A 57,671-nucleotide genomic window follows, 5' to 3' on the forward strand; every position below is an offset into this window, starting at 1 on the left:
AAAACCTTAATGTTAATGATATGGATTTGTTTATAAAGCATATAATAAACAATTTAAATTTTGAATTAACTGCATATAAGTTAGATAAACTTCAGTTAGAACTTATAAAAAAACAGTTTAGCCATTTAGCTTTTGATTATTTAAACAATAAAGGGGGTAATGAAAATCCCATTAACTTAGTAAAAAGCGACAATATTAATGAAATTAACTCTCTCATTGAATCAATTATAATATACAGTAAAACAAAATTTAATGGAATTAATTCTTCTATAAATATAATTTGCCATGATATAAGCAAACTAATTGGGTTTTATCATAAATTAGGCTTTTCAAAAAATAATTATTGGACAAATTTGTTGTACAACAATCTAGAGGGCATCAATTCTTCTCCAATAAATAGAGTAAAAGTAAGGACAGCTGATTCCTCCACCGCACTTATTCACTATATACTTAAATTTTAGCTTGATTAAATAATAGAAAATCATATATTAATTTGGAGGTTTTAAAATGAGTATTGAAGTTATTTATCCTAGTCAAAACTGCGCAATTGTAACCTTTGAAGGAGGTGGCTCCTTAACTCCTATTCCTGATGTAAATGCTAATTTTACCGTTGTACAATTTCCTGGATGGATTACCACTATTGATTCAGACGCTGGTGGTGCCTCTGGAACTGCTAACGAGCCTTCTCCTGATACTACAGCAGCTTGGCTTCCACTAGCTGGCTTTGACGATTTCTTTCGTGAAATAATTTTTACTAACCCTGTTTCAAGTGTAAAGCTATTTTATGCATCAATTCCATCTGTAACATTAGAAGCCTATGATGGAAACAATACTTTAATTGGATCAGTTAGTGGCAATGGAAACTTTAACACCGGCCCTGGTGGAGATCCTACTGGGGACTTTGATAAATTCGATGAGCTAAGCATTGATGTAGGAATGAATAGGATTAAAAAGGTTAAGGTAATAGGACAAGAAAACGTTACTGTCATAGATAATCTAACACTATGTACTGTAGCAAGAGGATTATTCGTGGAGTCTTAATCTATTTAGTTTAGTTGGTTTCTAATTTTCTAGCTTTTTAGTTAATAAAGAACTTCCTCCAGAATTTTGATATGAAAATTCCGGAGGAAGTTTATCCATAATTAAAACACTAAAATACTAGAAAACTAAAAAACTCACAAAAGCATTGCCTTCTTTCTTAATTCTACATAAGTTGTGTAGTTATCCTCCCAGGTTCTTAAAAATTCTTTAGCACACTCTTCCCCTGAACAATATAACTCTTGTATTTTTTCCTCTGATATTTTAAAGTCTGTGGTTTTTATTCCTAGGTAATCTATATCTATAGTTCTTAAATTATCCATTTTCACTATCTCTTGATTTATATCGTTTTTCAATAAAGTTTCTACCACAGCGGTTAAGTAGTTAAAAGTATTTGTTATTTTATTATTTTTGTCCTTCTTTTTAAAATCTAGTAATCTAAATCCTATGGTAGGCCATTCTGGTTCGCCCTGTGTATCAAATAGCCACACTGGGAAATTACTCATCACACCGCCATCTACTATATAAAACTTTTCTCCACCATTTTTAATCACTACTGGCTCAAAATACATAGGTATAGACATGCTCATTCTTACAGCTAGGCTTACATCAAATTCATCAGGGTCTATTCCATAATAGGCAATATCCTCTGGTAGAATTAACATTTTACCTCTAGTTACATCCACTGCTATAATATGAAGTTTATATTTTCTTTTATATTTTCGATTGTTTAATAGATTTTCCTTTTCACCTTTTATTACTAAATCTTTAAATTTTATAGCTCTTTTTTCACCTATTTTGTTTTTCATTTTTTCATAAAGCTTTTCATCTAACCATTCTCTTATGTAGTCTCCCTTATATAATCCTTTATTTATCCCTAAATTCAATAAGGGTATTAATCTTTTATCTGTTATTTTTTTATAATCTAATTCTTCCATTAAATTTTTAATTTCATTAGCCTTGTAACCAACCGCAAGCAGTGAACTTACTATTGCTCCTGCTGATGTTCCTGCAAGATTTCTCCAAGTATAACCGTAATCTTCCATTACCTTAATTGCCCCAGTAAAAGCAATTCCCTTAACTCCTCCCCCTTCAAAAACTGCATCAGCTAACAAATTTAAAACCCCCAATTATCACATATTAATATAATATATGGTAAATGGGGGTTTTAAGTTAATTAGATTTTTAGTTTTCTAATGTACACAAGTTCATTCTAAACATAATAACATATCCTTGAATAATTGCAGTTATAAAAGACACTATTAACAATCCTGGCATATTTAAAAAGAAACTACTTTTAAATACTAGGCTTATTAGTGTAGTTATTATATTTAATCCCACTATCTCCCAAAAATATTTCTTTCCTATTTTTCTTCCTCCACTGAAAGCTTCTTCCACTGAGCTATCACTATAAACCAAATATTCCGTACAAGGTTCCACAGTGATTGCAAAGTACAATAAAAACAGCACTATAGGTATAATTAAAAGGAACATTCCTCCTGTTAATATCATAAAAAGTGAAATTCCAATCATTATAACAATGATAATTATACTTAATCCTATATACCTAAAATAATAATGTGTGCTTTCCCTTAAAGTTTCTCCTAGATTTATGTCTTCCTCATCCTTTAATATTTTCTTACAAAGGAGAGCCATAAAGGCATATATTATAGGACTTGAGATAAATAAAAATAGACCTAGTACTATTAATTGAATTTCCATATTCCTAATTATTTCACCGATACCAAAAACCATATCGTATTTTTCCACCCTTTTAACACTGCTACCACTAAAATAATTAAGTAAATCAATACCTACTTTCACTAAAATAAAAGGTAAAATAGTTTTGAAGTTATTTACATACTTCTTATAAACATCAGTATACATAATTGCCTCCTAAAAATACTTCTAATACCATTTTACCATAGATTTCATATTTTGTTACCAAATTGACAACTTTGTTAATTATCAAGTTTGTAATTAATAAAAAGAAATAACATTCTATGTTGACTTTGACAATGAATATTGTATAATTAAATTAAGAATTAGATATAATAAAAACAGGGTGTTGTAGCACCCTGTAGTATACAATTCCAGTTGTTATAGACAACTGGCAAAGCTAAATATGTTTTAAAAAGTAGCCATTACCAATTGCAGCGGTGGGCTACTTTTTTATTTTCTCTATAAGTACGATAATTAGATTTATCAAAGCAATCAAAAATGATAGAGCAGCAAAAACTACTATAAACATCTCGTACATATATATCACCTCCCTTCTAAAAAGGGATAGCGATACCAGTTGCCCACGCACAACTATATTGAATTGTATGAAGATAGTTTATCATAACATGGTATTTGAATCAATAATTCTAATGAAAAGATATTGCTTTTGCTGGACACTTTTCCATAATTCCTTCTATATTTTCTATCTTCTTTAAAGATGCCTCTTCTTTTAATTTAGCCTTTTTCTGAATGATTTCAAAATTATTTGGGGATAGCCTTATACATATTCCACAACCCATACAGTATTCTTCTTTAATTCTTACTATTTGCTTTTCCCCTAATGAGTTCTCTTCTTGAGGCATATCTTCTTCTCTTATTATAAAATTCATAAAGTATGCCATTATAAAAATAGACATTGTGGTTAGTATCCACCTTATCATCATAAATTTAGGTCCTAAAAACTTAGCCTCATTTGCCAACATTGGAATCTTTACCACAGCCCAGCTGCTAAGAATAATTACAACATTCCCTATGCTAGCCCCCTTATTTATTAAGGTTTTGCATACAGGAAAAGCTGCGTAAATGGGACCAGCTGAAAAACTTCCAAATATAAAAGACAGTACTGCACCCTTTATTCCTGAATCTTTTCCAAAACTATTTATTATAACTTGTCTTGGAACCCAAGCTTCAATTAAAGCTGTAAGTATAAATATTACAGGCATTATTGTAAGCATTTCTTTAAAATAGTATAAGCTGCTTTTAAATCCACCCAGGGCTTTTGTTGGAGAAAATATTAAAAGCAATATATAAACTACAGCTACAAATACTAAAAGCTTATTTTTATGGATGAATTCTTTTATCTTCATAAAATCACCCCTATAACCATAGCAATGATTATTGCAAATAAGAAGCTAAATAAATTTCTATATAAAGTAAATTTAACACCAAATTCTCTTTTTTCTAAGGGGAAGGTAACTATTCCTACCATGGTTAAAGTAGTTAAAAAGGCTACTATTGGAATAATGTTTACCCCCATATTCACCAATGATCCCACTAAGGGAAAAGCTACAAAGGCAGGTATCAAAGTTATACTTCCTACTAAAGCTGATACCACCGTTGAAATTAAAGTATTAGAACCATTAACAAAACTTCTTATGGTGTTTGGAGGTATTAAAGTGGTTATAAGACCTATCAAAAACAGCACTCCTATTATTTCCCCCACCATATTTTTCATCATACTCCTTGCCATATACACAGAATTCAGCGTTTTCTTTTTATCTTTTCTTATGGATATGAAAAATCCAATTCCCGTTAAAATCCATAACACTAAGGTGAAGATATCCATATTATTTCTCCTTTCAAAAACTATTTACTTATATTATAATTAGATAAAATTTATAACACAGTAACTATGGTTACTAATTTATGGTGGTGAAAATTTTTGCATATAGAAAAATATTTTAAGATAATTAATGCTGTTCCATTATTCAAAGGCTTAACAGAAGAGGATATACTAAAAACTTTTAAAAGAGAGCATTATGATATAAAAGAATATGGAAAAAATAATATTGTATACCTACAAAATCAGGAGTGTAAAACTGTTGATATAATATTAAGAGGAGAAGTTCTTGTACAAAAAATCGAGGCAAATGGTAATATATTAACTATAAACACCTTTGAAGTTGGGGATACCCTTGGAAGTAATTTAATTTTTGCATCAAAAAAAGCTTATCCAATGACAGTTATAACCAAGTCTAACTGTACATTGCTACACATAGACTCAAAATTAGTTTTAAAGCTTTGTCAAAGGGATGAGATTTTTCTTATTAAATTTTTGCAAAATATATCTGATAGAACGGTTTTTTTAACAGATAAAATTAAATCCATAGCATTAAAAACAATTAGACAATGTATTATAGATTATTTAATATATCAATATTATCAACAAAAGAGTTTAAAAGTGAAATTAGATATGTCTAAAAAAGATTTGGCAGAAAAGCTAGGAGTTCAACGTCCCTCTCTTTCAAGAGAACTTAGAAAAATGAGAGATGAGGGTTTAATAGACTTTGATGCCTATTCCATAACCATAAAAGATGCTAACATATTAAAATAGTTTTTTAATTAAATAGTTTTCTAGTTAACGAAAAAGAAATCCCCGTAGGGATTTCCTCTAAAAGTAAATATCTGAAAACTCCATATCTACTTTTGTAGAAATATTTTCATATTTACTTTCCATGTCTAAAGTAGCACAGACCTCGTCCATGCCAACTATTGCTGGGAAGGTTGCAATAACTTCTGTGCCTTCTCCTTCATTGGTGATCATGGATATTTTACCATTTTGAAGTTCAACAAAGGATTTAACTAAATATAGTCCTATCCCCGTGCCCTCACATTTTCTTGTTAGAGACTTGTCCAACTTACTAAAGCTTTGAAATACTTCCTCTTCCTTTCCCTTTAGTATACCTAAGCCATCGTCTTTTACACTTATATTTACAAAATTCTCTCCGTCACAATATACATTTACAAGTATATTGCCATCTTTTTTGCTATATTTAATGGAGTTTGATAGTAAATTTAATATTATTCTCTCCATCATGTCCTTATCGCAGTTCACATATACTTCTTCAACTTCTGTATCAAAGGTTAAGCTTATGTTTTTGTTTTGTGCATAGGGATTTGCGCTTTCCGTAACCTTTTCTACAATTTCTACTATATTATAGCATGCAAAGGTAGGCTTGAAGTCTCCAGCATCCACCTTTGTTATGTCGATTATATTATTAGTTAATCGCATAAGTCTCATACAATTTTGTTTTATATGCTTATTATATTTTTTTATGCTTTCTATATCCCCCTTTTCTATGTATATATCCTCTAATTGAACGGCACTATATATTACATTTATAGGGGTTTTTATTTCATGAGATATGTTTGATAAAAATTCTGTTTTAATTCTATCCTCTTCTATTTTTTTCTTAAGATTTAATCTTAGTTCCTCTAACCTTTTTCTTTGAGAAATATCTCTAAATATTATTATATAAAACTCTTCTTCGTCTATATTAATACAAAAGGAGCTTGACTCTACCAGTAAAACTTCCCCATCCTTTCTAACAGCCTTTATTTCCATAGGCGGTACATATTCTAAATTTGAACTCATTCTATTTTGAATAATATATTTATAGTCTTCATGAATAAAATCCAAAGGATTTCTCCCAATAATTTCAAATTTATCCGTTATATTAAACATTTTTAATATAACATTATTGGCATAAACTATCTTATTACCCTTTCTAAGAAAAGCTCCCTCTGGCAAAAATTCAAACATTTTTTCATATCTTTCCTTAGAGCTTTTTAATTCTTTATTTTTCATACTTAATTGATAATTTAACGCCTCTAGTTTTTCTGCTTTATTTTTTACATCATAAAAAAGTGTTTTAAAAGGTTCCTTTAAGGAACTTTTTAAAATGGCATAATACAACAAAATAATATATAATAATTTTAACATATGTCGCAGTATTTCTATGGATATGTATCCTTGGTTTAAGATACCTAACCCTTCAGTTATCATTCTAATAAAAATTGCAGCAAAAATTATATTTTTATTAAATTTAATATTTTCTTCATGTTTTTTAAAATTTACTAGAGAGTAGCAAAATGATAGGAAAATAATATACTCATTTACTTTTAAAAAAATATTAAATTCATGCTCTGTAATAACTAATAATTCTAGTAAATTTATTTTAAATACAAATATCATGATTATTGAAAACGCAATTAAATATCTAAAATATATTTTTTTTAAATCTATTTTTTTATATAAATATTTTGTGGACATAATTAACGAAACTATTTCTAAGTACCCGGAAAACAGATCCAATTTACTAGTTATATTAGGTATAGTAGAATTTACAAAAACCATGTTTCCCATAGTCATGGCATGTAGGATATTTATACTTCCAACGAAAGCATAGGATATCCCTAAGTATAATAAAAAACTATTTCTACTAATATAATCTGTGTTAAAAGCAATGATTATTACTGCATATCCTAAAATAGCAGTGGAGGATTCTACTATAAAATGAAATAGTATATAATTTGAAAAGCTCAACCATATAAATAAGAACAGTAATGTGACCATTGAGCATAAAAGAACTTCAGATAAAATAAAGTCTTCTAACTTATTAATGTGATTTCTAAGTTTTTCATAAAAGCTCATAATACATCACCTCTATTTCTTTTATATATAATATCACATTTTCACCATTATTTTCTATAATATCCTTATTACTAATATTCATCACTTTATTTTATAAATTTACTTTATATTACATAATTCAACAATATTTTTTACTTACTTCCTTATATAAAACAATTTTTAGTTTATTAATTTAATTGTTTTATAGTTAATAAGAAAAAATCCCCGCAGGGATTTCAAAAATATATATCAGAAAACTCTGTATTAACTTTTGTTATTATATTGCCATTGCTATACTTATTATCCATTGTAACAGCAACTTCTTTTATTACATTACATATAGGAAACTTTATAATCACTTCTGTACCTTTGCCATCTTCACTAAATAAATTGATTTTACCATTTTGAATTTCTACAAAGGATTTAACAAGAGATAAACCTATACCACTGCCCTCACATTTTCTTGAAAAGGATTTGTCTACTAGGGTAAATCTTTCAAATACATCATTTTGATTTTCCTTAGGTATACCTATTCCATTATCCCTTACGCTTATAGCAATAAACTCCTTTTCTACGCAATACATATTCACGTAAATCATGCCATTGTCATCGGTATATTTTATTGAATTTGATAATAGATTAAGAATTATCCTTTCAATAAGGGTAGGATCACAACATATAATCTGTTCTTCTATCTCTGTGTCAAAAATTATGCTGATATTTTTATTTTCAGAATATGGTACAACAGATTGAACTACACTTTCTACTACTTGTACTATATTGTAATAACCTAAGTAAGGTTTAAAATATCCAGAATCTATTTTTGTAATATCTATCAAATTATTTGTTAATTTTAATAATCTTAAACAATTTTGCCTAATGCTTTTATTATATTTTTTTACGCTATCTAAGTCATTATTATTTAAATATATATCCTCTAATTGCAGTGCACTATAAATTACATTAATAGGAGTTCTTAGTTCATGGGAAATATTCGAAAAAAATTCTGTTTTAATTTTATCTTGTTCTTCTCTATACTTTAACTTTAGCTTAATTTCTTCTATTTTTTTTCTTTCCGTTATGTCTCTTGCTATTGATATTGTATACCTTTCATCATTTGAATTAATAGAAATTGTTGATACCTCTACATCTACTATTTCACCATATTTTTTCACAAACTTTTGTTCAATTACTGGTAACTTTACTCCTTCACTTAATAATCTATCTTCTGCAATTTTTTTGTAATCATCATGAATAAACTTCATAGAATCATTACTAATCAGTTCTTCTTCACTATCATATTCAAGTAATTTAATTATAGCTTGATTAGCATATTCTATTTTTCCATCTTTTCTTATTACAGTGGGATCTGGTAAAAAATCTACAAGCATCTTGTATTTATTTAAATTACCTTGAAGTTCTTTTTTTGCAATTTCTAATTCATTGTTTATTTCTTCTAATTTTTCTGCTTTATATTTCAATTCATAGAAAAGTGCATTAAAAGGCTCCCTTAATGACGATTTTATAACTGCGCAATACAAACAGTAAAAAGATACTATCCTCAATATATGAGCAATGGTATCATAAAATCCCTTGGTTGATATAAATGCAAAAATCAATTGAGATACTATCTTGCTAGTTATTGCTAACATAATTAAGCTCATATTATATTTGTTCTCTCTATCCTTTTTTCTATGCCTATAGGCTATTCCCATAGAGATAATAAAGAAAATAACAGGAATAAGCTCACTTATTTTTTTAAGTAAACTTAATGTATCTTTATCAGTAGTAAATTTTGATATAATGTCTATTTTAAAAATCAATAAAAGAATTATGGAAGTAATAAACATGTAAATATGAAATACTTTATAATAATTTATCTTTTTGTGGAAATATCTATTAGAAATTAACAGAGAAATTGATTCCATATATCTAGCAGCGATGCATAACTGCAATGATGTATATTTTAAATGAAATGGAAATAAATTAATACCTTCATATATAAGAGCATGAGCAAAATCTAATGTTCCTACAAAGGCATAGGCTACCCCTAAGTAAATAAAATAATTATTATTAGATATCTGTAACGTATTTTTCACTGTAATCAATATTGCATATCCAGTTATAATGGTAATTGTTTCTGTAAGAAAATGAAATAATGGTTGATTTTTAGAACTTAGATATAAAATAGATAAAAAAATAAACATCAAAACAATTTTTTTAGCTTGAACTAAAAATTTTAAATTTTTAAAAGAGCTTAAGTTATGCTTAGCTACTTCCATTATAATCCCCCTTGTATAATACTTTATAAAAAAATTCTCCCTAATATAATTTACCATAATACAAATTGCATTGTAATTAGGTTTTATTATCATTTTTATTCATTTTTCTTACAATTCAACTACAAATCTTCTTAGAAAAACAAAAATTACCCAATTATTGGGTAATTTTTAGTAAAATTTTATTTCTATTTAAATAAAAGGATACTATCCTCTAAAAAATCTGTGTAATATAGAGTTATTCCTTCCTTGAGCAAAAACATCAATTCTCTCTGGTCCCCAAGAGGCAGAAGATGGAGCTGAAGTTAAATTTCCACCAAGATTCATCCAATTGGTCCAATTACGTCCATTCCACTGTCTATGCATTAAATTATTGAAAGTTCCTCTAGCAAAAACATCAATTTGATTTGCTCTTCTTGATGAAGCTCCTGGTGCTGAAGTTAAACTTCCACCAAGGTTTTCCCAGTTGCTCCATCTACGTCCATCCCACCATATGTGGAATAAATTATTATTTCTTCCTCTTGAAAAAACATCAATTCTATTTGGTCCCCAGGATACTGCTGCTGGTGCTGAAGTTAAATTTCCACCAAGACTTTCCCAGTCGCTCCAACGGGATCCATCCCACCATTTGTGCCATAAAGCATTATCCGTTCCTCTTACAAAGCAATCTAATCTATTGCTTGCCCAAGAGCAAATAGTTGGCGAGGAAGTAAGAACTCCACCAAGACTTTCCCACTCACTCCACCTACGTCCATCCCACCATTTATGCCACATAGCATTATCTGTGCCCCTTCCTACTACGTCAATTCTATTTGGCCCCCAGGATACTGCCGCTGGTGCTGAGGTTAAGGTTCCACCAAGGTCCTCCCAATTATTCCATCTGCGACCATCCCACCAATTGTGTATCAGTTCATTTCTGCTTCCTCTTCCAAATATGTCTAATCTATTAGGTCCCCAGGAAGATACTCCTATAGCTGAGGTGCTTCTTCCCGGGATGGTTTGCCAAGGTGACCATCTTCTAAGTTGTTGTGGGTCAAAAAAATATTCCATATTTATCCTCCTACTCTTACTAATTCCATAATATTCATAAAAAGAAAATATGTTACGTCTCCTATTTATGTTTATGGTATTTTTTTTAACAAAATACTAATAATAAGGTCTGAAAGCAATTTTTATGGAAAGGGTGAAGTTTATGAGTAAAGAATTAGATTTTATAAATAGTTTCTCAAAGAAGTTTCCTCCTCAGCATCAAACAAAACACCCAGGGATGGAGTACCAAATGAATCCAAAACCCATATTCCAAAACCCTAATTATAAACCTTCTGAAAAATTAAAGAATAAAGTAGCTTTAATTACAGGGGGTGATAGTGGAATCGGAAGAGCTGTGGCACTAGCTTATGCCTTGGAAGGAGCAAAAATTTCAATTGTATATTACGACGAGCATGAAGACGCTAAAGAAATTCAGAAGGCTATTGAAACTGCTGGAGGAGAGTGCTTGTTAATACCAGGTGATATAACAAATTCTAGTTTCTGTACTGATGCCATAAATAATACAGTAAACAAGTTTGGTGGTTTAGATATATTAGTTAACAATGCTGCCGTTCAATATGTTCAAACAGATATATCAAATATAACTGATGAACAATTAGAAAAAACCTTTAAAACCAATATATTTAGCATGTTTTACTTAGTAAGAGCAGCTTTACCTCACTTAAAGCAGGGCAGTTCTGTAATCAACACTGCATCTATCACCGCTTACAGAGGACATGAACAGCTATTAGATTATTCTTCCACAAAGGGAGCTGTGGTAACTTTCACTAGATCCATGGCTATTTCATTAGCTCCAAAAGGCATCAGAGTGAACGCTGTTGCTCCAGGACCTATTTGGACACCACTGATTCCTTCTTCTTTCAATGAAACTGATGTGGCTTCCTTTGGTAGCAACACAAAGCTAGGAAGAGCAGGGCAACCTGTAGAACTTGCAGGCTCCTATGTCTTCCTAGCCTCAGAAGATGCTTCCTTTATAACAGGAGAAATAATTCATGTTAATGGTGGAGAAATAGTTAATGCGTAATGCAGATGCATTACGCATTAACTATTTTAGATTTTTAGTTATGGTGGAGATTCCCATTAGGGAATTTCTCCATTACAAACTCTTCTTCATCATATTTTATTTCATCTTCTAATAAGGGTATATCTACAGTGATTTTCTGAATAATGCCAGTTAAAATAATTATAATAGCTGGAATTATAAGTACCAGTAATCTATCTACATGATGGTGTGTTGTGGATTTTCCTATGAACTTAAATCCGATAAACGCACCCATCGGAAATGCTATCCACCTAAGTAACCAAAATATAATGCCATTCCAGTCGCCGGAAGATAAATATACTCCAATATCAGTAGCTGGACCAGTTAAGTGAGTAGTACGATTAATTGGTGTCAAGCTTGTGGCTGCATTTTGTCCTCCCATTGCCATAGGTATTGCTATCTCTACAAAGTACATATCACCTTCATATATACAAAGGGCTGCAATTATTAAAAGCATTCCTGAAAAAGTCAGCCCACCTATGAGTCCCCATTTTCTAGTAATCTTAGCTGATATAGTTGCACCAATAATAAATATTACTACTATAATTATTACAAATGAGAATTCTCTTATATCTCCTCTGGCTATACTCTCACCAAGTTCAGCAGCACGACCCGTCATAAATGAAACTCTTTCATTCAGAAAAAGTTCTAAGCCCGCTGTATCAATCCATCCTGCCATCATAACTAGTATGAATCCTACTATATTAACTGGAGTCAATATCTTAATCGTCGAGTTATCCTTCACTACTACTTCCCCTTTCAAATTTAGGAAATATTTTACCACTTCTAATTTCTGATTCCTCTCCAATAAATTTCCCAAATACCTTTATAATTTGATAGCAAGTCTTCTTCATTATATATAGCTACACTAGATAGCATTCCGTGTATCGCTGAGAAAAAAGCTAGTACTACAGAATCTACAGGAGCGCTTTTTATTATGCCATCTTTCATACCCTTTAAAATAATATTTTTTATTATATAAAATCTTTGATTAGTAAGGTAATTAATTTTATCCATAAGCTCTACTTCAAAGCCTTCTGGCGGAAGTAAAAATACTCTTTTCCAAAAATAAATCTTATCTGAGGAGTCATAATAATCTAAAATAATAGAAAAACTTTTTTCTAAAGCCTTTTCTACTATCTCTTCATTATCAGATAACTTTTGTATTTCTCCGTTCATCTTAAAAAAATACTCCTCTATTTCCCTTTCTATCACACTATGTAATAGGTCGTCTTTGCTTTTAAAATGAGCGTATATAGAAGCCTTTTTGATACCAACTTCCTTTGCTACCTCACTTAAAGAGAATTCTGGGCCCTTTTTAGCAAAAATCTGAAATGCCGATTTCATTAATTTTTCCTTAGTATGCATAATAATCCTCCTTTAACTACCTAACGTTAGTAAGTTTATATTTTTAGAGTAATACTTTTTGTACTTTCTTGTCAAGAAAAAATTGCGTCGCAATTTTTCATAAATTTTGGTAATATAGTAGTGATTATTACTTATCATGGAGGATTCTTATGAATAATATTAAAGCTTGCATATTTGACTTAGATGGAGTTGTGGTTGATACGGCAAAGTATCATTATTTAGCTTGGAGAAGATTATCAGAAGAATTGGGTTTTGTCTTTACAGAAGAACATAACGAAAGACTTAAAGGAATTAGCCGAATGGATTCTTTAAACATACTCTTGGAGGTAGGAGGAAAATCCTTTGATGAAGAAACTAAATTAGCTCTGGCTCAAAGGAAAAACAATTGGTATATAGAATACATAACCAAAATGAGGGAGGATGAAACTTTACCTGGAGTAAGAGAGTTTTTAAAGTATCTAAGAGAAAATAACATTAAAATTTCTCTAGGTTCCGTTAGTAAAAATTCCATGATTATTTTAAATTCAATAAAATTAATAGATTGTTTTGATGCCATAATAGATGGCAATAAAATAACAAATGCAAAGCCTGACCCTGAAGTGTTTTTAAAGGCAGCTGAAGCATTGAGTGTAAAGCCTCATGAATGCGTAGTTTTTGAAGATGCCATAGCTGGTTTGAAAGCTGCAAAAATAGCAGGAATGAAATGCATAGGAGTAGGCTCTTCAGAAATACTACATGAAGCAGATAAGGTAATTCAAAATTTTGAGAATCTCGACATGTCAATATTAGATTTTTAGTTTTCTAGTTTTTTAGTGTCTTAGTTGTGGTGGAAATCCCTTTTCAGGGATTTCCTTTTTTACAAAATTCCATAAGGAATTTTTATATTAACTAAAATACTAAAAAACTATTTAACTAAGGAAATAAAATAATCCTCTAGCTTCCTCTTAACCTCATCATTCTCCTTTAGAAAATCATTAAGCACCTTTATTCTTAGAAGAGCATCTCTAGTTAAATTATGTTCCATCAATTCTATATTTATTAATAGTTCTTTTTCAACTCCAATATTTTTTAAAAACTCTTCTATTATTTCATGTCTTTCTAGTAAAAACTTTCCTACCTCTTCCCCCTTTTCTGTCAAACAAATGCTTCCATACCTTACATAGTCTATATACCCTAGTTTGGTCAACTTTTGCACCATTTTTGTTGCTGAGGGAGGTTGAACGTTTAAAGCTTCAGATATGGAGCTTATACTAATAACTCCTTCTTGAGAATAAATTCTATATATCATTTCTAAATAATCTTCCATGCTATGAGTTAAATTTTTCTTTTCTTTTTCAATTATTTCATATCCTCTTACAGTGTGAAAATTTTTATTATCCCCCACTATATCACCCCTTTTATTAAACAATTTTTATAAATTATATGTGTAACAAAAGTGATTAATTAATAATATATTATGAATATGAAATAAAATCTTTCACGCAACTAACTTTGGTGGTCTGGTACCACCCGAAATATGTATTTTTATGGAGGAAAAAATATGGAACAAAATATAATTCCACTTAATCATGTTCCTATAGGAAGTTTTGCTAGAGTTACAAACTTAACTTCTGATGGAAATATAAAAAGACGAATGCTTGATTTAGGATTAATAATTGGAACTAAAATAGAGTCCTTAAGACAAAGTCCTTCTGGTGACCCTATAGCCTATGAAATTAGAGGGACTGTTATTGCACTTCGTTCAGAGGATGCATCAAAAATATTAGTTGAAGTCGTAAAGTAATCTCAGGAGGTTTAGAATGGGACTTACAAGCCAATCAACAGGTATATTTTTAATTAAAGAAATGCTAGATATTAAGATTAACCCAGAAAAGGATATAGTAATAGCACTTGCCGGTAATCCAAATACCGGCAAAAGTACGCTATTCAATAGTCTAACTGGTATGAGACAACATACTGGAAACTGGACAGGAAAAACTGTAACCACAGCACATGGTAACTATGAGTACAAGGATAAAAACTTTATTTTAGTAGACTTACCTGGAACTTATTCACTCTTGTCTAGTTCAGTAGAGGAGGAAGTTGCCAGAGATTTTATTTGCTTTGGTAATCCTCACGCTACAATAGTCATAACTGATGCAACTTCCCTTGAGAGAAATTTAAATCTAGTATTACAAATACTAGAAATGACAGACAACGTAGTAGTTTGCGTTAATTTACTTGATGAAGCAGAAAGAAAAAAAATAAAAATAAACTTAGATGAATTATCTAAAATTCTCGGGGTGCCTGTTATAGGAACTAGTGCCCGTAGTGGTGAGGGATTAGATGATTTAATGGAGGCTGTATATAATGTAGCCACAAATATGACATGTACTAATCCTCTAAAGATAAGATATAATTCAGCTATTGAAGATATGATTGAAGATATTGAGCCCTCATTAAACAATATATGTGAAGGTAAACTAGATAGTAGGTGGCTTGGAGTAAAATTAATAGATGGTGAAGATTCAATTTTAAAATCTATAGATACCTATTTAAACTATAGTATATCTGAAGACAAAAATTTGATAGATATAATAAACAGAAGTGAAAATTTAAGATATGAAATAGCCTCTAGCATAGTAAAACAAAGCGAGGAAATTGCAAAACAAGTTGTAACCTTTGAAAAGACTGATTATAATCATATAGATAGAAAAATAGATAGTGTATTAACCTCTAAACTCTTTGGAATACCTTTAATGATTTTGATGTTAGGTATAATTTTCTGGATTACCATAGAGGGTGCTAATTATCCTTCTCAAATGCTTTCTAATATGTTTTTTGCTATTGAAAATAAATTAACTGAATTATTTATTTCTAATGGTTGGCCTCAAGGACTACACGATGTTCTTATTCTTGGAGTATATAGAACTTTAGGCTGGGTGATATCGGTGATGCTTCCCCCCATGGCTATATTTTTTCCACTGTTTACTCTTCTTGAAGATTTAGGATATTTGCCTAGGGTAGCTTTTAACTTAGATAACTTCTTTAAAAAAGCTTGTGCCCATGGTAAGCAAGCCCTAACCATGTGTATGGGATTCGGGTGCAATGCTGCTGGTGTAATTGGATGTAGAATTATAGATTCACCTAGAGAGAGATTAATAGCTATTATCACCAACTTTTTTGTACCTTGTAATGGACGTTTTCCTACTCTCATTGCAATAACTACAATTTTTATTGCTGGAGCTTCTAATAGTCCATATCAATCTTTAATTGGGACTTTAACTATAACAGGAGTAATAGTGCTTGGAGTTATGGTTACACTTTTAATGTCTAAGTTTTTGTCAAAAACCATTCTTAAGGGTGTACCTTCTTCCTTTGCTTTAGAACTTCCCCCATATAGAAAACCACAAGTTGGAAAAATATTAGTTAGATCCATTTTCGACAGAACTATATTTGTTCTTGGTAGAGCTGTAGCTATAGCTGCCCCTGCTGGCCTGGTAATATGGATTATGGCTAATATTACCGTTGGTAACTTAACATTACTAGACCATGGAGCTAATTTTCTTGAGCCTCTGGCTTATGCTATAGGCATGGATGGTTATATTCTTATGGCATTTATTTTAGGGTTTCCAGCCAATGAAATAGTTATGCCTATTATTATAATGAGTTATATGTCAACTGGGGCAATGATTGAACTGGATAATCTTAATGCTTTAAGAGATCTATTAATAGCTAACGGTTGGACATGGCTTACTGCTATAAATGTAATGCTCTTTTGTTTGATGCATTTCCCTTGCGGCACTACTCTTTTAACTATAAAAAAGGAAACCAAAAGCTGGAAGTGGACATCAGTAGCTTTTCTACTGCCCACCATCTTAGGACTTTTAGTTTGCTTTACTGTGACAAGTGTTGTTAGATTAGTTCTTTAGTTAATAGTTTTTTACTTCTTTAGTTAACGAAGAAATTCCTGCGGAATTTCTATAATAAAAATTCCGCAGGAATTTTCTCTGCAACTAAACAACTAAAAATTTAACAATCTAACAACTAGTTTAAGGCTTTCTTCGCTCTATACCATTGTACCCTCAAAATAATTATACCTATAATGCCTATTATTATTTCTGCTAAAAATATTGAAGCACCTAATGGGAAAAATACCGACATTAATGAAGGTACTGAATTCCATAAGCTATGCAAAATTACTACTACAATGTAGGCATTTACGATTTTTCTATTTATTCTTAAGCCTGGATTTGTATTTTCTCTAGCAAATACTCCTCCTAAAATAGCCGTCCATGTTCCATGACCCAGTGGCGATAGTATTCCTCTTAGTAAAGTTATATAAACAGTAAGAGACAAATTTCCCTGGCTTCTTAAAAAATAACTAAAGGCATATCCTGTACTCTCTAAGGCAGCAAATCCCATACCTGCGGAAGCTCCTAAAATAATGCCGTCTATATGAAATCTACATTTTTTACGTTTATATATTAAAAGCACCCCTAGAATTTTAGTAAATTCCTCTACCAATCCTACAATTAAAGCATTTCCCATACTCATTTGGGTCATAAAAATTGGCTCCAGCACTGCCGCTGCAAAGGTTCCTAAAAATCCTCCGTAAAAAAAGCTTGCTACTGTATCAGTCATAGTCACATGGCTTATACGTCTTTTTTCATAGAAAAAAGCTACATATATTACAGGTATAAGAAAGTTTCCAAGCATAACCACTGCAGGGAATAACACTATATTTCCCGTACCGATTAGCACTATCAATCCTAAGACATAAGTTACAATTCCAACTATAAGTAATTTATGCCATTTATATCTTCTAACCTTAGGTTCCACACAATTTTCCATAGTCAATCTCCATTTTGAATAATATTTTCTTCAATTCTTATTATTCATATTTTGAGATTAATTATTCTCTATTATCTATTATCTAACTTACCCCATATCACTAACTACATTATTTACCCATTTCTTAGATAAAAGTCTCATTAGTCCTAATGCAAACTTTGCAAGTTCTTCTGCTGTAAGTAGAGCAACCACTAAATAAACTGGAAGATGAAGAACAAAAGCTCCTATAAAGGACAGTGGAACTCCTATAAACCACATGGTGCCGCCTTCTGCTAAAAGGGAGAATTTTGTATCTCCTCCGCCTCTAAGTATGCCAACAATCATTATTATATTAAATACCCTTATAGACATAACTATGGAGCTTATATAAAGAATTCTTCTTGCATCTGCTGCAACTTCTGAAGAAATTTTAAAGAAATTTAAAACAAATGGTGCGGATAGAGCTAAAAGTCCTCCTAAAACCAATCCAGAAATTACTCCTAGTATTGAAAATCTGTTAGCATATTCCCTTCCCTTTTCTTCATCTCCTGCACCTATTTTATTTCCTATCATAACTGTAGATGCATTTGCCATTCCAAAGGTTATAACCATAAATAAGTTTTGAACTGTACCACATATTTGTACAGCAGCCACCGCTCCCGTTCCTATTCTTCCATAAACTGCTGTGTAAACTACTGTTGCAAGACCCCAACAAGCTTCATTTAAAACCACAGGGATTACAGTAACAAAGGTTCTCCATACAAAATCTCTAGTTAAATCTACCATTTCACTAAATTTTGCTGCCATAACATTTTTAGTTTTATAAACATAAGAAACTATTAATATCATCTCAACTAATCTTGCTATAGCTGTAGCAAGTGCTGCTCCACCAACTCCCATAACCGGTGCTCCTAGCTTACCAAATATGAAAACCCAGTTTAAAAAGGCATTGCATACTAATGCTATTGCACTTACTATCATTGAAATTCTTGCCTCTCCTATACAACGAAGGCCAAAGGAATAAGCAAAAGTAATAGCCGTAAATATATAGCTTATACATATTATTCTTAGATATTCTGTTCCACTTTTTATTACTTCTGGTTCTTTATTAAATATAGCAATTATTTCTCTTGGAAATATAAATGCAATTATAGATAATATTATAGAAATTATCACTCCAGAAATTAAAGAAATCCCTAGTATTCTCCTTATATTCTTAACGTCTTCCTTACCCCAAAACTGAGATATAAAAACCCCTGTACCGCTACAAATTCCAAAGATTAACATACTGAATATTAAAAAGTATTGATTTGCTATTCCAACGGAAGCAATAGCTGTTTCCCCAAGCTCCCCAACCATTACCGTGTCTATCATATTTACAAACGAATTTATAAAACTCTGTATTACAATAGGCAGGGCTAATTTAATTAGTGTACTATAAAATTCCTTATCGTTAAATAAAGATTTAAATCTATTTTTCACTATCTTTCCCCCCAAATAAAAACTTCTTAAAGTATATTATAAAAGAGGTTTCATTTCAACTCTTTAATTTGCTATAATTATGCTTGAATATTATTAAATTATAAAGGTTGGTATGATATGGATAATCATAAAGCAAAAATACATTATTTATTCCATGATGGATTTGCTGTGGAAACAGAAAACCATCTTTTGATATTTGATTACTATAAAGATTCTCCTGTAGGAGAAGATAGAAATTTAATTAATGGAGTTTTAGGAGAAGAAGATTTAAATTGCGGAAAAAAAGTAGTGGTGTTTTCTTCCCACGGACACAAAGATCACTTTAATCCCGTGATTTTAGATTGGGTAAATCATAACGAAAACATACAATATGTACTAAGTAGCGATATAACCCTTCCTGACTATAAAAAGAATTATAATATTTTATGGGCAAACAAAGAATTAGATTTAGAAGATATTCATATAAAAACCTATACCTCTACAGACATAGGTGTATGTTATTTCGTTAAAGTTGATGGAATTACTCTATTTCATGCTGGAGATTTAAATTGGTGGCATTGGAAAGGTGACACTATGGAAAATAACTTGGAAATGGAACTTGCCTTTAAAAAGGAAGTTTCAAAAATTGCTGAAGAAGACATAGACATTGCCTTTTTTCCTACGGATCCAAGACTTGAGGAGTTTTTCCACATAGGGGGAGAATACTTTATTGATAAGGTAAAGCCAAAAGTTTTTATACCAATGCATTATTGGGCTAAAGCTTCTATTACTAAAAAATTTAAGGAAGCGATACAAAGGGACTTTTGCGAAATAATTGAAATTCAAAATAGAGGTCAGGTTATATATTACAAATAACAGAGAAGAAAGAATAACTAAGGATAAAAATCCTCCGAAATTTCTATAATAATAAAAATTCTGGAGGATTTTTCTCAACATCTGTTCTCTGTTAGACTTGTTTCATATTATATAACCTTGCTAACTTTTCAAATGCTTTAAAAGAATTTTGTATTGAATCATAAGATATGCAATAAGCTAATCTTACATGTCCTGGACAACCAAAAGCAGACCCTGGTACTAGTAGTAAATTAAATTGCTTTGCATCTTCACAAAACTTTTTGTCATCTTCTATTGGCGTTCTAGGGAACAGATAAAAGGCACCTTGTGGTTTTACACAAGAAAAACCTAAATTTATTAAGTGATTATATAAAGCATCCCTATTTCTTTGGTATACACTAATATCAACTTCATCTTCTAGGCAGTTTGCAATAACTCTTTGAAATAATGAGGGTGCATTTACGAAGCCTAAAATTCTGTTAGCTACATTTAAAGAAGCCATTACCTCTTCAAAACAATCCATATCTGTATTTGCAACTATATATCCTATTCTTTCTCCCGGTAATGATAATGATTTACTATATGAATATCCTATAAAGGAATTTTTATAGTATTTTAAAATATAAGGAATTTTAACCTTATCATAAACTATTTCTCTATATGGCTCATCAGATATTAGATATATGCTTATACCTAATTCCTTTTCTTTATCTGAAAGTACCTTTGATAAATCTTTTATAACTTTTTCTGAATACACAACACCCGTTGGGTTATTAGGGGAGTTTATAATAACAGCTTTCGTTTTACTACTTATTTTATTTTTTAATGCTTCCATATTAGGCTCAAAAGTGTTTATATCAGCAGGAATTACTACAATCTTCCCATCAAAATTATTTACATAATTTCTATATTCACCAAAAAACGGCGCAAAAACAATAACCTCATCCTCTGGATTAATCAATGTTTTCAATAAAATATTTAATCCTCCCGCTGCTCCACAGGTCATAACTATATTATTATAAGATATATTTACATTATGTTTTTTATTTATAAACTGAGCTATTTTATCTCTAACATCCTCATAACCTGAATTACTCATATAACCATGTATAAGGCTTGCAGATTCTTCATTTAATATTTCACTAATTGTATTTTTGATATTTTCAGGAGGCTCAATACTTGAATTTCCCAAACTATAATCAAAAACATTTTCTTTTCCATAAATATCAGATAATCTTTTTCCTTCTTCAAACATAACTCTTATAATAGAATTATTAGCTACTAAATCTTTCATTTTATTAGATATCATTTCAAATGTTCCTCCTTCGACTTTTTTCGCTAATATACTACATTAATTAACTCACTAAGTATATTACAATTAAAAAAGGAAGGCAACTTTTTATTTCGCAGTATATTAAGGAAATATTAATATTATCTTCTATTTTATATTAAGATATGTACTCTACAATAGTATATATATTAAGTATTTAAGGAGATGTTAATTTTGGAAAACAGAAAATTTACGGCTTTATTTTTTTCATTAATACCTGGTGCGGGGCATTTATATCTGGGACTTCAAAAGAAAGGTTTGCAAATTATGATTGCATTCTTCGGCTTGATTGCTTTAGTTGATTGGATTCATCTGCCTATTGCAGGAATGTTCATTCCAATTATTTGGTTTTATAGTATTTTCGATGTAAGGAAAGCACTTTACAATCCTCAAAATTATGATGACAGCTTAAATTTAAACTTATCTTTTGATTTTATGAACGTTAAATATTTAGGATGGTTTTTTATAATTTTAGGAGTAGCTGCTATATTTGACAATGTAGTTTTCCCACTAGCTAATATTTATATAGATTGGCAAACCATGAGATATGTAAAAAGTACAATAGTTTCTTTTATATTCATTGCACTTGGAATTAAGATGCTTATACCACGTAGATAATAGTTATATAGATATAATTAATAGATAGAGACAAAATTCCTGGGGAATTTTGTCTCTATCTGTACTCTACACCATATTCTCTATACTCTATTCTACAATTCTAGAAACTAGATATCTGAAAAACTACTATTGCAGCTTTTCAATGTTATTAATTTTCCCTAATTTATAACTTAGTGTGTAATGTGGCTTTCCATTAATATATATAAACATTATTATATTTTCATCATCACTAGTTAACCTATTAATTTCTATCTTATCTTCCTTTTTAGCAATTCCATTTTCTATTAAATATTTTTTCCCTACTACTTCTGGTTTTCCAAAGCCTCCGTAGGGTTCAGAAAAATATTTAAACATAAATAATAATATTATTAGTCCTACTATATTTGCTAAAAAAAATTTCTCAAAGGTTTTCCCATCATTTTCTGTAAATATAATACGTATGGTGGATATTCCCGTAGCCCATATCCAGTGATGACCAATTGGAATAATTAAGTTTTTATTTAAAAATCTAAAAAAAGCGAAGGATATACTCCAAACTAAAATCCCCTCTATTATTCTTTTATATTTATAGTTCTTTGAGCACCGTTCCCATAAAGTTAATGTTCCAATGAATGCCATAGAACTTAACAATACATATATAAAATCGCTTATAAATTCTGTACTATAATACAAAAAACAAGCAAAAAATAATGTTAAGGGCGTATATACTAAAACGTTTTTTAATTTCTTATTTCCACCTACCTTTTTACCTTTAGCATTACGTTCTAAAAATATAGCAATTATTACACCTAATATTAAAAACACTGAACTAGCAATTAAATAAACTCTATTTCTCAATTTAGTTTCCTCCTAAAAAACTGTGGAAGCTCAATTGTTCTACCTTGTTTTCAGTAAGAGTAGATATGGTCAACCCTATAAGCCTTACACTATCCTCTAATTCCATTTCTTCTAATATTTCACAAGATACTTTATATATTTCCCTATGGTCATTAGTATAAAAGTTTATGGTTTTACTTTTAGTGTGGTTTACAAACTTAGAAGTTTTTACTTTTACTGTTATGGTTTTTCCCCACATATTTTTACTATTTAAAGTTTCTGATACTTCTTCTGAAAAATATTTTATATATTTTTTCATTTCTTCTTTATCAGTTAAATCTTTTCTTAAAGTTGTTTCTCTTCCTATAGACTTTCTTTCCCTTATAACTTCTACTTCTCTATAATCTATTCCTCTTATTCTGTCATATATCTCTAATCCAAATTTACCAAAGTACTCTACACAAAATTCTTTTGATAATTTATACATGTCTTCTATAGTGAAGATGCCTATATTATTCATTTTTTCCACAGACTTTTTACCCATACCATGAACTTTACTTAGTGGTAAGGGTTTTAGTATTTCTGGAATCATATTTTCTGTTATTACTTTAATCCCATTTGGTTTATTCCAGTCAGAAGCTAGCTTTGCTAAAAATTTATTATAGGACACACCAACAGATACAGTAAGCCCAATCTGTTTCTTTACTTCTCTTTTTAAAAACTCTGCACATTCTATGGGTTTCATTTTAACTTCAGTTATATCTAAATAAGCTTCATCAATAGATACAGGCTCTACCATAGGAGTTAAGGAGTATAATATTTTAAATATTTCTTTAGATATTTGACTATATCTTTCATGCCTAGTAGGCAAATATATTCCTAGGGGACATCTTTGCTTTGCCTTAAAAGTAGGCATGGCTGAATGAACCCCATATTTTCTTGCTTCATAAGAACAGGTTGCCACTACTCCTCTTTCTCCTACTCCTCCTACAATAACTGGTTTTCCTTTAAGTTCTGGATTGTCCATTTGCTCCACAGAAGCGAAAAAAGCATCCACATCCATGTGCATAATTATCTTATTCATATGTGCATATCATCCTTTAAGATTATTTTCTGTTTATATTATAACATATTGTCCCTTGTACTCATCTTCACAAATAATATTTAACTTCCACTTCCCTTTATCTCTATTTTCTTCATTACTAGATACCACATTTATTACTATTTCACCGTCTATATTGTAAGCTTTAGGTCCTGTGTTATAAATATGATATATATTTTCACCAATGGTTCCACTCTTATACCCCTTAGTTAGTTTTATTAAACCACTACTTTCTCTAAAGGTATTTGTTATTTCTATGGTATAGTTATTTAAAAACTCTTTATAAAGCTGCAAGGTAGTACCGTTTTCTTTTATATCAAAATCTATACTCTGGTATTTATTTATTTTTCCCTTTTTTAAATAAGTTTTATCTATACTAGGATTCTTTTCAAATATAAATTCTACCCTTTCTTTTTCCCTTATAGAGTTAATGTATTTGTAAAATAAATTATTTTCTTCTTTAAAGTCATATTTAGGATGAAAACTTGAATAAATAATAAGTTGCTTTTCTAGCTCTCTTTTTCTGTCTACTAAATATTTTATCCATTTCATTATTATAGTGCTTTTAGTATGATTTATATTTTTCCCAGCTGTAGCTTTAATCATTATAATGTTGTTTTCCTCTGGTAGGTTATGGTCTATGTTAGAAGATATAAAGCCTACAATAGAATCCTTTTTCTGTTCATAATTATAATTTATTGAACTACAATAAAGAGTTTTTGGCAGCTCAATTTCTTCAATAGCTTTTATGCTAGATATTTTACTTATATCTTGAATATTCATTGTTATTATTCCAAAGTTATACCCTAAATCCTCAAACTCTCCTCCTACAAGGCTTGTCATTCTAGCAACTTTATAAGAATCTAAGCTGTATTTTACTATTAAATCTATCTTTCCCCTCATTATCTTTCCATTTCTTGAAACCACAGCTAATTCACTTAAAATTTCTTTTGGAAGACTTTTTAGTGTTTTTAACAAAAAATCAACTTTAATATTAATTCACTCCTTTTAATATCCTCTATAAAATATATGATTGGAGTAATTAATTTAGTTATTTACTTAAATAAGTTTCCATCATAGTCTTATTAATTCCAATTCCAAAGTAGGCCATTATAATAGTATCTATTAAAACCCCAATATTCCCTAATCTCGCCATGGGATATATTACTATGCTTAATAGAGAATATATAATGCCAGAGAAAAATGCTATTTTAATAGTTAACCCTAAATTATCAAACAAAAATCCAATTCCTTTTTGAAAATTTCTTAAAAGGGATATATTATCAAGTACAATTGAGTACTCTATATATACAAAAAATATTAAAATAAAGGTTAATAATATAAAACTTCTATCCTTTAGCATCAAAAGAATGGGTATTGTAATAATTAAGTCATAAGCAAAAAGTTTTCCCCAAATACGGTTATCTATCATTAATAACTCTCTTACATCAAATTTTTCTTCTCCAACTTTTTTTAGACCTACTAAATATACTCCTTTTAAGTAGCTGGTTAAAAGCATTATTGTTATGGTTAAGCATATAGTAAAAACATCTACTCTTGTAAGTAATCCTGTAATTACATTATTTTTAAAGCTAAATAAGGGTGATGGAAAATCCTCTAATAAGAATCTTATAGAAGGAGGTGTGTCTACTAGTCCTATTTTTAAAGTAATAAATCTATTAAGCGGAGTATATTTTATTTTGTATATATATTCATTTAATATTAAGTCAAACATGTCCATTCCAACTGGTATTAAAATTAACCAAAGATATTTTCTTAGCTTTTTCATGGATTCAAAGTACTTATCACCTATACTCATATTTACTCTCCTTACAAAATTTACTCTATTATACTATAATAGTATTATAACATATTCTGGAGGAAGAATTATGAAACGATTTTACATGTTTATATTAACTATTATTATGATTTTACTTACCACAGGAGCTTATTTTTATGAAAATAGCAACTCACCTATTGAATACAAAAAACCTACTTATAATATAACCTCTTCTAAGTTTGGAGAAATAAAAGATATAAAGTTTTACCCTCACTCTAGGGATGAGCTTTTACTTTTCATTCTTGGCAGTAATAAAGAAGAAGGAGAGCATTCAACTTTTTATTATTTAAATCTTACTAATGGCAAAAGCGGAGTAATAGGCAACTTTAAACCTCATAAATATTTAGGAGATTCTTTCACCATACTAACAGACAATAGTGGAGAAAATATAGTTGGCTTTTCTGAAAATGGAGTGATTTATTTTAATTATAGATTTGAAAATATAGATAAAGGTAACTATGTTTTTAACTCTTTAGAAAAAAGCTTTGATGATTTTGGAAACGCTACTTCTGCGGAAATTAGCGAGTATAATTTAGCTTTTTCAAAAAAAGGTTATAGCTTAATAAATAATTACCAGCTCTATAAAAACTTTAATCTAATGATGGATTTTAATTATGCTGAAAAAAATCCTTACAGCACAATTTACGCAAATCCTCATGAGATAATAAGTACTACTGCCTTTGGGGAAAATGCAATACATTATACTTCTTTTAATGGTAAAAGTTTAAACTTATATTCCCATAATTTAGATGGAAGTAGTAATTCCTTGCCAGGTAAACCCTTAGTTAAAAATGTAGTTGATGTAAAAAAAGCCTATAGACCAGCTAATTTATTTGGATTTTATTTAGATGAAACCTCTTTAGATAAGCTTCAGGTTTTTTCCATGGAATCCTATAGAACTTCACCAGTTAAAACTATAGATACAATAAATTTTTTAAAGGATAAAAATGGAGCTATTCCAGATATACAGTATTTATGGGCAAAAGGCGATGATTTAATTTATACGGAATATGATGAAAATGCTAAAGGAATTATAAAGCTTAAAAATATTAAATCTGGATTGGCAAAAGATATTATTAAAGATAAAAATATCTTTGGTCCTATTAGAGTAGGAAGATATACGGAAGGTAATGGCTCAAATGGGCCTCATGGTGTAGTTTTATTCTTACATGAAGAAGAAGGAAAAACTAAAATAGCTTTGTATGATATAGATAAGGAAAAGATAATAGATATTACAGAAATTTTCTTTTAAAAATTTCTGTAATATCTAGAAATCTAAAAACTAGTAAACTAAACATCTAAAGGACAAGCGCCGTGTTGCTTGTCCTTTTCTTAACCCATTATCCTCCACATATATTTATTTGATATTGTAGCACACTATGTAGAGAGGAGATGCTTAAAATGACAATTTTTTTACTGCTATTAATATTAATAGTCGCACTTTTAATGCTTCTCAAGGTTTATCCTATAAAAATTGCTTTTGGCATTAGCTCTTACGATTTACCTAATTATAATATAGCCTTTTCTTGGCTTAGTCCTTTTATTAAGGGGAGAATACAAAAATTTGATAATGAAAATATTATTACAGTCTATTTATTTAATAGACAAATTCTTCAAAAACCTTTAAAAAAGGCTGTGCCTAAATTTAAAAACAACATAGAGCGCTTAAAAAGAATAAGGCCTGAATATATTGGTCTTCATGCATCTTATGGTACTGAAGATCCCTCAACTACAGGTATAATCTATGGAGCTATAAATGCAGTTTCATCATATATAGATTTCGATGAGCTGCACCTAGAACCAGATTTTTTAGCTGAAGATTCCTTTTTTAATATGAAAGGCATAATTAAGCTAAATCTTCTTAAAGTTATAAGAAACTACTAACAGAGTAAAAGGGAGGAATTTCATATGAATACACATGTAAATGAAAATTTAGATTCACTTTTCACTGAAGTACAGGAGTTTGCTAAACAAAACTCAGTTATGGGAACCCCAATGACCGTAGAAAATAAAACTTTAGTTCCTGTTGTCTCTGTAACTGTAGGTTATGGATCAGGAACAAGTTCAATGAAGGCTGGAAGTACTTCAACTACAACTCCAGGTTTAGGATTAGGTGCTAGAATAAGTACTGACGCTATTGTAGTTATTGATAAAGAAAATGTATCCATGTTACCTGTAACCCAAAAATCTAATGGTAACCAGCTAATGGATAAAATTCCTCAAATGATTAGTAATATGATGCCAGGCGGTCAGCAACAACAAGGACAACAACAAAACCAGCAGCAGGGTCAACAACAAGGTCAGCAAAACGCACAGCAAAGTAATCAACCTCCAATGCAAGGTATGACTCCTCAACAAACAGCTTTAAAACCGAATAAATAATTAGATAAAAATTGCAAGCAATTCTGCTTGCAATTTTATTTTAGTTCAATGTCCTCATACTTCTCAAATTCTTCTAAAATTCCTTCTATTATACCATGTTCTAAATTTCTATAGTTCCTAGAACGACATATAAACCTTAAAGTAAGAGTTATTTTTTCTTCTCCAAGAGAAGTATAAACTATATGAGAAAGATTTTGATAGTAAATTGGATGGGTCTTAGAAGCTACTTCTAGGCATTCCTTTACTTCCTCCTCCATATTCCCAAGTTCCTTTGAGGCTACCTCCATTATAATCTCCTTGGCCTTTTTCCAATTACTATTTAAGTTTAAATGTATTTGTATTTCATTCCATGTATAAGGAAAAGTGCTACTTTCATTGATTACCTCTTGGAGAATAAATTTAGCATTCGGAATATATGTTAATCTTCCAGTGCTTTGTCCATAAGTTTTATCTTGATTTTGTGTTACTTCAATGATTGTAGTATGAAACCAATTCATTTCTAAAACATCACCAAGGCTATCTTCTATTCTAATTCTATCTCCTACTACAAAAGGTTTATGAGAACTTATCATCAACCATCCTAAAAAATTTGCCAATAAATCCCTAAGAGCAAAGGCAATACCCGCTGAAAAAAGTCCTAAAAATGTAAGTATATTTTGAGATTCATGTAACCAAATAGGTATTGAAAATATAAGAGCAAGTATCTTCGTAAATACAGAAAAAGCCTTTTTTAACTTTATTGTTTTTACAGAACTCCAATTTGCTTTATCTATATAATTTGAGAAGGCTTTGTTAAAAATACCTAACAAAACGAATACTGCAATTGTCAGTATTAACTTACCAAAGGTCCCTACACCTTTAAAATAACTACTTACTTCTAGAGCTAATCCTCCCATGTCATCTTCACCCTTCTATTATTAAGAAACTAAAATGCAATTTCTTTTACTAAGTTATAACATAATTCTACACCTTTTTGCAATGCTTCATAGTCTGTCCATTCTTCTGGACAATGGCTTCTTCCACCCCTACTTGGTACAAATACTAAGCCTATATCTGTTATTTGTGACATTACCATTGCATCGTGGCCAGCACCACTTAACATTATTTCCTGGGAAAAACCTAGTTTTTTGCAGTCGTTTTTTAGCAAATCTACTAGTTTTTCAGAAACCTTTACTGGCGATACATGAAGCTTTTGAATTACTTCATATTGTAGAGACATTTCTCTACATACCTTTTCCAATTCTGATACTATATTTTTTTCTACTTCTTCTATACATTCAGATTTTTTAGATCTTATATCCACTAAGAAATTTACTTCACCTGGAACAATGTTAGCAGCTCCAGGTAACACATTTAATTTCCCAACAGTAGCTACCGTTCCAAAGGCTGCTTCTTTTGCAAAGCCGCTAATTTTACTAATTACATTAACAGCTCCATCTAAAGCATCTGCTCTCATATTCATGGGAGTAGTTCCTGCATGGTCTGGTCTTCCCTTTATTATTACTTCAAATTCTTTTATTCCAACAATATATTCTACAATTCCAATATCTTTACCCAAGGTTTCTAAAATTGGTCCCTGTTCTATATGAAGCTCTAAAAAACACTTGATATCTTGCGGCTTTCTCTCAGCTTCTTTAATTTTATCTGGGTTAAATCCAAAATCTCTCATAGCCTGGGCTACAGACATACCTTCACTATCTTTAAACCTATCCAAGTCCTCTCTTGTTACCTTACCTGCCATGGCACGGCTACCAAACAGTCCTCCCCCAAATCTGCCTCCTTCTTCTTCAATCAAGGCCACAAATTGTACAGGATATTTAGGTTTTAAATTCTTTTCCTTAAAAACTCTTGCCACTTCTAACGCTGTTACCACACCTGCTGGTCCGTCAAAACTGCCCCCATTTTTAACGGAATCAAAGTGAGATCCTATCATAACTACTGGCCCTTCTATCTCTCCTTTAAGTTCTCCTACTACAGTTCCTGCTGCATCTTCAAAAACTTCAAGTCCAGCCTTTAGCATTTCTCCTTTAATATATTCTCTCGCTTCTCTGTCTTCTTTTGTAAAGGAAAAACGTGTTGTCCCATTGCCTGGAGTAGCTGTAAATTCTCCTATGGCTTCTATGTCTTTTTTAATTCTTTCTAAATTAGTTTCCACAGTTATCGCCCCCTATAACTTATTATTTTACATTTCTTTTGCTATAGTTTCAACTTTATCTCTTAGGTTTAAAAGTTCTTTTTTTACGTTTAAAAAGTCTATACCTATGAGCTGTTTGTCCCTTACTAGTATTTTTCCATCTACTATTACAGTGTGAACGTTAGATGGGTTTGCTGAGTATACTATGGTTGAATAATAGTCATAAATTGGTTGCATATTTACAGAAGTTGTTTCAATAAGTACCAAATCTGCTTTTTTTCCCACTTCTATAGATCCTATTTTTTCTCCTAAGTTCAATGCTCTAGCTCCACCTATCGTAGCCATTTCTACTATTTCATGGGCTGGTAGTATGGTTCTATCCTTGTTATAAAGTTTATGAACTTTTCCCACTAAAGCCATTTGAGTTATTATATCTAAAGTATTTCCACTCATAGGGCCATCCGTTCCTAATCCTATTTTCATTCCTCTTTTATACATTTCTAGCACAGGTGCAACTCCCTTTGCTCCCTTAGAATTTGCCCCCATATTATGAGATACTCCTACCCCATTTGATTGAAGTATATCTAAGTCTCCCTCATCCAATAAAATCATGTGGGCTCCTATAAAGTTTTCATCTAATATACCTAAACTATTTAAATACTTAACTGGCGATAAACTATATTGCTCTTTATAATACAAGTATTCAAAATCCATCTCTGCCACATGCATTATCATAGGTATATTATATTTTTTAGATAACTTATGGGCCTTTTTTAAACTAATCTCATCATTGCTATAAGGAGCATGAGGGGCTATTGCTGGAGTTATTAAGTCATCCCCCATCCAACTTTTTATAAACTCTTCTCCGTAGCATAATCCTCCATAGGGTTTTTTTGAATCTGGTGCAGGAAAATTTACTACCGTTTCTCCGAGGACCGCTCTTACGCCCATTTTCTTTGATACCTTTGCCACTTCATCTTCAAAATAATACATATCGCAAAAGGTGGTGACTCCCCCTAAAAGCATTTCACATAGAGCATATTTAGCACCAATAGCCACTAGTTCTCTATCTACAAGCTTTTGTTCCAATGGAAATAAATATTTTCTAAGTCTATCTCCACAATCATCTGCTAGACTTCTAAAGGGAACCATGGCAGCATGGGTATGGCAATTTACCATACCAGGCATTAATATACCATCCTCCCCATCTATTGTGATGAAGTCTTTATACTTTTCCTCTAGGGTACTATCTCCTACTTCTAATATGATGTTTCCACTTATAGCAACAACGCCTTTAGGAATTATAGTTTTTTCTTCATTCATAGTAAGTATATTAACATTTTTAATTAAAATTCCACTCATTTTATTCCCCCCATTTATTTCTCTCTCATTTATTCCGTGAACAAAGATAGAATTTCTCCAGTTTTTACTCTTATAAGTCCTTTGTCTGTAATTTTTATACTTGGACTTACAGGTAGAGAAAGGGTACTAAAGGACATTATTTCATTGTGGTGATTATAGCCTAGTTCTCTTAGAGCCTCTCTAAGCTTTTTTAGTTTTCCCCCTAAAATATCTATTCTTTCGTCAGAAACTATTCCTCCGATTTTCAGTTCTACTCCAGATAATACTTCTCCGTTTTTAGCTGTAGAATAACCACCTGAGTTTTCTATAACCCAATTTGCCGCTACTATCATGTCTTCTAAATTTTTTCCCATTACCATAAGATTATGATGGTCATGGGCCCAAGTGGTAGCCACAGCCCCCTCTTTTATAATGTCTCCCTTTACTAATCCAAAGGTCCTATTGCCATTTTTTCCGTACCTTTCAAATACACCAATTAGGCAATAAGGAAACCCTTCCCATAAAAGCTTTCCATCCCTTACTTTTAAAGTTTCTTCTTTTTCTTCTGTAAAGGTTGATCCATCTTTAACCTCTATGACTCTGCATTTTATATCTCCTTGTTTTATTGGAGTTTTTATATCAAAGTCCTCTTTTTTTAGCTTCTCTAAACATACAGTATTATAAAATTTTTCTGGATAAAAATTTATATTCTCTTTTAAATGTAATTTTCCATTATAAGTTAGTTTCCCATTCTTATATACTTTTTCTACTTTAAATTCCTCTAAATTATTTAACAAGATAAAATCTGCAATTTTTCCCGGCGCAATAGCTCCTCTGTCCTTTAGCCCCATCCTTCTAGCTGGTGTAAAAGTAGATGTATATATAGCCATCTCTGGGGACAGACCCCTTATAATAGCATTCTTTACTAGCCTGTTTAAGTGACCATCAATTATTTTATCTGCCATTACATCATCTGTAACTAAAGCGAAGTGTTCATATAAATTATTATCCATCAGATATTTTATATTTTCTTCACTCATAGATTTTTCTTGAATTTCTATAAACATACCGTTTTTAATTTTTTCTTCTAAGGATTTTGGACTTTGTTGAGTGTGGTCTCCATCTACCCCTTTATAAATATATTTAGCTAAATTTAATCCTTCTATTTTAGGGCAATGTCCCTCAATTAATAGCTCTGGTCTCTTTTCCTTAACCAAGGATATTATTTTATTTATAGTTGAATTTTCATCTCCAATAAGGTCTACAAAATTCATAACCTCTCCAAGACATTTTACTTCATTATAATGTAAAAGCTCATATACCTCCTCTTCCTTTATCCTTCCTCCTGTAGTTTCAAGAGTAGCTGAAGTAGATGGTACTGAGCTTGGTATTCCATAAAATATATCTATTATCGTATTCTTCGAATCTTCTATAAAAGCTTTTATTCCCTCCATTCCAAGTACGTTAGCAATCTCATGGGGGTCTGCCACTACAGTGGTGACCCCATGAGGAATAACTGCCTGTGAAAATTGAAATGGAGTAGTCATGGAACTTTCAATGTGCATGTGAATGTCAATAAGCCCTGGAATTAGGAATTTCCCTTCTCCATCTATGACTTCTTTTGGGGACAGTTCGCGCATATCGTGAGCATTTCCCCCTACATAAAGGAACTTGTCTTCAAGTACTGCTACATTTTCTTTTATGAATCTTTTTAAGTAACAATTAAAAACATTTACGTTTTTTATGAGTAAATTTACTTCCATGATACTCTCCTTTAAAATTATTGATTTAGTATTCTATTCCACTTGTCTATCCAATCTTTCATAAGTGGATTAACAAATTTATAATCTAAGGCACTTGATTTTCCCACAGTTTCTCCATAGGTTAAGTTTTTGCTTTCTTCTGCTGTAAGTTTAACATCTACGTTAACTGGTGATTCTCCTAGAGCCTTTGCAGTTCTGGTTTGAACTTCTTCACTTAAAGCATAGTTTATAAATTCTAAAGCTAAATCTTTATTTTTTGAATTTTTGCTTATACTTATAGTGTTGAAGTTTAAGAAAGCTCCTTCTTCTGGATTTATATATTTTACCTCTGGGCTAGCTTTACTAATGTTTCCAAAAACGAAATCTGCTGTAGCTGCTGCAACTATTTCACCACTAGCAAACATATTAGTTAAATCTGAAGATTTGCTATAAGTTTTTACTACATTCGGTTTTAATTCTTCTAAAGCTTTAAAGGCAGCATCCATGTTGTCCTTTGTAGCTCCAGCCTTTGTAGCCGCTGCAAAAACCATAGAAGGGCCAAAGGTTGTTGTTATGTCTGGAATAGCAATTTTCCCTTTTAATTCTGGCTTCCATAAATCCTTCCATGACTTAATTTCAAAGCCAGTTTTAGCTGGATTGTACGCTATAGCAATTCTATTTAAAGTGTAAGGCACATTATAACCTTGTTCAGCTAATTCCTTAGCTTTTGGAGTTAATTTTGCTGCATTAGGAACCTTCGATAAATCTATTTTTTCAAAAATACCATCTGTAGCTCCTTGATCTGAAAATGCTTCTGCTAGATACATTAAATCTATTTCTGAATTTGGATTATTTTTAAGCTTAGTCAATCTTTCTGAGTTATTTCCCACTTCTAATACAATTTTTACGTTATTCTTTTCTTCAAAAGGCTTAAATACATTTTGTTGTAATAAATCTTCGTTTAATCCCCAAGTGGATATAACTAGCTTTCTAGGCTCTTTATTTCCTTCTTGTACCTTTTCCTTAGAACCACATGCTGTAAATGTAAGTACTGTTGTCAATGCTAGTGTCAATGAAATCAATCTTCTTTTCATAATTTTTCCTCCTCGTTTATACTAAAATTATTTTACTTGATGGCAGATAAAGTCTCACTTTATCTCCCTGTTTATAAACTGCATCATTTAGTCCATTCACCACTAAAGTTCCTACTTCTGTCTTTACATTATATTGATAAGATTTTCCTAAGTAGGTTCTAATCTCTACCAAGCCATCTAATATATTTTCTTCATCTTCTATAGTTTCTTTTAATATTTGAATATCATCAGGTCTAATTGTTCCTAACAGATTTTCACGTTCTTTCATTGAGCTATCTATTTTAAATTTACTACTACCTTTTCCTTCAAATAAGTTCTCTCCTAAAGAGTTTAATGGAATAAAGTTCTCAAAGCCTACAAATCTAGCTACAAACTCCGTAGCTGGATTTGAATAAATATTTTCTGGACTATCATATTGCTCTATTATTCCTTTATTCATAACCGCTACCTTATCTGATATGGAGAAACATTCCTCTTGGTCATGAGTAACAAATAGAGTAGTTATACCAAGCTTTTGTTGAAGTTTTCTTATTTCCACTCTCATTTTCAGTCTTAGCTTTGCATCCAAATTGCTTAGAGGTTCATCTAGTAATAATAAATCCGGATTTATTACTAAAGCTCTACCAATAGCAACCCTTTGTCTTTGTCCTCCAGATAATTCCTTTGGATACCTTTTAGCAAAACTTTTCATGTCCACTAACTCTAATATTTCCTCTACTAGCTTAGTTACGTTAGTTTTATCAATTTTTCTCATTTTTAGTCCAAAAGCTATGTTATCAAATACAGTTAAGTGTGGGAAAAGAGCATAACTTTGAAAAACCAAACCAAAGTTTCTTTTATGGACTGGAATCTTGTTATAATCTTTTTCATTAAAAATAAACTGTCCCTTTGTAGGTTCTATAAAACCTGCAACTAATCTTAAGGTAGTGGTTTTCCCACATCCACTTGGGCCAAGAAGAGATACTAACTGTCCCTTTTCTACTTTCAAATTAAAGTTTTCTAAAATATTGTTTTTTCCATCATAGGAAACTGATATATCTTTTAAATTTATTAAATCCATAGTTTACCTCCACATTTTACTTGGAAAAATAGCTTAACCCTAAAGTTTTTTCTACCACATACATAACTACAATGGTCATTATCATAAGCAATACTGAAAGCGCTGATACCGTTGGATCATAGTTGTACTCTACATAACTCATCATGCTAATAGGAAGTGTACTTACCCCTGGTCCCGTTAAAAATATTGAAACTGGTACGTCATTGAAGGAGTTTATAAAAGCTAACATAAAAGCTGCTATTACTCCAGAAGTTATATTTGGAAAAACTACCTTAAAAAAAGTTTCAATCTTACTTGCACCAAGGCTCATAGCCGCTTCTTCTATGGCATAATCAAAACCTTCTAAGCTAGAACCTATAACCCTTATAATGTAAGGTATAATCACTATAGTGTGTCCAATAAGCAAGCTAGCCATAATGGGTAATCTAAGTTTTATGATTATAAATTGAAATAATGAAAATCCTACTACGATTCCAGGGATAATAACTGGGGAAAAGAAGAAGTTTTTTAATATCCCTTTACCTTTAAATTCAAATCTACTTAGGGAATAGGCTGCTGGAACTCCAAGTACTAAAGCAATTATTGTAGCTGTGAAAGATACTTTAAGACTTGTACCTAAAGTTTTCATAAAGGTTTCAGAATTAAATATATTTAAAAACCATTTAACACTAAAGCTTTTAGGGGGAAAAGCTATATAGCTTTCTCCGCCAAAAGCAGTAACAGCTATTATAATCAACGGAAGAAACAAAAATGCATAAACTAATATACAAAGGAATGATAAAAATTTATTATTCTTCAACTTAAACACCTCTCTCATTGAGCTTTGCTGCAAGTTTATTTATAAGGCTTATAACTAAAAGTGTAGTAACTATCATAACAGTGGCTACCACTGCTGCTCCATTCCAATCGCTTAAACTCATGGTCCTCTGGTAAATTAAAGTAGATAAAACCATGTTGGAGTTTCCCCCTAAGAGTTGAGGGGTTGTATAGGCTGTTAATGCTCCTGTAAAAACCAGTACAGTCCCTACTATAAGTCCCGGTATACTTAAAGGAAATACTACTTTAAAGAAGGCAGTGATTTTACTAGCTCCTAAACTTTCTGCTGCTTCCAATAAATCCATTTCTATATTTTCCATTACTCCAACTAAAGATACAATCATAAGTGGAAGAAATAAATAAACCGTTCCTATTATAACTGCTAGTTCTGTATATAGAAGTTTATAAGGCTGATTTATAATATTAAGCCCTAAAAGTATTTTATTTATTATTCCGTTTTTACCTAGAATATTCATCCAAGCAAAGGCTCTAACTACAGAATTTGTTAGCAGTGGAAATACGCTACAGGCAATAAGTAGTCCTCTTAGTTTTTTAGGACTTCTTGATATAAAATAAGCTACGGGCACCCCGAAAACCATACATGCGAAAGAAGTAATTAATGAAATTCTCAAAGTTCTACTAAAGATTTGCATGAAATACTCATCATTAAAGAAGGCAATATATTGACTAAAATCTATTCCCTTCTTTCCTAAAAAAGTTGGGATTACAGTGCTTATAAGAGGAGTTATAAGAAAAAATATAATCAACATCAAACCAGGAACAGTTAAAATATAATAATAACTTTTTTTATTCATCTTTATTCTCCCTTTAATTTTTATTGTATTTCTAAATTATAATTCGTCATATAACGAACTATAATTATATTTTATGATATTTTGTTCAGATTTATTTTATCATCACCCATGTTTTTTGTCAACGGGAGCAAAAAAATAAACGTCATAGTATTTTTCTATGACGTTTATCCTTTTTATTCTTTTAACAAGCCCCGCAATGACCACAATCTTCATCGCAATTATAGTTATTTACTCCGAATATTTTTTCTCCTGAAGCTTCTAATGCTTTAGCATCTGTTAAAATTTGCTCTAAATATTTAAATATTTTATTCGATAGTTCTTCTGCTTCTCTGTAAAAATTATTAGCTCCATCAGAATTTTTACTTTTAATAGCCTCCATTGCTTTATGACCTAATCCATGAAAATCCATATGAGTTTTATCAATGGCTTTCCAATTAGTCAATAGTTTTGGATGAGTTACGTTTATGGCATAATAAAAGTGACCAAAGGCGCACTTTGTCCCATCTAATTGAAGAGGGTATATTTTCATTTCATCTATAGCTCTTTTTAAGTTTTCTAGCCAATTTTTATGTGCTTTAAATGCTTTTTCTATATAATTAATAAATTCCTTGTTAGTTATAGAATTTGAACTGTTTTGCAGGTGTGCTAACATACCTTTAACTATTTCAGAAAGTTCTCTATCTATTTGAGAAATTTTACTAGCTTGATCCGAGCTCTTTACTGCACTTCTATGTATTTCCTCTGTCATATGACTAAGTTTTTCTGCATCTGTACTAGACATTTCCATAGCTCTATTTATTTCATCTACCGAAACACTAATGCCCTTCATAGAATCATTTAATATTTGGATATCCTTAACCGTAGAATCTAATAATTCAACATTTTTTTGTATTGTAACTTTAACCCTATCGATTTTTTCACTCATTTTTCCTGTTTCTGATATGGTTTTATCCATACTGCTTTTTCCATCCGCTGCAGCTTCATGAATATTTCCCATTATGGATTTCATCCCTTCAAGGTTAACCTTTGTATCATCAGCAAGTTTTCTTATCTCTTCTGCTACTACAGCAAATCCTCTTCCATGCTCTCCTGCTCTTGCAGCTTCAATTGATGCATTAAGAGCCAATAAATTAGTCTTGCCTGCTATAGCTTCTACAGTTTTTACAATATCGCTAACTTTGTTTGCCATTTCCACTAAATAATCTATTTTGCTACTCATTACATTTGCGTTGCTAACTACATTTTCTTTTATTTCTCCGATTTCTTCCATTTGAGTAAGACCTTCTACATTACTTTGCACAAGATTCTGCGATGCATCCGCTACGCTGTTAAGAGTTCTTGTAGCAGTTGCTGTAGTTTCATTAACCCCGTTCATGGAAGCTGTAGTTTCTTCAACTATAGCTAAGTTTGATTGGCTAACCTCTGACATATCCTCAGCAAAATCAATTAGCATATCTGATATATGCTTCATCTCCATGTCAAAACTACTTATGGAGGCCCCTATATCAAGAATTTTTTTTGCAGATTCCCCCATATTCTCTTCGCTAGCAAAAAGCTTATCGAAATTATCTGCCATTCTAATGTGTATACCATATGCTACATTGGGCTTTTTAATTATTTTACCCTGCATTCTATTTTCAACATATTCCATAATTTGTTCTGCTTCATAACAAGGCGCTTTCTTTGATTTAAACAACATGTATTCCCCCCCAAATTCTTCCTTACTATATCTACGAATATTATAGCAATTTATCACTATATATACAAATTAAAAAAGGTAAAGAATAGGTAAATTATTTCTACAGATAAAAAAGAGAGCTTAGTCAAACTAAACTCCCTTAATCATTAATTTTTAATTGTTCTAATTATTCTTCCTACGTTTTCTGCAGCAGCCTCTAAATTTTTCTCTCCCTGCTCTAGCGCCTTTTCTATGGTGGAAGCTTCCCTTAAAATTCCTATTACAGAATCTATACCATTTTCATATAGAGTCTCTATTCCATCACCAATTCTTCCTGCAAAAGCTATGACAGGAACACCATATTTTTTCCCTACTTTAGCTACTCCAATTGGAGTTTTTCCAAAATTGGTTTGACTGTCAATGCTTCCTTCTCCCGTAATAACTAAGTCTGCATTCTTAACTTTATTTTCTAGGTCTGTGTACTTCACAACTAGCTCTATTCCTGGGGATAACTTACCCTTTAAAAAGGCCATAAGTGCTGCTCCAATTCCTCCTGCAGCTCCTCCCCCTGGTATTCCATCAACCCTTATACCTAATTGCTTTTCTATAATCTCTGAATAATGAGTCATGTTTTTTTCAAGTATCTCTACAGTTTCTTTATCTGCTCCCTTTTGAGGACCAAATATTCTTGAAGCTCCTCTGTCACCTAGTAAAGGATTATTTACATCGCAGGCTACCTCTATAGATATGTCTTTTATTCTTTTATCTAACTTAGATATATCTATTTTACTTATCTTATGAAGTTCTCCACCACCATAGCCTATTTCTTCTCCATTAATATCTAATAATTTAGCCCCTAGTGCTTGAAGCATTCCCGCTCCTCCATCATTAGTAGCACTTCCACCTATACAAACTAGTATTTTTTTTACGCCCTTATCTAAGGCAGCTTTTATCAACTGTCCCGTACCATAGGTGGTAGTTATTAGTGGATTTCTCTTTTCTCTAGGTACTAGCTCCAAACCGCTAACCACTGCCATTTCTATAAAAGCACTTTCTTCATCTCCCGATATTCCATAGTGTCCTTTAATTTTTTCTCCTAAAGGACCTACTGCATCTAAATATTCTAGCTTTCCCCTTGTAGCATCTACTAAGGATTGAAGGGTACCTTCTCCTCCATCTCCCATGGGAACAACTTCATATTCATCATCTTTAAATATCTTTTGTAATCCTCTTTTAATGGCTTCCCCTGCTTCTTTTGCTGTCATGCTTTCTTTAAAGGAATCTGGGGCTATAATAAACTTCATATATTTTCACCTCTCTTTAGGTTTAGAACTTAATTACTCCAAATATTATTGCTGAAACTATTGTCATCACAAGTCCTATAAGTGTTTCATAAGGAATTAATTTCATTCTATTCTTCATATCCATGTTTACACTTCCTCCTGTAGCATGGAAGAAGCTTCCGTGTGGTAAATGATCTAGTACTGTAGCTCCTGAATGAATCATTGCTGCTGCACTCAAATTACTTACTCCTAATTCTAATAAAGTAGGACCAAACACCTGACTTCCAACAGCAGTTCCTGATGTAGTGGATGCTGTTGCACCAGACATTAAAATCCCTGCTATAGGAGCCAGAACAAAGGCTGGTAACCCTGATGAACCTAAACTATTTACTATTACATCTTTTAAAGTTGAATTTGCAATTATACCTGATATAGCACCTGTTCCAATTAATAATATTGCAACACCGCTCATTTTAGCTAATCCAGATTGCATATAGGAATTTAAATTCTTAATCTTTCCCATAACCAAAGCTCCTACAATTCCACCCACTGGCAATGCTATCATTGGATCAATATTGATACTTGCAATTGGTCTTAAAGATAAAATCAATATTGCCACTACAGGACCAACCACCGCTCCAAAGAAACTAGGTCTTTCTTCTTTATTTACAAGCACTTCATCTTTTGTAACCTTAGGCCCTTTAGTTATAAGCTTTTTAGCTATTATTGAAGTAACAATAAGGCCAATAAGGCCTGGAATAATACCTGCTGTCATAACAGAGGTTAATGGAAGCTTAAAAGCATCGGAAGCTGCAATGGCATTTGGATTTGGTGACATTAAGTTTCCTGCTTTACCTCCACCTATCATTGCAATCAATATAGAAGTTTTTGATAAGTTGCCCTTATAAGCTATCTCCAGTGCTATTGAAGATACAGTAATAACAGCTACGTCTATAAATACTCCAACACTAGTTAAAACCATGGTGGCTATAGCTAATGCTATAAGAGAATTAGCTTCTCCTATTTTATCTACTATTGATTCTGCTATTTTTGCTGCTGCACCAGATTCAATTAACACCCCAGCCAAAACACCTGCTGCCAATATTCTTAGTATAGCTGTAACCATGCCCTGAGTTCCACCAATCATAAAACCAACAGTTTTAGCAACTGATGCTCCCCCAGTAATACCACCAATCACTGCACCTAACATTAATCCATAGGCTGGATGAACCTTTTTAATTATTAATACTATAGCTACGATAAGTCCAATTATTGCTCCTAAAGCAGTTATCTGCATAATATATTCCTCCAATCTTTTTTCTTTTGTATTTATTTAATATTGTAAACGTTTGAGAGGAAAATTTCATCGTTATTATATATAAACTTTTAGGCTACTTATTGTTCATTTGCACATTCCATCTTCATAGAATAAAGAAAATATGACAAATACAAATAAATTAAATCAAAATAATTTTTTATGTCTTTTCCTGTTATATTTTTTATTTTTTCAATCCTATAGTTTAGGGTATTTCTATGAATGTTTAAGTATTTAGCCACTCTATTCATTTCTCCACTAAATTCTATATAAGCTGTGAAGGTTTTTATTAATTCTCCATCCATTCCTTCCTCATAAAATCTTTTCCCTAGCGTTAGCATATTTTCTGGAGCTTTACATTCTAAAATAGCAAATATATAACTTATAGTCTCATAATAAATTATGTTGTTACTAAGTTTTAATTTCACTGCAGATTCTATAGCATTTATACTTTGAGAAAAGGCTTTCCCCATATTAAAGTTTTCTTCACTTACACCTATATAATATTCATTTAAATCTACATCTTCCATAAGCTTATTAAAGTACTTAGTCAATCTTTCCTCCTTTATAAAAAGTAGAAGTCTTTCTTCTTCTAAATTTATATGATATTCATTAATTGAAAGATTTTTTATAAATATATCATTACTAACTATACCCTTTTTCTTAACAATTAATACCGCTCTTCTTTTAATTAAAATATCTATATTAAATACTTTACCCTTTTCTATGAATTCTTTAGTGTAGTCATTAGAACTATATGTCCATTTGAACATATATTCTTCTCTTTCCTTTTCCTTTATTCTCTCAATACTAGCTACATTTTCTTGTGCTATTAATAGTTCCGCTGTAGTTCTAACTAATTCTCCAAAAGGTTTTACAATACTAGGTTCCCCACTTATACCTATAACTCCCATAATTATTCCTTCATAGGTGATAGGCATATTTACACCCTTTTTTACATATTCCTCATCTTTAGTTATTTCAATCATTCTTTCTTCTTTTATAGCACGCAAAGCCCCTTCATGAATGGTGTTTATTCTATCCTTACTTCCGCTTCCTATTATAACTCCTTCACTATTCATTATGTTTATATTATAAGGTATAACCGTCATCATCTTTTCTACGATTGTTTGAGCTAACTTAGAATTAAGTTCTATCATTGCACAGACCTTCTTCCTCCTAAAATTTACAGTTATTATAACATATACTATTTTATAATAATAGTTATGAACTAGTGCAGTTTTTGTGTTATAATGTAAAAAAACTAGAAAAGAGGTTTTATTATGTTAAAAGATTTTAAGAAGTTTGCCATGAAAGGCAATGTAATTGACTTAGCTGTGGGGGTTGTTATTGGGGGAGCTTTTGGTAAGATAGTTTCTTCTTTAGTAAGTGATATAATCATGCCTGTTGTAGGACTAGCTCTTGGCAAAATTGACTTTTCAAATTTGTATATAAATTTAACTGGAGGAGAATACAAATCCTTGGCAGAAGCTAAAGCTGCAGGAGCTGCAACCATAAATTATGGAATTTTCTTAAATAATGTAATTGACTTTTTAATCATAGCTTTTTCTATCTTTATTGTAATACGTCAATTTAATAGATTTAATAAAAAGGAAGAGGTTCCAGCTGCTCCTACAACAAAAAAATGTCCTTATTGCTGTACAGATATTGCAATAGAAGCTAGTAGATGTCCTCATTGCACTTCTGTTTTAGAATAATTATAGAAAAAGAGAGGTTTACACCTCTCTTTGAATACATATCTTTAATTTATTTATTCTTTTTTCCTTTACCTCTTCAATTTTAAAGACTATATTATCATGCTCAATAATATCTTGTTCCCCATTTTCAGGGATTCTACCCATTAAGTCTACTAGAAAACCACTAACTGTATCGTGTTCTTGTGAAGATAAATTTATATGGAGCTTGTCATTAAGTTCGTCTATTCCAAGTAATCCATTAACTATAAAGGTGTTGTTATCAACCTTCTTTATTTCTGGCTCGTCGTCATCATATTCGTCTTCTATATTACCCATTACTTCTTCTATAAGATCCTCTATAGACACTATTCCTGAGAATCCTCCATACTCATCTATTAATACAGCCATATGTTTTTTTGAAGCCTGTAATTCTTTAAATAGCTCATCAATATTTTTTGTTTCCGGAACAAAATACGCTGGACGTAGTATACTTCTAATATCTACATTTTCAAAGCCACGTTTTCTAGCTTCAATAAAGAAATCCTTCATATAAAGTATCCCAATAATATTATCGCTATCTCCTTCAAATACAGGTACTCTTGAATATTTTTCTTCTAACAATTCATCTAAAAACTCATTAATAGGGGTATCTATATTAATTAAGTATACCTCTGTTCTTGGTGTCATAACTTCATCTGCCAATTTATCATCAAACTCAAATATACTATTTATCATTTCTTTTTCGGTTTCATTTATAACACCATGCTCTTGTCCCGCCTCTACCAAGGATTTAATTTCCTCTTTTGATACCTTTTCATCGAGTCCTTCTCCATCAAAGCCAAATAGTCTAATTAAAATATTAGTGGAGGCTGAAAGTAATTTTACAAAGGGCACAGTTATTTTAGATACATATAATATGGGTTTTACCGAAAACATTGCTATGGCCTCTGATCTTTGTAGTGCTACTCTTTTAGGGAATAATTCTCCAAATACTAGTGTTATATAGGCTAGCATTATGGTTACTCCAACTAAAGCTATTTGTCCACTATAGGGAATATTGAATTTATTTAGATATTGCGCTAAATCCTTCGATATTCCAGTAGCTGCAGAAGCACTAGAAAAGAATCCCGCAAGAGTTATTCCTACTTGTATAGTGGATAAGAATTTTGTGGGTTCCTCCATAAGTTTTATTAGCAGCTCTGCTTTTTTATTTCCTTCTTCTGCAAGAAGTTTTAACTTATTTTTGTTCAAAGATACTATTGCCATCTCCGCTGACGCAAAGAACGCATTAAGCAATGTTAAAATGACTATTAGAATTAATTGCGAAGTTATATTCGCAGGGTCAGGTTCTGGTTCCATTAATATTTCCTCCCTAAATGAAAACAATTTTTTATTACTATAATACCATAAATAATACAATCTTTCATGTTTACGTAAACACCTTAACTATTTGTTAATATTTAATTTCTAAGCATTATTTCCAATGTTAATTTTGCTGTATTTAGTAAGTTCTCTATAGTAATAAATTCTTCCACAGTATGAACCTTACTCATTCCTGTTCCTAAGGTCACCGCTTTAATACCATTACCATTTAATACGTTGGCATCACTTCCACCACCAGTTGAAGCTGTAACAAACTCTACTCCAACTCTTTCACAAGCTGCCTTTGTAATTTTAAGTATTTCATCCCCTTCTTCTATGTTAACCGCATCATAGCTGTGTGTTACTTCTAATTCAATGTCCGCTCCAAACTTTTCTATAGCTTTGTTTAAAGCATCTACCATGTGGGCTGTCTGTAATTTTAACTTTTCATTACTTATACTTCTAGCTTCCGCAACAATTTCTACTTCAGGGCAAACTATATTTGTAGCTACCCCGCCCTTTATCATTCCAATGTTAGCAGTAGTTTCTTCATCTATTCTTAAAAGTTTCATATTTACAATAGCTTCAGCTGCCACTTGAATAGCACTAATTCCCTCTTCAGGTGCTACCCCTGCATGAGCAGACCTGCCTTTTATTTTTGCTATAATTTTATCTTGAGCTGGAGCCTTCACAACGACCTTTCCTACATCTCCACCGCTATCTAATACAAAAGCCCTCTTGGATTTTAATTTGTCGTATTCTAAACTTTTAGATCCTTTAAGCCCTCCCTCTTCACAAATTGTGAACACCACTTCTATAGGTCCATGAGATAGATTTTTTTCTTTTATAACCTTTAAAGCTTCTATAATCCCAACTATTCCTGACTTATCGTCGCCACCAAGAATTGTATTTCCACTACTATATATAGTGTCATTTTTAATTACTGGTTCAATATTTATTCCTGGCTTTACTGTATCCATGTGAGCTGAAAATAAAAGAGGTTCTAAGTTTAAATCACCTTTTAAATATCCATATACATTGTTTCCATTGGATCCTATCTTTTCTCCAGCATTATCAGTCCAAACTTCCATTCCTAAAGATCTCATGTCCTCAATTAACTTTTGAGCCATTTCCCCTTCATTTAAAGTCTCACTATCAATTTTTATGTACTCGAAAAAAGTGTTAATCACTCTATCTTTGTTTATCATTTTTTATCCACTCCCTTAATAAGAATTATAATATTAAAAAAATTGCTTTGCAATTTTTTCAGTTGTTTAGTTAATAGCTTTTTAGTGATTTAGTTAATGTAAAAATTCCTTTATGGAACTTCATCATAAAGAAATCCCCCTAGGGGGATTTCCGCCACAACTAAAAACTAAAAATCTAAAACACTAAACAACTAACCAAAATTGCTCTGCAATTTTTAATAATTCGCTTTTACTTCAGTCCAAATTTTATCATAATTTTCTAAAGATGAAGATAAGTCTTCAAATACTTCACTATTTTTTAAATCTTCTATATTAGGATAAGCACTTTTATCTGAAGTTAACTCTTCAGGAAGCTGCTTTATAACTTCATCCTGTGGTGAAGAATATCCTATAAATTCTACATTTTTTAATGCTATATCTGTCCTGCACATGTAATTTATGAACTCTTCTGCAAGTTTTGTGTTCTTACTACTACTTGGTATAACCATAGAATCATACCAAATGTTTGTCCCTTCCTTTGGAAGTGCATATTCTAAATCAGTATTCTCTCTCTTCATATACATAGCATCTCCAGACCAAACTACAGCTAGAGCTGCTTCTCCACCTATCATCTTATCTTTAACTTCATCCCCTACATAAGAAAGAACTAGTGGTAATTGTTTTATTAAGGCCGCTTTTACATCTTGCAATTCTTTTTCATTTTTACTATTTAAGGAATAGCCAAGCATCTTTTGAGTAATTCCTATGGAATCACGAATACTATCTAACATGAATATTTTCTTTTTATACTTTTCGTTCCACAGTATTTTCCAGCTATCTACTGGATCATCTACCATAGTTTTATTGTATAAAATACCTACTGTTCCCCACATATATGGCACTGAATATTCATTCTTAGAGTCAAAAGCTAAGTTCTTAAATCTTTCTTGTATAAGCTTATAGTTTGGAACATTGTTCATATCTAACTTATGAAGCATGTCTTCATCTATCATTTTCTTTATCATATAGTCTGAAGGAATTAAAACGTCGTAATCACTGGAACCTGCCTTAATTTTTGCATACATCTCTTCATTTGTAGCAAACTCCTCATAAACTACTTTTACATTATATTCTTTTTCAAAACTTTCTATAACTGATTTATCTATATAATCTCCCCAGTTATAAACTTTTAGAACCTGCTTATCATCTTTTCCACAAGCAGTCATGCCAAATATTAATAATACTGATATACATAATAAAACTATATTTTTAAATATTTTCTTCACGTCAATTTCTCCTTTCTACCATCCCTAGACATTCTGTTATTTACTATTAATAATAGTAAAATTACACTAGCAAACATTATACTTAGCATTGCATTAATTTTGGGATTAACTCCTCTTCTTGCCATGGACCATATGGTTATAGCTAAATTTGATACCCCTGAACCGGTGGTAAAAAAGCTAATTACAAAATCATCTATAGACATAGTAAATGCCAATAAAAATCCAGTAAATATTCCTGGCATTATTTGAGGAAATATAACCTTCCTATATGCATGCATTGGAGTGGCACCCAAGTCTAGCGCAGCATCATAAATTTGCATATTAAGTTGTTTAATCTTAGGCAATACCGACAAAATTACATAGGGTATATTAATGGTTATATGAGCAAGAAGCATAGAAAAAAATCCTAGTTCCACCTTTGCAAATATAAATAAAAGCATCAAAGATATACCTGTAACTATATCGGGATTTAATACTGGAAGATAGGTAATATTCATTACCAATGCCTTTCCAAACTTTTTCATATTGTGTATGCCAAGAGCTGCAAAGGTTCCTATAATCGTTGCAAAAATGGAAGCTATAAGAGCTATTACAATTGTATTGTAGAGAGCTCCCATAATCTGCTGATCTTTAAATAGCTGTACATACCAATCCAAAGTAAAGCCTGTCCAATGAGCTCTTGATTTAGAGCTATTGAAAGAAAATATTATAAGAACCACAATTGGGGAATATAAAAATGTAAAAATCAAAGCTGTATATATTTTTTTCAACGCTGATTTCACCAAAGACCGCCCCCTTCATTTTCTTGTTCATACTTCATATTAATACTCATAGTAAAAACCATTATAAGCATTAACACTACTGAAAGGGCAGAGCCGAATCCCCAATTCCTTGTAGTTAGGAATTGTTCTTGTATTAAGTTTCCTATTAAAGTAAATTGTCCTCCTCCAAGTAACTTTGAAATTACAAAGGTAGTTAATGCAGGCATAAACACCATTATAACTCCAGAGAGCACTCCTGGAAGGCTTAGAGGAAAAATTATTCTTCTAAACACTGTAAAAGGTGGTGCACCTAAGTCCTCCGCTGCTTCTAAAACTGCTTTATCTGTTTTGACTAGTATAGAATAAATAGGCAACACCATAAAGGGTAAAAAGTTATAAACCATCCCTAAAATAACAGCTTTTTCTGTATACAGAAGGGTAGGAGCATTAAGTCCAAAAAACTTAAATAAAGAAGCAACTATACCATTGTTTTCAAGCAAGGTCATCCATGCATAGGTTCTTGCAAGAAAGTTCATCCACATAGGTATAATAAAAAGAACCACCATAGTACTTTTCTTGCTTAAATTTTTCCCAGCTAGTATCATAGCCATGGGATATCCTAATATTAAGCATATTATTGTACTTGTAACTGCCAATCTTAAGGATCTCCAAAAAACAGACAGATATATAGGTTCAAAAACTCTTTTTATATATTTAAGTGTAAAGTGAATTCCCGTACTGTCCACTACTATTACACTATAGTAGAGAACTAGAGCTAGGGGTATAACTGTAAATACAATCATCCATAATACATAAGGGTATGCCATCCACTTCCTTTTCATTTATTTATTCACCTTTTTCATTATGTGAATTTCAGAAGGGCCTATATTCATACCTACCTTAGCACCTACCTGTTCCATTTTAGTGCTATGAACTAGCCATTTAAATCCCTCTGCTAAAATAGCCATTTCATAATGTACTCCCTTAAATATAACTGATTGTACTTCCCCTTTTATCATGCCTTCACTTACATCTACTAATTCTATATCTTCTGGTCTTATAACCACATCAATTTTTTCATTTTCTCCAAAACCCTTGTCCACACAAACAAATCCATGGTTAGCAAATTCTACAAAATAATCCTTAACCATTATTCCATCTATTATATTGCTTTCCCCTATAAAATCTGCTACAAAAGCATTTTTAGGTTCATTGTATATGTCTACTGGGCTTCCAATTTGTTGAATTATCCCTTCATTCATTACTACTATGGTATCTGACATTGTAAGAGCCTCTTCTTGGTCGTGAGTTACAAACACAAAGGTTATTCCAAGCCTTTGTTGAATATTTTTTAGCTCTAATTGCATGTCCTTTCTAAGCTTTAAGTCTAGAGCACCTAGAGGTTCATCTAGAAGCAGAACTTGAGGTTCATTTACCAAAGCTCTTGCAATAGCAATACGTTGCTGTTGTCCTCCACTTAAGGAATCCACAGATCTTTTTTCAAATCCAGCTAAATTCACAAGCTCCAACATTTCCTTAACTTTTCTATCGATTTCCGATTTACTAAGTTTTTTTATTCTAAGACCAAAAGCAATGTTTTCATACACATTCATGTGTGTGAAAAGTGCATATTTCTGAAATACGGTATTTAATTTTCTTTTATATGGAGGAAGGTTTGTAATATTTTCTCCCTCAAAAAGAATTTCACCACTTGTAGGACTCTCAAATCCACCAATAATTCTTAGCGTAGTGGTCTTCCCACATCCACTAGGACCCAAAAGGGTTAGAAACTCATTTCGATTAATATATAGGTTTAAATTGTCTAGAACTTTATTCCCATCATATTCTTTGGAAATGTTTGATAATGTAATAATTTTCTCATGCATCGATCTACCCCCAATACCATATTATATTATACAAATATGTTATTTATAACATATTTCGACTTGGAAAAAATCATGTATAACAATGTAGTTTTAACATATTACCAAAGCATTGTCAATATGTTATTCCCAAAATATATCCACAAGAAAAAGTGAGGATTTCCTCCTTAATTTATTTCCATTTTTCTCATATCAAAAATATGATATACCTTTTTAAGGAAATTAATCACGCTTTTTTTAAGTGACATTTAACTATTATGTTTGAATTGTATGTTAAATATTTTAAGTAATATTATATAATAATAATCATTAAGATATATAATTATCCTAGAAAGGATGTGACGTTATGCCAGGTATTATTACTCACTATCTTTGTGGAGATGAAATGATTAAAGCCTTAAATAACATAGAGTTGAAAAATTTACTTATACAATATAGACAAGTTTTTAATTTAGGTACTCAAGGTCCAGATATATTTTTTTATTATAGAGTTTGGCCTTGGAGTAATAATGATGGTGTAAGCCATATTGGAGATACTATGCACGAAAAAAATGTTACCTTATTTTTTAAAGAAGCTTTAAAATACATATTCAGTACCAAAGAAAGTACCAAAGCTTTACTTACAGCCTATATTTGTGGTTACGGATGCCATTATTCCCTTGATTCAAACACTCATCCTTATATTTTTTATAGAACAGGAGAGGATTCAGCTTTCCACAGGCACTTTGAAACCTCCCTTGATTTTATTATGCTCCAAAGGCTTAAAAATAAAAATCCTTGGGAGATAAAACCTTACAACCTTGCAAAGATAGGTAATATTGAAGCTTTGACCATAGGCAAAATGTATAATCATATTTTAAATAAAGTGTATGATATAAATATAGAAGAAAGTCAAATAGTCACCGCTATCAAAGATATGAGCAATGTTCAAAGAGCATTAATGGATAGAACGGGCATAAAAAAGAAGCTTCTACACAAAGCTCCCCTTATATCCAATATGATATATCCATTAAAGATTAATGATAATATAGATTACTTAGGAAACTCTTCTTTCATAGAAATGTTCCAAAAATCCGTAAAAGAATCAGAAGAAATTTGCATCAAATTATATAATGATAGCTTAAGTGAAATTCTTCTATTAGAAAATGAAGATTATATAGGTAATAGGTCTTTTACTACGGGATTGGATTGTGATTTATCAAATAACAAATATTAAAGTAATTCCCTTATAGCAACTTCTATTAATCAACTTAAGTTTCGTTAAATGCTACACATGTTTGACCAAAGGGAGTTTGTGTAGCATAGAAACCTTTTATAAAAGAAATTTTAGAATTACTTATTGAAACGAAAGGATTTCAAGTACTATATAGATTTTTAAATCTTAAACTCCTCCACAGAAGAATTCAACCCATTGACTATTTCATCAAGCTTCGTTATAGCTTCTCTTACCATTTGGATGGAATTAGTTTGTTCTTCTGAAACTGCACTTATTTCCTGTGAAGTAGCTGAATCTATTTTTACGGAATCCGCTACATTTTCCACGAAACCTTGAACTTTATTCATAGATTCTTCTATTTCCTTCATATCCTTAACTATAATCTCTACCTCATGGGTTACAGTTTTTGCTTTATTTTCAATTTCCCCAAAAATATTTTTAGTATCCTCTAAGTCATTTTTAACCTTTTCTCCAAAGGCTTTATTTTCTTCCATTACAGAACTAGTGCTACTTATTATTGAAACTATATGATCTATTATAGTTTTTATTTCCTCTGTAGCTTTTGAGGATTCATTGGCAAGTTTTCTTATTTCATCTGATACTACAGCAAATCCCCTACCACTTTCTCCAGCTCTTGCTGCTTCAATAGCTGCGTTTAATGCTAATAGGTTTGTTTGGTCAGCAATAGATTTAATTGCTTCCACCACATTTCCTATATGCTGTGACTTTTCTGATAACTCACTAATTCCCTTTCTAACCTTTGTTCTTCCTTGGAAATCTAAATCAAAACTATTATTAAATTTTTCAAAAGCCTCCATACCTAAATTATTAATTTTAAGCATTTCCTCCGAGTTTTGTAAAAGCTCACCTAATTCCTTATGAATATCTCTCGTATTATCAGAAAGACCATTCATAGCTTCTAAGCTTATACTAGCACCATTAGCATGATTAAGAGAAGTTTTTGCTACTTCCATAATACTACTTGACATTTCCTCACTAGAAGCCAATATTTCATTAGAAGAAATATTAATCCCCTCTGATATTTGCACTAAATCATCTGTAGTATGACAAATATCATTAACCATACCTTTCAGTTTATTTACCATAGTTTTAAAACTATCATAAAGGATTTTAATTTCTTCTCTATCCCCATCCATATTGTCAATTTCTACAGTCAAATCATATTTTGATATTTTTTCAGCAGCTAAGCTTAATTTCTTAATTGGTCCAGCTATTCTCCTTGATATAAGGATAGCAATAATTATCGTAACTAAAACTATAATTATTGTCATTATAATTAAAGTAATTTGAAATGCCTTGAAGTTTTTATATTCCGCCTCTACATCAAAATCAGCTCCAATAAAGCCTACTACTTCTCCACTCCCATCCTTTATTGGGTAATAAGAGGATATTAATACTCCATACTGCTCGTCTATTACAAAGTCTTTACTTACATAGGGATTTCCTTTCATAACCTCAAGATATTCATCGTAGGTTTTTTCTACTTCTCCAATGGTAGTAGAATCCCCTTCATCTACTACATAAGCAAATTTATTATCTTTATTTAGGGTCATGGCATAAAAATATTTTGCACCTGTTACATTTTTGAATTCTTTATAATCATGTTTCAGTTCTAGATATTTAGGATTTGTTTTATCTCTTGATTCAAATATTTCCTTAAAGTCCTGTATATTCATTGCCTCTGCTGCATATTTTGTAGCTTTTAACCCATTATTAGCTAAATCCTGTACAAATAACTTTTTTGACCTATTTAAACCTAGTGATAAAAATACTATTAGAGCTATAGTAATTAATACACTAAAAATAGTTGTCAACCTAAATTCAATTGTGTTGGTAAAATTTTTTTTCAACATCTTATTATCCTCCAAATCAGCAATATATAACCTTATTTCGCTATTATTTTATCATATATTGACATTTTTCACCATTGTACTATTATTAAGTTTTCCTTAATTAAATATTATTCTTACCTAACTAATAGTTGTTTAGTTAATGTGAAAATTCCTTTATGGAATTTTATAAAAAAAGAAATCCCCCAAAGGGGATTTCCGCCAAAACTAAAAACTTATTGTTTAACCTCAGACCAAATGCTATCTAAGGTGGTTATTGCATCTCCAATATCTCTTAAATACTCACCCTTTTTAACTTCTTCTTCTGCTGGGTATACTGCCATGTCTTCCATGATTTCCTTATCTATATATGGATATGCAGCTACATTTGGATTTCCATAAGGGAAGTGCTTGGAAATTTCAGAGCTTATTTCTGGGTCCATTATAAAGTTCATAAATAACTCTGCCGCTTTTACATTGGTAGCAGCCTTTGGTATTACAAAATTATCCTGCTGAAGAAATAATCCCTCTTCTGGTATTACATATTTTACATTCTGATTTTCTCTTTTAGCAAGGCTTCCTTCTGCTCCCCAGGCAAATATAGCTTTTGCTTCTCCATTTATAAGAGAAGTTTTGGGGCTATCGCTATCGTAAGCTTTTACATTAGCCTGAAGCTTCTTTAGTTCTTCTTTTGCCTTAGCTAGTGCCTCTGGACTAGTTTCATTCAAGGAATATCCAAGCTTTTTAAGAGTAATTCCTATAATAACCCTTTGGTCGTCTAAAAGGGTTAAAGAATGTTTCAATTCTGGCTTCCAAAGGTCCTTATATCCTTTTATAGTTCCTTCTGGTACTTTTGAACTATCGTATGCAATTATACCAGCCAGCCACATATAAGGAACGCTATGTTTGTTTCCTTCATCAAAAGGTAGATTTAAAAACTGTGGCCCTATATTAGCTATATTAGGTAAATTTTCTTTATTTATTTCCTGAATCAGGTTTTGCTTCTTTAATATTTCTACCATAAAATCACTGGCAACTGCTAAATCATATTTACCACCGCCAGCCATAAGCTTTGCTAGCATTTCTTCATTGGATGAAAAAGTGCTATAGTTAACCTTTATGTTATAGGTTTCTTCAAATCTTTCTATAACAGATTGTGGTAGATATTCTGACCAGTTAAATACATTTAAAACTTCTTGCGGTTCTTTGCTCCCTTTGTCTACAGCATAGGTTCCATATCCAAAACCACCTACTGCTAAACATAGTACTGTGAGTAGTGCCGCTCCTTTTTTCATGTTTATATTAACATTTTTTATTAAAAGAGCTCCTACAATAGTAACAAGGGTAAATAACATTATTATAGTTGATAGAGCATTTATCTCTGGGGTTACTCCAAACTTAACCATGGAGAATATCTTTAATGGAAGAGTCATACTTCCTGGACCTGCCACGAAAAAGCTTATAATAACATCGTCAATGGATAGAGTAAAAGCTAATAACCCCCCAGATATAACTCCTGGCATAATTAAAGGCAAGGTTACATTGGTGAAGGTTTGCCATCCGCTAGCTCCCAAATCCATAGCTGCTTCTTCTAAACTTCTATCAAACCCATCTAATCTTGTTTTAACTACAGCTACCACATAAGCAACGCTAAAGGTAACATGGGCGATTATTATAGATATCCTCCCTAGTTCTATATCCACAAGGGCAAAGAAGGCTAGTAGGGATATACCCATTACTATTTCAGGTATAACTAAGGGAACATATAATATGGAGTCTAATATATTCTTTCCCTTAAATTTATATCTATAAAGTCCAATAGAGGCTAAAGTTCCCAGCACAACAGATATCACCGTGCTGACTATGGCAACTAAGATAGAGTTTTGAAGAGCCTCTAGTATTCCTTTATTTTGCATTAAACTCCCGTACCATTTAAAGGTAAATCCTGTCCATACTACATTTAGCTTAGATTCGTTAAAGGAAAATGCTATAAGTACCATTATAGGTATATATAAAAACATATAGATTAAAAACATATAAAGAGGTTTTATTATACTTCCTTTATTTTTTTTCATCTCCTATAGCACCCCCCTATCCTTAGTACCACCATGCTTTGCATAGTAAGCAATAAATATCATCATAACAATAATCAATATAACAGATATAGCGGCACCAAAAGGCCAATCTCTTGCTGTTAGGAATTGATTTTTAATCAAGTTACTCATAAGTACTACTTTACTTCCTCCCATAAGGTCTGTTACAAAGAATAACCCTAGGGTTGGAACGAATACTAAAAGAGCACCGGATACAATCCCCCCCTTAGTTAAAGGAAGGGTTACCTGCAAAAACTTATCTATTTTTCCTGCACCCAAATCATCCGCTGCTTCAAGTAGCCTCATATCTAATTTTTCAATGGAAGCGTAGAGAGGTAATACCATAAATGGAAACATCATATAGAGCATTCCTATCATAACGGATGTATTATTATACATTAATTGTAAGGGTGATTTTATTAATCCTAAGTTTAGCAAAATATTATTTAATATGCCGTTTGTTCTAAGCAATATTATCATGGCATAGGTTCTAACTAAAGAATTAGTCCAAAAGGGTAATATTATAAGCAATAATAATATGGGCTTTATTTTCTTATTAGACTTTGCCACCATGAAGGCAAAAGGATATCCAAATACTAAGCATAACACCGTAGTAGCTAATGCTATAAGTATGGATTTAAAAAATATATTCAAATATAAAGGATTTAAAAGTCTACCGTAGTTTGAGAGAGTAAATTTATATACTATGTCTCCAACTTCTCCACGCGTACAAAAACTTACAACTACTATCATTATAAGAGGTAGAATAAAAAATCCAAGCATCCACAGAGCTACTGGAAATACTGTTACCAAGGGCCCTGATAATTTTGATAATCTATTTTTCAAAGTACCCACCCCCTATTCCTTAATAACTACTGTATGATTAGGGTTCCAGGTTACAAATATATCCTTCGACTCATCCTCAAATTTATAGTTTTGTCCTATCGGTTCATTGACAACAATTTCTTTTCCATTCTTAAGTATAAATACTGTTTTAATATTTGAACCAATGTATATTCTCTCTTTAAATTTACATTGAAGCCAAACATCTCCTTCTTCTGGAGCTGTTTTTATTTTAATTCTTTCTGGTCTAACAGATACAGTAAATTTATCTCCTATGTCGTAGCTTTCGTTAGGAATTCTAATTATATCTTGTTCCTGCTCAAGATGAAGTAGTACTTCTGTTTCCTTAATCTTTATCGCTTGTCCTTCTAGAATATTTGTTTCTCCTAAAAAGTCTGCAACAAATTTAGTTTTTGGCTTTTCATAAAGCTCTTCTGGGGTTCCAACTTGTTCTATAACTCCCTTATTCATAACTACAATTCTATCTGACATGGTAAGTGCTTCTTCTTGGTCATGGGTTACGAATATAAAAGTTATTCCAAGATCCCTTTGAAGGTGTTTTAGTTCCAGCTGCATTTGCTTTCTTAGCTTTAAATCCAAGGCACTTAACGGCTCATCTAACAATAGGACCTTAGGGTTATTTATAATAGCCCTAGCTATAGCCACACGTTGCATTTGGCCACCACTTAATTGAGAAGGCATTCTGTTTTCATACCCCTCTAATTTTACTACTCTTAACATTTCATTAACTCTTTTCTCAATTTCCTGACTTGGCACTTTCTTCATTTTTAATCCAAAGCCTATGTTTTGAGCAATAGTCATATGTGGGAATAATGCATAATTCTGAAATACTGTATTAACGCTTCTTTCGTTAGGTAGTTTTTCTGTTACATCTTCTCCATCAATTACAATCTTTCCACTTGACGCGGATTCAAAACCAGCAATCATTCTTAATGTAGTGGTTTTACCACAACCACTAGGTCCTAATAAAGTTAAAAATTCACCTTTTCTAATTTCTAGATTAAGGTCCTTTACTACAGTCTCTCCATCATCGAAGGTTTTACAAATGTTTGACAACTGAACAAAAACATCTTGTCCCAATCAACCACAACTCCTTTTTTACATATATTTTGCTTAAAAAATAAAAAACCCCCTATTAGTCCCATGGGCTTCATGGGGCCTATTAAGAAGTTTTATTCAATAGGAGTTATAACGACCGTAAAATACCACTCAATTATAACTGAAAAGAATATAACATATTGATGTATAAATATCAATATTTATTTTTAAAAATAACCCTTTTATTTTCCATGTATTTTTAGCCAATTTATAACATCCTCTATTACCTCATCTTTGTTAGTTTCATTTAACAATTCATGCCTAGCTTCTTTATATAATTTATAAGAAACATCTTCTATTCCTACCTCTTTATATAAATGGAATAATTTCATAATGTCCTTGCCATTATTGCCTACAGGATCCCCATCTCCTGAAATTATTAATACAGGAAGCTTCTTAGAAATCTTTTTAATATTATTAGGGTCATTTACTTCCCTTAGACCAGTTAACAAGTCACAGAAAAAACCTGTAGTACATATACATCCACATAGAGGATCACTAACATATTTCTCTACTTGTTCCTTATCTCTAGTTAACCATGCAAAATTTGTATCCTTATCATAAAATTGTGCACTAAATTTACCAAAGCAAAGAACATCCATTAATTTACTCTTTTTATTTTTACCTATTAATTTGCTTTGTATAGAAGCTATAGCATGACCTAAAGCTATTTCCCTTTTACTTTTCA

54 protein-coding genes (2 of these 54 running past the window's edge) are annotated in these 57,671 nt (G+C 31.3%); 14 read left to right on the top strand and 40 right to left on the bottom strand.

Translation table 11 applies throughout. The features are described from left to right. A protein-coding gene (locus tag ABDZ69_RS12410; RefSeq protein WP_343770088.1) for a clostripain-related cysteine peptidase crosses the window boundary here: on the top strand, window positions 1-461 show its 3' end. Its footprint begins 583 nt before the window's first position; the window shows 461 of its 1,044 coding nt (coding positions 584-1,044); the start codon falls outside the window, past its left edge; it ends in the stop codon at window positions 459-461. 46 nt (window positions 462-507) lie between these two features. Beyond that, on the top strand, window positions 508-1,041 hold the full coding sequence (locus ABDZ69_RS12415; protein ID WP_343770089.1) for a hypothetical protein: 534 nt from the start codon (window positions 508-510) through the stop codon (window positions 1,039-1,041). A gap of 134 nt (window positions 1,042-1,175) precedes the next feature. On the opposite strand, the gene ABDZ69_RS12420 is transcribed toward ABDZ69_RS12415, so the two are convergent. From ABDZ69_RS12420 to ABDZ69_RS12435, 4 genes are all read right to left on the bottom strand, one after another. Continuing rightward, window positions 1,176-2,153 (bottom strand): patatin-like phospholipase family protein, encoded by a 978-nt coding sequence (locus ABDZ69_RS12420; RefSeq protein ID WP_343770090.1) that lies wholly within the window; start codon window positions 2,151-2,153, stop codon window positions 1,176-1,178. A 70-nt stretch (window positions 2,154-2,223) separates the two neighbouring features. Continuing rightward, on the bottom strand, window positions 2,224-2,925 hold the full coding sequence (locus tag ABDZ69_RS12425) for a hypothetical protein (RefSeq protein WP_343770092.1): 702 nt from the start codon (window positions 2,923-2,925) through the stop codon (window positions 2,224-2,226). Between the two features lie 482 nt (window positions 2,926-3,407). After that, window positions 3,408-4,127: a permease gene (locus tag ABDZ69_RS12430; RefSeq protein ID WP_343770093.1), complete on the bottom strand. Its 720-nt coding sequence runs from the start codon at window positions 4,125-4,127 to the stop codon at window positions 3,408-3,410. Beyond that, a complete protein-coding gene (locus tag ABDZ69_RS12435; protein WP_343770095.1) occupies window positions 4,124-4,606 on the bottom strand; it encodes a permease in 483 nt (160 codons plus the stop codon). The genes ABDZ69_RS12430 and ABDZ69_RS12435 overlap by 4 nt, the downstream gene beginning before the upstream one ends. A gap of 96 nt (window positions 4,607-4,702) precedes the next feature. On the opposite strand from ABDZ69_RS12435, the gene ABDZ69_RS12440 reads away from it, so the two are divergent. Continuing rightward, the gene (locus ABDZ69_RS12440; RefSeq protein ID WP_343770097.1) at window positions 4,703-5,374 is read left to right on the top strand and encodes a Crp/Fnr family transcriptional regulator; all 672 of its coding nucleotides are present in this window, start codon (window positions 4,703-4,705) and stop codon (window positions 5,372-5,374) included. Between the two features lie 57 nt (window positions 5,375-5,431). Here ABDZ69_RS12440 and ABDZ69_RS12445 read toward each other — a convergent pair whose 3' ends face one another. The 3 genes from ABDZ69_RS12445 to ABDZ69_RS12455 all read right to left on the bottom strand — a co-directional run bounded on the left by ABDZ69_RS12445 (window position 5,432) and on the right by ABDZ69_RS12455 (window position 10,806). Continuing rightward, window positions 5,432-7,474, bottom strand: coding sequence for an MASE3 domain-containing sensor histidine kinase (locus ABDZ69_RS12445; RefSeq protein WP_343770098.1), 2,043 nt, complete (start codon window positions 7,472-7,474; stop codon window positions 5,432-5,434). 215 nt (window positions 7,475-7,689) lie between these two features. Beyond that, the gene (locus ABDZ69_RS12450) at window positions 7,690-9,735 is read right to left on the bottom strand and encodes an MASE3 domain-containing sensor histidine kinase (RefSeq protein WP_343770099.1); all 2,046 of its coding nucleotides are present in this window, start codon (window positions 9,733-9,735) and stop codon (window positions 7,690-7,692) included. A 204-nt stretch (window positions 9,736-9,939) separates the two neighbouring features. Next, window positions 9,940-10,806 (bottom strand): PLL family lectin, encoded by an 867-nt coding sequence (locus ABDZ69_RS12455; protein ID WP_486187724.1) that lies wholly within the window; start codon window positions 10,804-10,806, stop codon window positions 9,940-9,942. A 118-nt stretch (window positions 10,807-10,924) separates the two neighbouring features. Here ABDZ69_RS12455 and ABDZ69_RS12460 point away from each other — a divergent pair, with 118 nt between their 5' ends. Next, on the top strand, window positions 10,925-11,806 hold the full coding sequence (locus tag ABDZ69_RS12460; RefSeq protein WP_343770103.1) for an SDR family oxidoreductase: 882 nt from the start codon (window positions 10,925-10,927) through the stop codon (window positions 11,804-11,806). A gap of 34 nt (window positions 11,807-11,840) precedes the next feature. On the opposite strand, the gene ABDZ69_RS12465 is transcribed toward ABDZ69_RS12460, so the two are convergent. Together ABDZ69_RS12465 and ABDZ69_RS12470 are read right to left on the bottom strand one after the other, a co-directional pair. Further along, window positions 11,841-12,569 (bottom strand): YoaK family protein, encoded by a 729-nt coding sequence (locus tag ABDZ69_RS12465; RefSeq protein ID WP_343770104.1) that lies wholly within the window; start codon window positions 12,567-12,569, stop codon window positions 11,841-11,843. 41 nt (window positions 12,570-12,610) lie between these two features. Then, window positions 12,611-13,192, bottom strand: a complete 582-nt coding sequence (locus ABDZ69_RS12470) for a TetR/AcrR family transcriptional regulator (RefSeq protein ID WP_343770105.1) — start codon at window positions 13,190-13,192, stop codon at window positions 12,611-12,613. Between the two features lie 149 nt (window positions 13,193-13,341). Between ABDZ69_RS12470 and pgmB the strand changes: the two genes are divergently transcribed. Further along, window positions 13,342-13,989, top strand: a complete 648-nt coding sequence (gene pgmB / locus ABDZ69_RS12475; RefSeq protein ID WP_343770107.1) for a beta-phosphoglucomutase — start codon at window positions 13,342-13,344, stop codon at window positions 13,987-13,989. 107 nt (window positions 13,990-14,096) lie between these two features. On the opposite strand, the gene ABDZ69_RS12480 is transcribed toward pgmB, so the two are convergent. Next, entirely contained in the window at window positions 14,097-14,576 is a 480-nt protein-coding gene (locus ABDZ69_RS12480) for a metal-dependent transcriptional regulator (protein WP_343770108.1), read from the bottom strand. 156 nt (window positions 14,577-14,732) lie between these two features. Here ABDZ69_RS12480 and ABDZ69_RS12485 point away from each other — a divergent pair, with 156 nt between their 5' ends. Further along, window positions 14,733-14,975 (top strand): FeoA family protein, encoded by a 243-nt coding sequence (locus ABDZ69_RS12485; protein ID WP_343770110.1) that lies wholly within the window; start codon window positions 14,733-14,735, stop codon window positions 14,973-14,975. A 16-nt stretch (window positions 14,976-14,991) separates the two neighbouring features. Next, the gene (feoB, locus tag ABDZ69_RS12490) at window positions 14,992-17,103 is read left to right on the top strand and encodes a ferrous iron transport protein B (RefSeq protein ID WP_343770111.1); all 2,112 of its coding nucleotides are present in this window, start codon (window positions 14,992-14,994) and stop codon (window positions 17,101-17,103) included. Window positions 17,104-17,218: 115 nt separating this feature from the next. Here the strand turns inward: feoB and ABDZ69_RS12495 are convergent, their stop codons facing one another. Together ABDZ69_RS12495 and ABDZ69_RS12500 are read right to left on the bottom strand one after the other, a co-directional pair. Further along, the gene (locus tag ABDZ69_RS12495) at window positions 17,219-18,025 is read right to left on the bottom strand and encodes a PrsW family intramembrane metalloprotease (RefSeq protein WP_343770112.1); all 807 of its coding nucleotides are present in this window, start codon (window positions 18,023-18,025) and stop codon (window positions 17,219-17,221) included. A gap of 87 nt (window positions 18,026-18,112) precedes the next feature. Continuing rightward, the gene (locus tag ABDZ69_RS12500) at window positions 18,113-19,486 is read right to left on the bottom strand and encodes an MATE family efflux transporter (protein ID WP_343770113.1); all 1,374 of its coding nucleotides are present in this window, start codon (window positions 19,484-19,486) and stop codon (window positions 18,113-18,115) included. Window positions 19,487-19,603: 117 nt separating this feature from the next. On the opposite strand from ABDZ69_RS12500, the gene ABDZ69_RS12505 reads away from it, so the two are divergent. Next, the gene (locus tag ABDZ69_RS12505) at window positions 19,604-20,341 is read left to right on the top strand and encodes an MBL fold metallo-hydrolase (protein WP_343770115.1); all 738 of its coding nucleotides are present in this window, start codon (window positions 19,604-19,606) and stop codon (window positions 20,339-20,341) included. Between the two features lie 91 nt (window positions 20,342-20,432). On the opposite strand, the gene ABDZ69_RS12510 is transcribed toward ABDZ69_RS12505, so the two are convergent. Beyond that, window positions 20,433-21,629, bottom strand: coding sequence for a pyridoxal phosphate-dependent aminotransferase (locus ABDZ69_RS12510; RefSeq protein WP_343770117.1), 1,197 nt, complete (start codon window positions 21,627-21,629; stop codon window positions 20,433-20,435). Window positions 21,630-21,824: 195 nt separating this feature from the next. On the opposite strand from ABDZ69_RS12510, the gene ABDZ69_RS12515 reads away from it, so the two are divergent. Next, window positions 21,825-22,268 carry a hypothetical protein gene (locus tag ABDZ69_RS12515; protein WP_343770118.1) on the top strand — a complete coding sequence of 148 codons (444 nt, stop codon included), beginning with the start codon at window positions 21,825-21,827 and terminating at the stop codon, window positions 22,266-22,268. A 126-nt stretch (window positions 22,269-22,394) separates the two neighbouring features. Here ABDZ69_RS12515 and ABDZ69_RS12520 read toward each other — a convergent pair whose 3' ends face one another. From ABDZ69_RS12520 to ABDZ69_RS12535, 4 genes are all read right to left on the bottom strand, one after another. Then, window positions 22,395-23,105, bottom strand: coding sequence for a hypothetical protein (locus ABDZ69_RS12520; RefSeq protein ID WP_343770119.1), 711 nt, complete (start codon window positions 23,103-23,105; stop codon window positions 22,395-22,397). Window position 23,106: 1 nt separating this feature from the next. Further along, window positions 23,107-24,168 carry a DNA polymerase IV gene (locus ABDZ69_RS12525; RefSeq protein WP_343770120.1) on the bottom strand — a complete coding sequence of 354 codons (1,062 nt, stop codon included), beginning with the start codon at window positions 24,166-24,168 and terminating at the stop codon, window positions 23,107-23,109. 33 nt (window positions 24,169-24,201) lie between these two features. After that, window positions 24,202-25,164, bottom strand: a complete 963-nt coding sequence (locus ABDZ69_RS12530; protein ID WP_343770122.1) for a hypothetical protein — start codon at window positions 25,162-25,164, stop codon at window positions 24,202-24,204. A gap of 73 nt (window positions 25,165-25,237) precedes the next feature. After that, window positions 25,238-26,005: a hypothetical protein gene (locus tag ABDZ69_RS12535; RefSeq protein ID WP_343770124.1), complete on the bottom strand. Its 768-nt coding sequence runs from the start codon at window positions 26,003-26,005 to the stop codon at window positions 25,238-25,240. Between the two features lie 70 nt (window positions 26,006-26,075). Here ABDZ69_RS12535 and ABDZ69_RS12540 point away from each other — a divergent pair, with 70 nt between their 5' ends. The 3 genes from ABDZ69_RS12540 (at window position 26,076) to ABDZ69_RS12550 (ending at window position 28,408) form a co-directional block, all read left to right on the top strand. Further along, window positions 26,076-27,278 carry a hypothetical protein gene (locus ABDZ69_RS12540; RefSeq protein WP_343770126.1) on the top strand — a complete coding sequence of 401 codons (1,203 nt, stop codon included), beginning with the start codon at window positions 26,076-26,078 and terminating at the stop codon, window positions 27,276-27,278. Between the two features lie 149 nt (window positions 27,279-27,427). Further along, on the top strand, window positions 27,428-27,910 hold the full coding sequence (locus ABDZ69_RS12545; RefSeq protein ID WP_343770128.1) for a DUF2953 domain-containing protein: 483 nt from the start codon (window positions 27,428-27,430) through the stop codon (window positions 27,908-27,910). 24 nt (window positions 27,911-27,934) lie between these two features. After that, window positions 27,935-28,408 carry a GerW family sporulation protein gene (locus ABDZ69_RS12550; protein ID WP_343770130.1) on the top strand — a complete coding sequence of 158 codons (474 nt, stop codon included), beginning with the start codon at window positions 27,935-27,937 and terminating at the stop codon, window positions 28,406-28,408. A 35-nt stretch (window positions 28,409-28,443) separates the two neighbouring features. On the opposite strand, the gene ABDZ69_RS12555 is transcribed toward ABDZ69_RS12550, so the two are convergent. The 12 genes from ABDZ69_RS12555 to ABDZ69_RS12610 all read right to left on the bottom strand — a co-directional run bounded on the left by ABDZ69_RS12555 (window position 28,444) and on the right by ABDZ69_RS12610 (window position 42,846). Beyond that, entirely contained in the window at window positions 28,444-29,304 is an 861-nt protein-coding gene (locus ABDZ69_RS12555; RefSeq protein ID WP_343770132.1) for a mechanosensitive ion channel family protein, read from the bottom strand. A gap of 29 nt (window positions 29,305-29,333) precedes the next feature. Beyond that, a complete protein-coding gene (locus ABDZ69_RS12560; protein ID WP_343770134.1) occupies window positions 29,334-30,563 on the bottom strand; it encodes a Zn-dependent hydrolase in 1,230 nt (409 codons plus the stop codon). A gap of 27 nt (window positions 30,564-30,590) precedes the next feature. Further along, window positions 30,591-31,904 (bottom strand): amidohydrolase, encoded by a 1,314-nt coding sequence (locus tag ABDZ69_RS12565; RefSeq protein WP_343770135.1) that lies wholly within the window; start codon window positions 31,902-31,904, stop codon window positions 30,591-30,593. 29 nt (window positions 31,905-31,933) lie between these two features. Beyond that, window positions 31,934-33,646: an adenine deaminase gene (locus ABDZ69_RS12570; RefSeq protein ID WP_343770136.1), complete on the bottom strand. Its 1,713-nt coding sequence runs from the start codon at window positions 33,644-33,646 to the stop codon at window positions 31,934-31,936. Window positions 33,647-33,663: 17 nt separating this feature from the next. Next, window positions 33,664-34,719 carry an ABC transporter substrate-binding protein gene (locus ABDZ69_RS12575; RefSeq protein ID WP_343770138.1) on the bottom strand — a complete coding sequence of 352 codons (1,056 nt, stop codon included), beginning with the start codon at window positions 34,717-34,719 and terminating at the stop codon, window positions 33,664-33,666. A 16-nt stretch (window positions 34,720-34,735) separates the two neighbouring features. After that, on the bottom strand, window positions 34,736-35,779 hold the full coding sequence (locus tag ABDZ69_RS12580) for an ABC transporter ATP-binding protein (protein ID WP_343770139.1): 1,044 nt from the start codon (window positions 35,777-35,779) through the stop codon (window positions 34,736-34,738). Window positions 35,780-35,795: 16 nt separating this feature from the next. Beyond that, entirely contained in the window at window positions 35,796-36,578 is a 783-nt protein-coding gene (locus ABDZ69_RS12585; protein ID WP_343770141.1) for an ABC transporter permease, read from the bottom strand. Between the two features lies 1 nt (window position 36,579). Then, window positions 36,580-37,410 (bottom strand): ABC transporter permease, encoded by an 831-nt coding sequence (locus ABDZ69_RS12590; protein ID WP_343770143.1) that lies wholly within the window; start codon window positions 37,408-37,410, stop codon window positions 36,580-36,582. Window positions 37,411-37,591: 181 nt separating this feature from the next. Then, window positions 37,592-39,109: a methyl-accepting chemotaxis protein gene (locus ABDZ69_RS12595; protein WP_343770144.1), complete on the bottom strand. Its 1,518-nt coding sequence runs from the start codon at window positions 39,107-39,109 to the stop codon at window positions 37,592-37,594. A 146-nt stretch (window positions 39,110-39,255) separates the two neighbouring features. Continuing rightward, the gene (locus ABDZ69_RS12600) at window positions 39,256-40,392 is read right to left on the bottom strand and encodes a glycerate kinase family protein (protein ID WP_343770145.1); all 1,137 of its coding nucleotides are present in this window, start codon (window positions 40,390-40,392) and stop codon (window positions 39,256-39,258) included. 22 nt (window positions 40,393-40,414) lie between these two features. Next, entirely contained in the window at window positions 40,415-41,668 is a 1,254-nt protein-coding gene (locus tag ABDZ69_RS12605) for a GntP family permease (protein WP_343770147.1), read from the bottom strand. Between the two features lie 98 nt (window positions 41,669-41,766). Then, window positions 41,767-42,846: a CdaR family transcriptional regulator gene (locus ABDZ69_RS12610; protein ID WP_343770148.1), complete on the bottom strand. Its 1,080-nt coding sequence runs from the start codon at window positions 42,844-42,846 to the stop codon at window positions 41,767-41,769. A gap of 123 nt (window positions 42,847-42,969) precedes the next feature. Here ABDZ69_RS12610 and mscL point away from each other — a divergent pair, with 123 nt between their 5' ends. Further along, a complete protein-coding gene (gene mscL, locus ABDZ69_RS12615; RefSeq protein WP_343770149.1) occupies window positions 42,970-43,404 on the top strand; it encodes a large conductance mechanosensitive channel protein MscL in 435 nt (144 codons plus the stop codon). Between the two features lie 18 nt (window positions 43,405-43,422). Here mscL and ABDZ69_RS12620 read toward each other — a convergent pair whose 3' ends face one another. The 6 genes from ABDZ69_RS12620 to potA form a co-directional block, all read right to left on the bottom strand. Next, window positions 43,423-44,742, bottom strand: coding sequence for a hemolysin family protein (locus ABDZ69_RS12620; protein WP_343770151.1), 1,320 nt, complete (start codon window positions 44,740-44,742; stop codon window positions 43,423-43,425). A 101-nt stretch (window positions 44,743-44,843) separates the two neighbouring features. After that, the gene (locus ABDZ69_RS12625; protein ID WP_343770153.1) at window positions 44,844-45,953 is read right to left on the bottom strand and encodes a M20/M25/M40 family metallo-hydrolase; all 1,110 of its coding nucleotides are present in this window, start codon (window positions 45,951-45,953) and stop codon (window positions 44,844-44,846) included. A 215-nt stretch (window positions 45,954-46,168) separates the two neighbouring features. Next, window positions 46,169-47,158, bottom strand: coding sequence for an ABC transporter substrate-binding protein (locus ABDZ69_RS12630; RefSeq protein WP_343770663.1), 990 nt, complete (start codon window positions 47,156-47,158; stop codon window positions 46,169-46,171). Between the two features lie 56 nt (window positions 47,159-47,214). Then, the gene (locus tag ABDZ69_RS12635; RefSeq protein ID WP_343770155.1) at window positions 47,215-48,003 is read right to left on the bottom strand and encodes an ABC transporter permease; all 789 of its coding nucleotides are present in this window, start codon (window positions 48,001-48,003) and stop codon (window positions 47,215-47,217) included. Beyond that, on the bottom strand, window positions 47,997-48,821 hold the full coding sequence (locus ABDZ69_RS12640) for an ABC transporter permease (RefSeq protein WP_343770157.1): 825 nt from the start codon (window positions 48,819-48,821) through the stop codon (window positions 47,997-47,999). Before ABDZ69_RS12640 ends, ABDZ69_RS12635 begins: the two co-directional genes overlap by 7 nt. Further along, window positions 48,822-49,865 carry a spermidine/putrescine ABC transporter ATP-binding protein gene (gene potA / locus ABDZ69_RS12645; protein ID WP_343770159.1) on the bottom strand — a complete coding sequence of 348 codons (1,044 nt, stop codon included), beginning with the start codon at window positions 49,863-49,865 and terminating at the stop codon, window positions 48,822-48,824. Window positions 49,866-50,208: 343 nt separating this feature from the next. Between potA and ABDZ69_RS12650 the strand changes: the two genes are divergently transcribed. Next, window positions 50,209-51,078 carry a zinc dependent phospholipase C family protein gene (locus ABDZ69_RS12650; RefSeq protein ID WP_343770161.1) on the top strand — a complete coding sequence of 290 codons (870 nt, stop codon included), beginning with the start codon at window positions 50,209-50,211 and terminating at the stop codon, window positions 51,076-51,078. Between the two features lie 158 nt (window positions 51,079-51,236). Here ABDZ69_RS12650 and ABDZ69_RS12655 read toward each other — a convergent pair whose 3' ends face one another. The 5 genes from ABDZ69_RS12655 to ABDZ69_RS12675 all read right to left on the bottom strand — a co-directional run. Then, window positions 51,237-52,952: a methyl-accepting chemotaxis protein gene (locus tag ABDZ69_RS12655; RefSeq protein WP_343770163.1), complete on the bottom strand. Its 1,716-nt coding sequence runs from the start codon at window positions 52,950-52,952 to the stop codon at window positions 51,237-51,239. 212 nt (window positions 52,953-53,164) lie between these two features. Continuing rightward, complete coding sequence (locus ABDZ69_RS12660) at window positions 53,165-55,003, bottom strand: extracellular solute-binding protein (protein WP_343770164.1); 1,839 nt, start codon at window positions 55,001-55,003, stop codon at window positions 53,165-53,167. Window positions 55,004-55,006: 3 nt separating this feature from the next. Beyond that, the gene (locus tag ABDZ69_RS12665) at window positions 55,007-55,867 is read right to left on the bottom strand and encodes an ABC transporter permease (RefSeq protein WP_425544650.1); all 861 of its coding nucleotides are present in this window, start codon (window positions 55,865-55,867) and stop codon (window positions 55,007-55,009) included. A 12-nt stretch (window positions 55,868-55,879) separates the two neighbouring features. Beyond that, window positions 55,880-56,965 carry an ABC transporter ATP-binding protein gene (locus ABDZ69_RS12670; RefSeq protein WP_343770166.1) on the bottom strand — a complete coding sequence of 362 codons (1,086 nt, stop codon included), beginning with the start codon at window positions 56,963-56,965 and terminating at the stop codon, window positions 55,880-55,882. A gap of 200 nt (window positions 56,966-57,165) precedes the next feature. After that, window positions 57,166-57,671, bottom strand: the 3' portion of a protein-coding gene (locus tag ABDZ69_RS12675; RefSeq protein ID WP_343770167.1) for an alpha/beta hydrolase. The gene runs 427 nt beyond the window's last position; 506 of the gene's 933 nt are visible here — the last part of the coding sequence; its start codon lies off the right edge, out of view; its stop codon occupies window positions 57,166-57,168.

The organism is Clostridium malenominatum, assembly GCF_039521365.1.
Classification (GTDB): Bacteria; Bacillota; Clostridia; order Clostridiales; family Clostridiaceae; genus Clostridium_AW; species Clostridium_AW malenominatum.

Coding starts and splice junctions, on each gene's coding strand:
- ABDZ69_RS12415 (WP_343770089.1), top strand. CDS start 508: ATGAGTATTGAAGTTATTTATCCTAGTCAAAACTGCGCAATTGTAACC.
- ABDZ69_RS12425 (WP_343770092.1), bottom strand. CDS start 2,925: ATGTATACTGATGTTTATAAGAAGTATGTAAATAACTTCAAAACTATT.
- ABDZ69_RS12430 (WP_343770093.1), bottom strand. CDS start 4,127: ATGAAGATAAAAGAATTCATCCATAAAAATAAGCTTTTAGTATTTGTA.
- ABDZ69_RS12435 (WP_343770095.1), bottom strand. CDS start 4,606: ATGGATATCTTCACCTTAGTGTTATGGATTTTAACGGGAATTGGATTT.
- ABDZ69_RS12445 (WP_343770098.1), bottom strand. CDS start 7,474: ATGAGCTTTTATGAAAAACTTAGAAATCACATTAATAAGTTAGAAGAC.
- ABDZ69_RS12450 (WP_343770099.1), bottom strand. CDS start 9,735: ATGGAAGTAGCTAAGCATAACTTAAGCTCTTTTAAAAATTTAAAATTT.
- ABDZ69_RS12460 (WP_343770103.1), top strand. CDS start 10,925: ATGAGTAAAGAATTAGATTTTATAAATAGTTTCTCAAAGAAGTTTCCT.
- ABDZ69_RS12470 (WP_343770105.1), bottom strand. CDS start 13,192: ATGCATACTAAGGAAAAATTAATGAAATCGGCATTTCAGATTTTTGCT.
- pgmB (WP_343770107.1), top strand. CDS start 13,342: ATGAATAATATTAAAGCTTGCATATTTGACTTAGATGGAGTTGTGGTT.
- ABDZ69_RS12485 (WP_343770110.1), top strand. CDS start 14,733: ATGGAACAAAATATAATTCCACTTAATCATGTTCCTATAGGAAGTTTT.
- feoB (WP_343770111.1), top strand. CDS start 14,992: ATGGGACTTACAAGCCAATCAACAGGTATATTTTTAATTAAAGAAATG.
- ABDZ69_RS12495 (WP_343770112.1), bottom strand. CDS start 18,025: ATGGAAAATTGTGTGGAACCTAAGGTTAGAAGATATAAATGGCATAAA.
- ABDZ69_RS12505 (WP_343770115.1), top strand. CDS start 19,604: ATGGATAATCATAAAGCAAAAATACATTATTTATTCCATGATGGATTT.
- ABDZ69_RS12510 (WP_343770117.1), bottom strand. CDS start 21,629: ATGATATCTAATAAAATGAAAGATTTAGTAGCTAATAATTCTATTATA.
- ABDZ69_RS12525 (WP_343770120.1), bottom strand. CDS start 24,168: ATGAATAAGATAATTATGCACATGGATGTGGATGCTTTTTTCGCTTCT.
- ABDZ69_RS12535 (WP_343770124.1), bottom strand. CDS start 26,005: ATGAGTATAGGTGATAAGTACTTTGAATCCATGAAAAAGCTAAGAAAA.
- ABDZ69_RS12540 (WP_343770126.1), top strand. CDS start 26,076: ATGAAACGATTTTACATGTTTATATTAACTATTATTATGATTTTACTT.
- ABDZ69_RS12545 (WP_343770128.1), top strand. CDS start 27,428: ATGACAATTTTTTTACTGCTATTAATATTAATAGTCGCACTTTTAATG.
- ABDZ69_RS12550 (WP_343770130.1), top strand. CDS start 27,935: ATGAATACACATGTAAATGAAAATTTAGATTCACTTTTCACTGAAGTA.
- ABDZ69_RS12555 (WP_343770132.1), bottom strand. CDS start 29,304: ATGGGAGGATTAGCTCTAGAAGTAAGTAGTTATTTTAAAGGTGTAGGG.
- ABDZ69_RS12565 (WP_343770135.1), bottom strand. CDS start 31,904: ATGAGTGGAATTTTAATTAAAAATGTTAATATACTTACTATGAATGAA.
- ABDZ69_RS12570 (WP_343770136.1), bottom strand. CDS start 33,646: ATGGAAGTAAATTTACTCATAAAAAACGTAAATGTTTTTAATTGTTAC.
- ABDZ69_RS12575 (WP_343770138.1), bottom strand. CDS start 34,719: ATGAAAAGAAGATTGATTTCATTGACACTAGCATTGACAACAGTACTT.
- ABDZ69_RS12580 (WP_343770139.1), bottom strand. CDS start 35,779: ATGGATTTAATAAATTTAAAAGATATATCAGTTTCCTATGATGGAAAA.
- ABDZ69_RS12590 (WP_343770143.1), bottom strand. CDS start 37,410: ATGAATAAAAAAAGTTATTATTATATTTTAACTGTTCCTGGTTTGATG.
- ABDZ69_RS12595 (WP_343770144.1), bottom strand. CDS start 39,109: ATGTTGTTTAAATCAAAGAAAGCGCCTTGTTATGAAGCAGAACAAATT.
- ABDZ69_RS12600 (WP_343770145.1), bottom strand. CDS start 40,392: ATGAAGTTTATTATAGCCCCAGATTCCTTTAAAGAAAGCATGACAGCA.
- ABDZ69_RS12605 (WP_343770147.1), bottom strand. CDS start 41,668: ATGCAGATAACTGCTTTAGGAGCAATAATTGGACTTATCGTAGCTATA.
- ABDZ69_RS12610 (WP_343770148.1), bottom strand. CDS start 42,846: ATGATAGAACTTAATTCTAAGTTAGCTCAAACAATCGTAGAAAAGATG.
- mscL (WP_343770149.1), top strand. CDS start 42,970: ATGTTAAAAGATTTTAAGAAGTTTGCCATGAAAGGCAATGTAATTGAC.
- ABDZ69_RS12620 (WP_343770151.1), bottom strand. CDS start 44,742: ATGGAACCAGAACCTGACCCTGCGAATATAACTTCGCAATTAATTCTA.
- ABDZ69_RS12625 (WP_343770153.1), bottom strand. CDS start 45,953: ATGATAAACAAAGATAGAGTGATTAACACTTTTTTCGAGTACATAAAA.
- ABDZ69_RS12630 (WP_343770663.1), bottom strand. CDS start 47,158: ATGACTGCTTGTGGAAAAGATGATAAGCAGGTTCTAAAAGTTTATAAC.
- ABDZ69_RS12640 (WP_343770157.1), bottom strand. CDS start 48,821: ATGAAAAGGAAGTGGATGGCATACCCTTATGTATTATGGATGATTGTA.
- potA (WP_343770159.1), bottom strand. CDS start 49,865: ATGCATGAGAAAATTATTACATTATCAAACATTTCCAAAGAATATGAT.
- ABDZ69_RS12650 (WP_343770161.1), top strand. CDS start 50,209: ATGCCAGGTATTATTACTCACTATCTTTGTGGAGATGAAATGATTAAA.
- ABDZ69_RS12655 (WP_343770163.1), bottom strand. CDS start 52,952: ATGTTGAAAAAAAATTTTACCAACACAATTGAATTTAGGTTGACAACT.
- ABDZ69_RS12660 (WP_343770164.1), bottom strand. CDS start 55,003: ATGAAAAAAAATAAAGGAAGTATAATAAAACCTCTTTATATGTTTTTA.